Annotated in this window: 45 protein-coding genes (1 of these 45 only partly in view); 26 read left to right on the top strand and 19 right to left on the bottom strand. The window is 53.6% G+C overall.

Annotated elements, in window-relative coordinates; genetic code table 11:
• On the bottom strand, positions 1 to 817 hold the 5' portion of the coding sequence (locus BM022_RS00975) for an N-acetyltransferase (RefSeq protein WP_091135889.1). Its footprint begins 338 nt before the window's first position; only the first 817 of its 1,155 coding nucleotides appear in the window; the start codon lies at positions 815 to 817; the stop codon falls past the left edge of the window.
• A 999-nt stretch (positions 818 to 1,816) separates the two neighbouring features.
• Here BM022_RS00975 and fabF point away from each other — a divergent pair.
• Together fabF and BM022_RS00960 are read left to right on the top strand one after the other, a co-directional pair.
• Positions 1,817 to 3,037, top strand: a complete 1,221-nt coding sequence (fabF, locus tag BM022_RS00965; RefSeq protein ID WP_091136117.1) for a beta-ketoacyl-ACP synthase II — start codon at positions 1,817 to 1,819, stop codon at positions 3,035 to 3,037.
• Positions 3,038 to 3,052: 15 nt separating this feature from the next.
• Entirely contained in the window at positions 3,053 to 3,352 is a 300-nt protein-coding gene (locus BM022_RS00960; RefSeq protein WP_091135885.1) for an acyl carrier protein, read from the top strand.
• Between the two features lie 39 nt (positions 3,353 to 3,391).
• Here the strand turns inward: BM022_RS00960 and BM022_RS00955 are convergent, their stop codons facing one another.
• Together BM022_RS00955 and dprA are read right to left on the bottom strand one after the other, a co-directional pair.
• Positions 3,392 to 5,941 (bottom strand): DNA topoisomerase III, encoded by a 2,550-nt coding sequence (locus BM022_RS00955; RefSeq protein WP_091135882.1) that lies wholly within the window; start codon positions 5,939 to 5,941, stop codon positions 3,392 to 3,394.
• Positions 5,942 to 6,171: 230 nt separating this feature from the next.
• A complete protein-coding gene (gene dprA / locus BM022_RS00950) occupies positions 6,172 to 7,272 on the bottom strand; it encodes a DNA-processing protein DprA (RefSeq protein WP_091135880.1) in 1,101 nt (366 codons plus the stop codon).
• Positions 7,273 to 7,709: 437 nt separating this feature from the next.
• Here dprA and def point away from each other — a divergent pair, with 437 nt between their 5' ends.
• The 11 genes from def (at position 7,710) to fba (ending at position 22,115) form a co-directional block, all read left to right on the top strand.
• Complete coding sequence (def, locus tag BM022_RS00945) at positions 7,710 to 8,213, top strand: peptide deformylase (protein ID WP_091135877.1); 504 nt, start codon at positions 7,710 to 7,712, stop codon at positions 8,211 to 8,213.
• Between the two features lie 95 nt (positions 8,214 to 8,308).
• Positions 8,309 to 9,244: a methionyl-tRNA formyltransferase gene (gene fmt / locus BM022_RS00940; protein ID WP_091135875.1), complete on the top strand. Its 936-nt coding sequence runs from the start codon at positions 8,309 to 8,311 to the stop codon at positions 9,242 to 9,244.
• Entirely contained in the window at positions 9,241 to 10,518 is a 1,278-nt protein-coding gene (rsmB, locus tag BM022_RS00935) for a 16S rRNA (cytosine(967)-C(5))-methyltransferase RsmB (RefSeq protein WP_091135873.1), read from the top strand. The genes fmt and rsmB overlap by 4 nt, the downstream gene beginning before the upstream one ends.
• Complete coding sequence (locus BM022_RS00930; RefSeq protein ID WP_091135871.1) at positions 10,496 to 11,221, top strand: DUF4390 domain-containing protein; 726 nt, start codon at positions 10,496 to 10,498, stop codon at positions 11,219 to 11,221. The genes rsmB and BM022_RS00930 overlap by 23 nt, the downstream gene beginning before the upstream one ends.
• A gap of 175 nt (positions 11,222 to 11,396) precedes the next feature.
• Positions 11,397 to 13,565 carry a sensor histidine kinase gene (locus BM022_RS00925; protein ID WP_091136115.1) on the top strand — a complete coding sequence of 723 codons (2,169 nt, stop codon included), beginning with the start codon at positions 11,397 to 11,399 and terminating at the stop codon, positions 13,563 to 13,565.
• 67 nt (positions 13,566 to 13,632) lie between these two features.
• Positions 13,633 to 14,883 (top strand): sigma-54-dependent transcriptional regulator, encoded by a 1,251-nt coding sequence (locus BM022_RS00920; RefSeq protein WP_091135868.1) that lies wholly within the window; start codon positions 13,633 to 13,635, stop codon positions 14,881 to 14,883.
• A gap of 188 nt (positions 14,884 to 15,071) precedes the next feature.
• Complete coding sequence (gene tkt / locus BM022_RS00915; RefSeq protein WP_091135865.1) at positions 15,072 to 17,087, top strand: transketolase; 2,016 nt, start codon at positions 15,072 to 15,074, stop codon at positions 17,085 to 17,087.
• Between the two features lie 73 nt (positions 17,088 to 17,160).
• A complete protein-coding gene (gap, locus tag BM022_RS00910) occupies positions 17,161 to 18,162 on the top strand; it encodes a type I glyceraldehyde-3-phosphate dehydrogenase (protein WP_091135862.1) in 1,002 nt (333 codons plus the stop codon).
• Positions 18,163 to 18,289: 127 nt separating this feature from the next.
• The gene (locus tag BM022_RS00905) at positions 18,290 to 19,480 is read left to right on the top strand and encodes a phosphoglycerate kinase (RefSeq protein ID WP_091135860.1); all 1,191 of its coding nucleotides are present in this window, start codon (positions 18,290 to 18,292) and stop codon (positions 19,478 to 19,480) included.
• 34 nt (positions 19,481 to 19,514) lie between these two features.
• Positions 19,515 to 20,951, top strand: a complete 1,437-nt coding sequence (gene pyk / locus BM022_RS00900) for a pyruvate kinase (protein WP_091135857.1) — start codon at positions 19,515 to 19,517, stop codon at positions 20,949 to 20,951.
• Positions 20,952 to 21,050: 99 nt separating this feature from the next.
• Positions 21,051 to 22,115: a class II fructose-bisphosphate aldolase gene (fba, locus tag BM022_RS00895; RefSeq protein WP_091135854.1), complete on the top strand. Its 1,065-nt coding sequence runs from the start codon at positions 21,051 to 21,053 to the stop codon at positions 22,113 to 22,115.
• Positions 22,116 to 22,339: 224 nt separating this feature from the next.
• Here the strand turns inward: fba and BM022_RS00890 are convergent, their stop codons facing one another.
• From BM022_RS00890 to BM022_RS00870, 5 genes are all read right to left on the bottom strand, one after another.
• Entirely contained in the window at positions 22,340 to 23,881 is a 1,542-nt protein-coding gene (locus BM022_RS00890) for a CYTH and CHAD domain-containing protein (protein WP_256208804.1), read from the bottom strand.
• Positions 23,882 to 24,065: 184 nt separating this feature from the next.
• On the bottom strand, positions 24,066 to 26,141 hold the full coding sequence (gene ppk1, locus BM022_RS00885) for a polyphosphate kinase 1 (RefSeq protein ID WP_091135850.1): 2,076 nt from the start codon (positions 26,139 to 26,141) through the stop codon (positions 24,066 to 24,068).
• A 70-nt stretch (positions 26,142 to 26,211) separates the two neighbouring features.
• On the bottom strand, positions 26,212 to 26,484 hold the full coding sequence (locus BM022_RS00880) for an oxidative damage protection protein (protein ID WP_091135847.1): 273 nt from the start codon (positions 26,482 to 26,484) through the stop codon (positions 26,212 to 26,214).
• Between the two features lie 134 nt (positions 26,485 to 26,618).
• Positions 26,619 to 27,959, bottom strand: a complete 1,341-nt coding sequence (gene argA, locus BM022_RS00875) for an amino-acid N-acetyltransferase (RefSeq protein ID WP_091136112.1) — start codon at positions 27,957 to 27,959, stop codon at positions 26,619 to 26,621.
• Between the two features lie 100 nt (positions 27,960 to 28,059).
• Complete coding sequence (locus BM022_RS00870; protein ID WP_091135844.1) at positions 28,060 to 28,827, bottom strand: 16S rRNA (uracil(1498)-N(3))-methyltransferase; 768 nt, start codon at positions 28,825 to 28,827, stop codon at positions 28,060 to 28,062.
• A gap of 153 nt (positions 28,828 to 28,980) precedes the next feature.
• Here BM022_RS00870 and BM022_RS00865 point away from each other — a divergent pair, with 153 nt between their 5' ends.
• The 6 genes from BM022_RS00865 to BM022_RS00840 all read left to right on the top strand — a co-directional run bounded on the left by BM022_RS00865 (position 28,981) and on the right by BM022_RS00840 (position 35,525).
• Positions 28,981 to 29,538, top strand: a complete 558-nt coding sequence (locus BM022_RS00865; RefSeq protein ID WP_091135842.1) for a thioredoxin family protein — start codon at positions 28,981 to 28,983, stop codon at positions 29,536 to 29,538.
• The gene (locus BM022_RS00860) at positions 29,538 to 30,323 is read left to right on the top strand and encodes an inositol monophosphatase family protein (protein WP_091136110.1); all 786 of its coding nucleotides are present in this window, start codon (positions 29,538 to 29,540) and stop codon (positions 30,321 to 30,323) included. Before BM022_RS00865 ends, BM022_RS00860 begins: the two co-directional genes overlap by 1 nt.
• Positions 30,324 to 30,909: 586 nt before the next feature.
• A complete protein-coding gene (locus tag BM022_RS00855; RefSeq protein ID WP_218146806.1) occupies positions 30,910 to 31,710 on the top strand; it encodes an N-acyl amino acid synthase FeeM domain-containing protein in 801 nt (266 codons plus the stop codon).
• 341 nt (positions 31,711 to 32,051) lie between these two features.
• Positions 32,052 to 33,041, top strand: a complete 990-nt coding sequence (locus BM022_RS00850; protein WP_091135840.1) for an SGNH/GDSL hydrolase family protein — start codon at positions 32,052 to 32,054, stop codon at positions 33,039 to 33,041.
• Positions 33,042 to 33,251: 210 nt separating this feature from the next.
• A complete protein-coding gene (locus tag BM022_RS00845; protein WP_177191587.1) occupies positions 33,252 to 34,106 on the top strand; it encodes a PEP-CTERM sorting domain-containing protein in 855 nt (284 codons plus the stop codon).
• 573 nt (positions 34,107 to 34,679) lie between these two features.
• Entirely contained in the window at positions 34,680 to 35,525 is an 846-nt protein-coding gene (locus BM022_RS00840) for a PEP-CTERM sorting domain-containing protein (protein ID WP_091135835.1), read from the top strand.
• Positions 35,526 to 35,606: 81 nt separating this feature from the next.
• Here BM022_RS00840 and BM022_RS00835 read toward each other — a convergent pair whose 3' ends face one another.
• The gene (locus BM022_RS00835; RefSeq protein ID WP_143079500.1) at positions 35,607 to 37,211 is read right to left on the bottom strand and encodes an FAD-binding oxidoreductase; all 1,605 of its coding nucleotides are present in this window, start codon (positions 37,209 to 37,211) and stop codon (positions 35,607 to 35,609) included.
• Between the two features lie 717 nt (positions 37,212 to 37,928).
• On the opposite strand from BM022_RS00835, the gene BM022_RS00830 reads away from it, so the two are divergent.
• The 4 genes from BM022_RS00830 (at position 37,929) to BM022_RS00815 (ending at position 42,854) form a co-directional block, all read left to right on the top strand.
• Positions 37,929 to 38,975 carry a methyltransferase gene (locus BM022_RS00830; RefSeq protein WP_091135829.1) on the top strand — a complete coding sequence of 349 codons (1,047 nt, stop codon included), beginning with the start codon at positions 37,929 to 37,931 and terminating at the stop codon, positions 38,973 to 38,975.
• Between the two features lie 167 nt (positions 38,976 to 39,142).
• Complete coding sequence (locus BM022_RS00825; protein ID WP_091135826.1) at positions 39,143 to 40,369, top strand: ABC transporter permease; 1,227 nt, start codon at positions 39,143 to 39,145, stop codon at positions 40,367 to 40,369.
• 8 nt (positions 40,370 to 40,377) lie between these two features.
• Positions 40,378 to 41,589: an ABC transporter permease gene (locus BM022_RS00820; protein WP_091135823.1), complete on the top strand. Its 1,212-nt coding sequence runs from the start codon at positions 40,378 to 40,380 to the stop codon at positions 41,587 to 41,589.
• A 227-nt stretch (positions 41,590 to 41,816) separates the two neighbouring features.
• A complete protein-coding gene (locus tag BM022_RS00815) occupies positions 41,817 to 42,854 on the top strand; it encodes a fatty acid desaturase family protein (protein ID WP_091135821.1) in 1,038 nt (345 codons plus the stop codon).
• Positions 42,855 to 42,909: 55 nt separating this feature from the next.
• Here BM022_RS00815 and BM022_RS00810 read toward each other — a convergent pair whose 3' ends face one another.
• A complete protein-coding gene (locus tag BM022_RS00810; protein ID WP_256208782.1) occupies positions 42,910 to 44,580 on the bottom strand; it encodes a DUF1302 family protein in 1,671 nt (556 codons plus the stop codon).
• A gap of 18 nt (positions 44,581 to 44,598) precedes the next feature.
• A complete protein-coding gene (locus tag BM022_RS00805) occupies positions 44,599 to 45,339 on the bottom strand; it encodes an ABC transporter ATP-binding protein (protein WP_091135818.1) in 741 nt (246 codons plus the stop codon).
• Between the two features lie 55 nt (positions 45,340 to 45,394).
• Between BM022_RS00805 and BM022_RS00800 the strand changes: the two genes are divergently transcribed.
• The 3 genes from BM022_RS00800 to BM022_RS00790 all read left to right on the top strand — a co-directional run bounded on the left by BM022_RS00800 (position 45,395) and on the right by BM022_RS00790 (position 48,480).
• Positions 45,395 to 46,147 carry an outer membrane lipoprotein-sorting protein gene (locus tag BM022_RS00800; RefSeq protein WP_091135815.1) on the top strand — a complete coding sequence of 251 codons (753 nt, stop codon included), beginning with the start codon at positions 45,395 to 45,397 and terminating at the stop codon, positions 46,145 to 46,147.
• A 13-nt stretch (positions 46,148 to 46,160) separates the two neighbouring features.
• Entirely contained in the window at positions 46,161 to 46,943 is a 783-nt protein-coding gene (locus BM022_RS00795) for a PEP-CTERM/exosortase system-associated acyltransferase (RefSeq protein ID WP_256208781.1), read from the top strand.
• A 304-nt stretch (positions 46,944 to 47,247) separates the two neighbouring features.
• Positions 47,248 to 48,480, top strand: coding sequence for an ammonium transporter (locus BM022_RS00790; protein WP_091135814.1), 1,233 nt, complete (start codon positions 47,248 to 47,250; stop codon positions 48,478 to 48,480).
• A 13-nt stretch (positions 48,481 to 48,493) separates the two neighbouring features.
• Here the strand turns inward: BM022_RS00790 and rng are convergent, their stop codons facing one another.
• From rng to folD, 8 genes are all read right to left on the bottom strand, one after another.
• Entirely contained in the window at positions 48,494 to 49,945 is a 1,452-nt protein-coding gene (gene rng, locus BM022_RS00785) for a ribonuclease G (RefSeq protein ID WP_091135811.1), read from the bottom strand.
• Positions 49,946 to 49,970: 25 nt separating this feature from the next.
• Positions 49,971 to 50,597: a Maf family protein gene (locus tag BM022_RS00780; protein WP_091135809.1), complete on the bottom strand. Its 627-nt coding sequence runs from the start codon at positions 50,595 to 50,597 to the stop codon at positions 49,971 to 49,973.
• 34 nt (positions 50,598 to 50,631) lie between these two features.
• Complete coding sequence (gene rlmH / locus BM022_RS00775) at positions 50,632 to 51,102, bottom strand: 23S rRNA (pseudouridine(1915)-N(3))-methyltransferase RlmH (RefSeq protein WP_091135807.1); 471 nt, start codon at positions 51,100 to 51,102, stop codon at positions 50,632 to 50,634.
• 12 nt (positions 51,103 to 51,114) lie between these two features.
• Positions 51,115 to 51,588, bottom strand: a complete 474-nt coding sequence (gene rsfS / locus BM022_RS00770; protein WP_091135805.1) for a ribosome silencing factor — start codon at positions 51,586 to 51,588, stop codon at positions 51,115 to 51,117.
• Positions 51,585 to 52,256: a nicotinate-nucleotide adenylyltransferase gene (gene nadD, locus BM022_RS00765; protein ID WP_091136101.1), complete on the bottom strand. Its 672-nt coding sequence runs from the start codon at positions 52,254 to 52,256 to the stop codon at positions 51,585 to 51,587. The genes rsfS and nadD overlap by 4 nt, the downstream gene beginning before the upstream one ends.
• Positions 52,257 to 52,317: 61 nt before the next feature.
• Positions 52,318 to 53,715 (bottom strand): dihydrolipoyllysine-residue acetyltransferase, encoded by a 1,398-nt coding sequence (gene aceF / locus BM022_RS00760; RefSeq protein ID WP_091135804.1) that lies wholly within the window; start codon positions 53,713 to 53,715, stop codon positions 52,318 to 52,320.
• A 225-nt stretch (positions 53,716 to 53,940) separates the two neighbouring features.
• Complete coding sequence (gene aceE, locus BM022_RS00755; RefSeq protein ID WP_091135801.1) at positions 53,941 to 56,610, bottom strand: pyruvate dehydrogenase (acetyl-transferring), homodimeric type; 2,670 nt, start codon at positions 56,608 to 56,610, stop codon at positions 53,941 to 53,943.
• A 62-nt stretch (positions 56,611 to 56,672) separates the two neighbouring features.
• Positions 56,673 to 57,530 carry a bifunctional methylenetetrahydrofolate dehydrogenase/methenyltetrahydrofolate cyclohydrolase FolD gene (gene folD / locus BM022_RS00750; RefSeq protein WP_091135799.1) on the bottom strand — a complete coding sequence of 286 codons (858 nt, stop codon included), beginning with the start codon at positions 57,528 to 57,530 and terminating at the stop codon, positions 56,673 to 56,675.
• Positions 57,531 to 57,671 lie beyond the last annotated feature (141 nt).

Genomic DNA, 57,671 nt, shown 5'->3' with positions numbered 1-57,671 from the left:
TAAATGCCGATGGAACGCCGTCCACCTCGGCAATTTGGATACAATCGTCTGGAACCAGAAAACGCAGACTGGCGCCAAGCTCAGCGAACTCTTCTTTGGTAAAAGGGACAAAGCCCCAGTTCTCCGACCATGCGTCGTTGAATATATCACGCAGTACTTCCATTTCTTCGCTGAACTTGTCGCGGCGCAATGGCCTCAAGCGCACATGATCCGCAAATTTCTCGATCAGTGAAGTCATCAATCGGGGGACCTTAAAATCTACCGCCACCCAATAGGCAAGCATATCCTTCAATGGGCGATACTCGAGCCCTTCCAGTAACGCCGCATACCACCTGCGTGAATGAGGCATCATTACCATCGGGGGGGTATCGAAACCCTCCACCAGAACGCCGCACTCCTGATTTATAGACAAATTGAAGGGGCCGCTAATATGGCGGGTGCCCCGCGCAGTCAACCACGCCTCGGCGGTATGCATCAGTGCGGCGAATACTTCTACGTCGTCTATGCACTCCAGTAAGCCGAAATGACCGGTGTCCCCACCATAGCGCTGTCGGTGCATTTGATCAATTTGGGCACTGATCCGTCCCACTGGTTCATTATTCCGGTATGCGACCCATGCCTGCCATTCGCCGTGCTTAAAAAATGGATTGAATTTTGAAAAATGCAGGCGCCGCTCCAGGCGTAAGGGCGGTACCCACATTGGGTCGTCAGCATAGATGCGCCAGGGTATATCTATAAAGACACCCATCTCGCGTCGATTTGTGACTGGCTGCACCGTAATTTCGCGCGGCGCAGACAGGACAGATTGGTCATTCATAACGAAACGGATGGGCCATAAAATGGATTTTCAAAAGTTTTCGACACACCAGCGCAACATCCGCTTCATAAAACCTCGAACAGTCGAAAGGATGCGAGGATTCTCAATACGACGCTTTGTTCGTACGTCGCCAAACACAGGGAAAAACGGCATCGCCCCACGTAAACAGCTGCAGCCGTGCTTCTCGCCCTCCGGAGCTGCACAAGTGGGATGAGATTCAGGATGGGTGAAGACGCGTTAACTGGATGACATGCATGCGGCGTGTGATATTATAATCGCCGCTTTCTGGCACCGAGCAACAATTCAGCAATTTGTTGGCTCCATGAGTAAAACTCGACGCTGCCGTAGTTTACCGATTTCATGAATAGTCATTTACTTGTTTCACTCCGGGCTGAAGCGGCCTCACTGGAGCAGCAATCGTCATTACGCAAAGGTTGATTAATCAATGGAAACTTCCGAATACAATCTTCTAATTTCTCTCGCCCTCATCCCAGCGGTCGTTGGGCTGCAGATATGGGTGAGAAACCGCCGCAAACGCCGGCGTACTGATGAGGGGCATCAGGAATTCGATAGTCTGGGCTCGACGCTCTTCTCGGCAATTCTGGAAGGAGTGGCCGTCGTCTCCAGCTTAATACTGATTATATGGATCATGGGAGGTATTCTGAGGTACCTTTTCCCAATGATTTTTAACGCAAAGTAATAGGTACATAAAGGTCGAACTTATCGAGTACGAGTTATGAAAAGGCGACCACAGCTGCTTCTGTTGGCAAACAGGTCAATACGGCAGTTGGGATAATATGGAACAGACATATCGTGGCACCAACTTCCATTACCGACGTTAACCCGATAGCATGGATTTTCTTTTTCCATCCGTCCCACCCGCCCACAGATCGGAATTGCTGCGTCGAACTCTCTCGGGATTTGCAGGATACTGTAAAATTTTTACCATTTTCCGCATGGAGAAGCTTTTTCTACCTATATGATTGACTACAGTTGTATATGCGCATAGTCGTCACGGGGATGGGGGTGGTCTCCCCTATTGGCATCGGCACTGACCAGTTTTGGACAGCGGCAATCAACGGTGTCAGCGGTATCCGGCGGGTAAGCAGCTTCGATGCCTCCAGTCAGCGCTCGCAAGTTGCGGGAGAAGTGCCCGGATTCGATCCAAAAACGTTCCTGTCAGCGAAATATATCGAGCAAACGGACAGATTCACCCAACTCGCGCTGCTGGCCGCCAAACTCGCGGTTGAGGATGCGGGTGGGCTTGACGCATATTCTCCGCCACGTGTAGCCGTAAGCATAGGTTCGGGAATGGGCGGTTTTGCTACCTTTGAGTCTTCTGCGCTCCGCAAGTTTCGAAATCAACCCGTACCCCCGTTTACAGTGCCTCGAACCATGGCGAATTCAGCTGCTGCCTGGATCGCAATCAGACATGGGCTAAAAGGGATGAATCTCACTTGCAGCACGGCGTGCTCTTCCGGGGCAAATGCCATTGGCGGGGCCCTCGATCTCTTGCGGGCGGGTCGAGCGGATGCGGTTGTTGCAGGTGGTGCGGAGGCGTGCGTGCTGCCACTAACGATGAATGGCTTCGAGATATTGCACGCCTTAACCACCGGCTTTAACACGGATCCTGCGCGAGCATCACGGCCATTTGCCAAAGGTCGGGATGGGTTCGTCATGTCGGAAGGCGCGGGCATACTGATACTGGAGGAGGAAGGGCATGCCAAGCGTCGAGGGGCGAAGATATATGCCCGCCTCGCTGGCTATGGACAGGCATGCGACGCGGCACATATCGTCATGCCGGACCTGAGCGGACAGGTAGCCGCCATGGAAGCCGCAATCGCGGATGCGGGCATCGCGAAAAACGCGGTGGAACATATCAATGCCCATGCCACTTCCACCCCCTTAGGTGACGTTGTCGAAACCCGTGCGATCAAAACGCTGTTCGGGGAAGGCGCGAAGGATATTGCGATTAGCGCGACTAAATCCTTGGTAGGACATTCCATCGGCGCATCAGCAGCGATCGGCAGTATCGCCACCATCATGGCTCTTCATACTGGCATAGTACACCCCACCATTAATCTGGATGAGGCCGACCCAGAGTGCGACCTTGATTACACGCCAAATCAGGCGCAGCAAAAAAACCCGCGCGCTGCCTTATGTAATGCTTTCGGGTTTGGAGGCAATAATGCAAGTATCGTTTTCACAACGCTCGATTGAAGGAAGAGATTATATATGGACACAGCGGACATTGAAGCGAAGGTCATACAGTTCATCGCTACAAAAGTTGAAAATCTGGATATTTCCACAATAAGCAGGGCGTCGAAATTTGACGAACTCGGACTTGATTCGATGGATACGATTCAGCTTTTGTTTGACGCAGAAGATAACTTTGGTATCAATTTCGATAGTGAAGAAGCTAAAAGCTTTACCACCGTGGGGGATATTATTGCCTACATCGAAAAACACCAGTCACCCGAGCCCCATAAAGGACCCGACGCCTCAGGAATGGCGTCCGATCAAGAGGGTACATAATAAACACAAGCCCAACAAATCCACCTTTTTTATTTTATTCTATTTCGTTTTACCAGACGCAATCTTTTTCGGCGAAACGCTCTTTGCTTTCGGTTTTACCGACTTGTTCTGAGCAGCTGTCGGTGCCGGTTTCGTCTTTGAATCTCTAGGCTCAAACTCAAAACCTACTTTGCCGTCCTTCCCTATCACCAGATAGGCGGAAAATGGTCTGCCCTTTTTTGAAATAAATTTTTGCAGCAAATCGGTTTTTCCAGTGCGTAACAGCTTAGCCGCCTGCTCACGTTCGAGAGGACGCGCAAGAATAATCTTCCCAATTTTAAAGTCACACGTACGGACGGAGCCTATGGCCTTCTCGCAGGCATAGCTCATTCCATGATCGAACACTCGACCGCCACAACGCGGGCATTTGCCCAACGGTTCCTGTCCCGAAAAGTCAATCCCGCCGCCGGCCTCCTCGTCGCTATCGGCGCCAAAATCAAATTTCATTTCGAATTCGTCGGTAAGCTTGACATTAGCATTAAACAGCCGACCCATTTTGCTACGGAAACCTTGTAACGGGCCAACTTCGCGCTCTGTGATCAGTTGCTCCATTTCTTCTGTTTCAAATTGCCGACCCGCAAGGATTTTCCACAGGGCGAAATCGCATTTCTGGCACTGGTATTTCTTATAGGTTTCCTGGACCACTCCTCCACATTTGGGGCAAGGAGACTTTAGCGTGGAAAAGTCACCGCTGATTGTTTCGCCTCGATGCGTTTTTGCCTGCTCCACGATGTGTCCCGTCATGCCGGCGATTTCTTCCATGAATTTGTTGCGCTTGAGCTTTCCCTGCTCAATCTGGCGCAGCTTGAACTCCCAATCGCCTGTCAGTTCTGGCGAGGTGAGTTCAGGCACCTTCAGGCCGCGCAATAAGGTCATCAGCGAAAATGCCTTGGCAGTAGGTCGCAATTCCCGCCCTTCGCGCTGGAGGTAGTTTTCCGCAACCAATCCTTCGATGATCGACGCCCGCGTCGCGGGGGTGCCCAGTCCTTTTGCACTCATCGCTTCCCGTAGATCTTCATCCTCCACTAATTTGCCCGCGCTTTCCATCGCGGACAGAAGCGTGGCCTCATTGAATCGGGCTGGAGGGCGGGTCTGACTGGAAATAACCTTGATTTCTTCAGCTAAGACCCCTTCCCCCGGGTTTAACTTGATCAACGCGGATTCATCCTCTGCGCCTCGCGCTTGTACCTCCCGACCATAAACCACCTGCCAACCGGGATTGATCATCACCTTGCCTTCGGTTTTAAACGGCTCGTTCTCGACGCGAGTGATGCGGGTAGTCACAAGAAATTCGGCAGCGGGAAAAAAGATAGCCAGGAAACGCTTAGTCACGAGATCGTAAAGCTTCGCTTCGACTTCGCTCAGGACCTTGGGCTCTAGTGAAGTCGGGATGATGGCGAAATGGTCGGAAATTTTCGCATTGTTGAATATGCGCTTGTTTGGTTTAACCCAGTCTTCCTTGAGCACCTGCTTGGCGAAAATACCGTAACGGCTTTTTGTCAGAGAACTCAAGGTCTCCTTGACAGTCCCAAGGTAATCTTCAGGGAGGGCGCGGGAGTCAGTACGCGGATACGTCAGCACCTTATGCTTTTCATACAACGCCTGGGCCAACCCAAGTGTCATCTTTGCGGAAAAACCAAAGCGCCCGTTGGCGTCACGCTGCAAGCTGGTAAGATCGTATAGCAGCGGGCAGATTTCAGTAGCCGGCTTGCTTTCTTCATTGACCGCACCTCTCTTACCCTGGCATTTGATGCGGATGGCCTCGGCTTCTTTTTGATCCCACAATCTTTCCGCCTTTTGCTCCCCATCAGCTTTGTTTTTTGCAAATTTCTCGTCAAACCAGCGGCCGTTGTATTTTCCATTACTGGCGGCAAACTCGCCATGCACCTCCCAGTAATCGCGGGGAACGAACTTCTTTATAGCGTCTTCTCGCTCAGTCAGAATCGTCAGTGTCGGGGTCTGCACCCGGCCCACCGGCGTTTTATGAAATCCCCCTTCCTGAGAATTAAATGCGGTCATGGCACGGGTGCCGTTTATTCCCACCAACCAGTCCGCCTCCGAACGGCTTACCGCCGCCTCTGCCAGAGGCTGCACAGCATCGTCATCGAGCAGCTTGTTGAAACCCTCTCTAATCGAAGCCGGCGTCATCGATTGCAACCAAAGGCGTCTTACCGGCTTGTTCGTCCCCACATGACGGATGATGTAACGAAAAATCAATTCACCTTCCCGCCCGGCGTCGCAAGCATTGATAAGGGAATCAACGTCCTTGCGCTTGATAAGTTTGGTTAAAAGCTTCAGTCGAGCCTCGGTTTTCTCGATGGGATTGAGGTCGAAGTGCGGCGGAATAATAGGTAAGTTGGCAAAGCTCCATTTCCCCCGTTTGACTTCGTATTGTTCCGGCACAACAAGCTCGAGCAAATGGCCGACAGCCGAAGACAGCACATACTGATCGCTTTCAAAATAATCGGCATGCTTGGTGAACCCGCCAAGGACCCGCGCAATGTCGGTGGCGACGGAAGGCTTCTCGGCGATAATTAAGGTTTTACCCATGAAGCTTCCATGAATGTCCGCGGGTTGGCGGCAGCGGGTTAAATAACGGGTGTAAATGACTGATCATTATCAGTACCATGACAAGAAAATTATTGGATGGCCGGCAAGTTGGTCGGGGGATTGTAGTCTCGCTGACAGTGAATGTCTGTCAACCTGCATGGCAATCGGTCGCGAATACCCTATCATTTGCCTTGCGACGTCAGACCCCATGGGACGTTCATCGATAGGATCTACGCAAGCCTTTGGTAGCCACCACCCGGGAGGCTTGCCACTAGGCCGTCCAATTCGAACGTCAATAGCATCGCTGATACCGTTTCCACCGTCAAGCCACTACGGACGGAGAGCGTGTCGATATCGATGATTTCATGACCGAGGTGTGTCAACAGCAGAGATTTTTCTCTCTCCGGTTTTTCTCTTTCCGGTTCGCCGGTATTATCAATGCCCTCGGGTATCGGGGCCCGGTAGCCTAATTCATCCAAAATATCCTCCGCGCTTTCGACGAGTTTCGCTCCCTGCTTGATGAGCGAGTGACAGCCCTTCGCAAGAGGAGAATGGATGGAACCCGGGACGGCAAATACCTCCCGTCCCTGTTCCAGAGCCTGCCTTGCGGTAATGAGAGACCCGCTCTGCAGCGCAGCCTCGACCACGAGACAGCCTCGGCTCATGCCGCTGATGATGCGGTTGCGGCGCGGAAAATTGCTCGCTATAGCCGGCGTGCCCAATGGGAATTCGGAAATAAGTCCTCCCTGTTGAGCTAAATCATGAGCAAGTTTCCGATTACTTGCTGGATAGACAAGATCGAGCCCCGTTCCTACCACGGCGATGCTTGAAGCGCTGCCTCGCAAACCGCCCCGATGAGCCGCCGTGTCAACGCCGAGCGCCATGCCGCTTACAATGCAAAGCCCGGTGTCACTCGTGGCTTTGGCAAAGGCTTCAGCGTTAACAAGACCTTGCGGTGTCGCATTACGACTCCCGACGATGGCGAGCATCGGCAAATTCAACAGTTGGCGTTTTCCCTTGAAGTAGAGAAGCGGCGGAGGATCTGGGATGTTGAGCAACAGGGGTGGAAAATCCGGATCAGCAAGGGTAATAATCGAATTTTCGGAGTCCTCCAGCCATTTGAGCGTGGCAGCGACTTTATTTCGATCGGCCCCCTTGACAATGCTATGCGCGACCTTCTTATTCACCAATCGCTCCAGCGCAGGGGTGCTGGCGGTAAAGATTTCGGCGGGACTTCCAAATGCAACGAGTAACCGACGTATTGACTCATCACCCAGGCCATCAATCAGGCAAAGGGCGATCCAGGATTCGATATCCTGCTGCAGCTTCATTTAAGGAAACCTCGAATAAATTCCCGCTTGGCGCGACGGGCTTCACGGAATAAAAACAGATGACCCCGGCAAGGCGTGTACCGTGAGCGATGGGCGCCGCGTATGGCTCGCGCATGGGCGAGGCAGTATGACTCATGAAATGCCAGCCACGACGCTTCCTGCTTTCTGGCTGGGGATGGCACGCCCAGATGCCGTTGGCCGGAACGGTGGAAATACGGCAGGGATTCTGCCCGGAGAACCAAATCGGTTAACACACAAGGTCTCAAAGTTAAGCTTCGGTTCCGCCGAGGCTTAAAAACGAGCTTCCTCCTTAAATCAGGATATAATTGGCTTCAGCTTGAACTTTGAAAACGTCCCATCATCCATACAGTATTTAGGGTCAATCTCGCAGTGGTTTAAATTCTGCATTTAGATCATTTAGTATTCAAGCCTTTTTTATGGCTCTCCTAAAAATATTGCAATATCCGGATGAGCGTCTGCATACTGTAGCCGATCAAGTCCCCGAGGTAACGAATGAAGTTCGTGCGCTGGTGCACGATATGGCTGAAACAATGTATGCCGCACCCGGCATTGGCCTCGCGGCGACTCAGGTCGACGTGCATCGTCGTGTTATCGTCATCGATAGTTCCGAAACGCATGACCAATTGCTGGTGCTGATCAATCCCAAGATCATTGCACGCAGTGGTGAGTCCGACTATGAAGAAGGTTGCCTATCAGTACCTGGCGTATATGGCAAAGTCCCGCGCTCGGAGCAAATCACGGTTGAGGCGCTTGACGAACATGGGGTCACTTTCACGCTTGAGGCTGAGGGCTTACTTGCTGTATGTATCCAGCACGAAATGGACCATTTGCTGGGGAAGGTATTTGTTGAGTACTGGTCGCGGTTAAAGCAAACGCGAATTCAGGCTAAATTCAGGAAGCAGCGGCGAAACGTGATGTAATACCGGTTTGGTTTCCGGCAAACCCGGGCTACTCAAGAGCGGTTGATCAAGAAAGCAGTTGCGGCATTACACGTCGTATCCCGTTATACTTCCCCATGAAGATCATTTTCGCCGGCACGCCACCCTTCGCCGCTGTTGCGCTCGAGGCCCTGATAGGTGCGGGATATCAGATCACGTTGGTGCTGACCCAACCCGACCGGCCTGCCGGGCGAGGTATGAAACCCGTGTCGAGCCCGGTCAAATTGCTGGCGTTACAACATGGGCTTCCCCTGCTGCAGCCAACCACGCTCAAGCAACCCGAGTTCCATGCTCAACTCGAAGCCTTCGGCGCGGAGGTCATGGTTGTGGCGGCTTATGGGCTCATCCTGCCCACCCCCGTCCTGCGCATCCCGAAACGGGGCTGCCTCAACATTCATGCCTCACTACTACCAAGGTGGCGAGGTGCTGCACCTATCCAGCGGGCTATATTGGCGGGAGATCAGGAAACTGGAATAACAATAATGCAAATGGACAAGGGTCTCGATACCGGGGCGATCTTGTTGCAGCGAAGTGTTTCAATTGCGGACAATGATACTGCCCAAACTCTGCATGACAAACTTGCGCCGTTAGGTGCTCAGTGTATTGTCGAGGCATTAACGTATTTGCGGCTGGGAACATTGACAGCCTTCCCTCAGAATGAGGATGCGGCCACGTATGCGCCGAAGCTGGAAAAAGAGGAAGCTGAAATAAGCTGGCGCCTTGGCGCACAAGCGGTCGACCGGGCCGTGCGGGCATTTAACCCTCGTCCCGGTGCACGCGCGCATATGTCCGGGCTCCCCTTGAAGATATGGCAAGCGAGAGTCGGGGCAGATAGCGGCGGTGCGCCGGGAGAAATTATTGCGACTGGCCATGATGGAATAGTGGTCGCGTGCGGCGAGGGCGCATTGGTATTAGAGGTCTTGCAAAAAGCGGGCGGGAAAAAAATGCGTGCTACGGAGTTTCTCTTGGGACATCCCCTACGCCCGGGCGACCGCTTTGAATGCCATAAATGATCAAAACTCAACGTCTTGCTACCGCTGCGGTGAGTAAAGTATTGGCTGGGGCCAGCCTGACGACGGTATTGCAGGACACTTGGCACAACCATCCAGATCTGTCCGAACAGCAACGAGGGGCCATTCAAGATCTTAGCTACGGCGTGCTGCGCTTTTACGGGCAACTTGACGCAATACTCGGCTTATTGTTGAAAAAACCACTTAAGAACAAGGAAATAAGTTACTTATTACTGGTGGCCTTATACCAACTGGAATACAGCCGGGCCGCGCCGCATGCGGTAGTCGACAACGCAGTGTCCGCTTCCCTAGGGGTGAACGGCAGCCGAGGTCTTCAGGGATTGGTTAACGCGGTACTACGCAATTTTATCCGCCAACATGCGACGCTCTTGCAGCAATCCACCGAAAGTGAGGTGGGACGCTATTCTCATCCGCAATGGTGGATAGATAAGCTTCGCATTCAATATCCGCAACGTTATGAGGCGGCATTGGAGGCAAGCAACCTGCGCCCGCCTATGACACTCAGAATCAACCAGCGCAGGACTACGGTCAAAGAATATCTAGATCGCCTCAGCCAGCTTGGAATGAGTGCGCGGCCCGCAAGTGATGAGGCGCTCGAACTGGAGCAGCCTGTGGCGGTGGAAAAACTGCCTGGCTTTGCCCAGGGGTTAGTGTCGGTTCAGGATACGGGTGCGCAACTCGCGGCCAAACTGTTGGACGTATCGGATAGCATGCGCGTTCTGGACGCTTGCGCCGCTCCCGGCGGCAAAAGCGCGCATTTGCTGGAACTGGCAAAAGTCGAATTAACGGTGCTCGATAGCGACAGCAATAGATTGACTCGGGTGTCGCGCAATTTTTCTCGATTGGGGTTGGAAGCCCATCGGCTAATCCATGGCGACGCTTCACGGCCCGCGCTGTGGTGGGACGGGAATCCGTTCGACCGCATTCTGGCCGATGTCCCTTGCTCCGCTTCTGGGGTGACCCGCCGCCACCCTGATATCAAGTGGCTAAGACGTGAAAGCGATCTTTTGCAGTTTGCCGCCAAGCAGCGAGAAATCCTCGATGCGCTGTGGCCGATACTGAGCAGCGGTGGTAAATTACTCTACGTCACCTGTTCCGTTTTTGCCGAGGAAAACAGGTTGCAAATGGAGGAGTTTTTGCGCCGTCACCCGGATGCCCGTCCGCTGCCCCTTTCCGGAGCTGAAATAGTTGACGGGCAATTAATGCCCGATTCCCATCATGACGGCTTCTTTTATGCTCTCGTGCTTAAAGTCTGATGCCTCTCATGTCTTCTGCCGACTGCGCCTGACGTTAGTCGCGCTGCTGGCGATGATCCTCCTGCCGGCGACTTCAGCCCATGCCGAAGGTGGCATTCAGGTGAAGTCGGTAGTGGTGGAAGCAACCGAGGAAGGATACCAGTTTGACGCCGATTTCGAGATCACGCTCAACCATAAGCTGGAACATGCGCTCGAGAAGGGCATCGTGCTGTATTTCGTGACTGAGCTCAATCTCGTAAGCTCGCGCTGGTATTGGCTGGACGAGCGAGTGGCTCAAAGCAGGGTACGGGAAGGACTGAGCTATTATGCCCTTACTCGCCAGTATCGATTGAGCCGAGGAACATTTTCACAGAACTTCGGTACCCTCAAGGAGGCTCTGCAAGCACTAAGTCGCGTACGGGACCGTCCGATCATTCCCAGCACCGAGCTCAGGCCAGATATGGAATACGCGGTGGAAGTGCGTATGCGTCTGGATATAGCGGCGTTGCCCAAACCCTTTCAAGTGGAAACGCTGGGATCAAGAGACTGGGACTTAAGCACCGGCATGCTACGGTGGAACAAAAGACTGCCATCGTCCAAGGAATCACAGAAATCGGCTGTGGAGAGCGGTACCGACAAAATTGGCACGTCCACACGGTACACCACGAAGGTCTCGGTTCCGGCGCCCAGCCTGAGTGCGGTACCAGGGAGCGCGGCCCCGTGACCGCCCCGTTTTCCTGTGGTCTTCGGCAAGCGGGGCTCGCGGCTGAGTGGTTTTTTTTCACGCCTGGGGCCAGGAACCAGGCGCTTGTCGCCTCGCGCGAATCCCGCTGGGCGAAACTGCGCCACGTCCAGGCACTTTTTCAGCGCTTCCGCATGGTTACAGACTGCACCAAGCCGTGAAGTACGTCATTATCATCAGCGCTGGCCTGGGCGCCGTCATGCTTTTTCTGCTGGCGACGGCCGGAGCTGACACCGATCTGTTCGAACGTAAATACCGCCTTCTGATCCGGCTTAATGTCGGCTTCGTGTTGTTTCTGATGGGGGTGGTAGGGTATCTGCTCTGGCGGCTCAGACGCAGGTTGAACGCGGGCGTGTTCGGTTCCAGGCTGGCGCTGCGCCTGTTGCTGATCTTTTCGCTAATGGCTGTTCTTCCCGGCGCGCTGGTGTATGGCGTATCGGTTCAATTTCTAGGAAAAAGCATCGAATCATGGTTCGATGTCAAGGTCGACCGGGCACTCGAAGGTGGTCTGAATCTGGGACGTAAAATCCTGGACAACCGATTGGAGGAACTTCGTCACACAGCCCGGGACGTAGCAGTGACGCTGTCCGAAGCCGAACCGCTGGCACAGACGCTCCATCAGATCCTGGAACAGTCACAGGCACAGGAAGCCACACTGTTCAGCAAGGATGGGAGCGTACTGGCTTCCGCGGATGATGATGGTTCGGGGCGGTCCCCGGATGCACTGACCATGGATCTCATGCGCGAAGTTCAGAGGGAAAAGTTGCGCAGCTCGGTTGAATCCATCCCGAACAAGGGATTGTACTTACGGGTTCTCGCATTGATCGATCCGGGGAGCAGGGCGGAAAATGCGTACGTCCTGCAACTTCTGCAACAAGTACCTGAACCACTGGCTGAAGATGCCGAAATTGTGCAGGCTGCATATCGGGATTACCAGGAGTTGCTGTTGTCACGGGAAGGCTTGAAAAGCCTCTATGGAGTGACCCTCACACTCGCGCTGCTGCTCTCGCTCTTCTCCGCTCTGGCTGCAGCTTTTCTTATCAGCGAACGCCTGAGCGCCCCCCTCGGAATGCTGGCCGAAGGCACCCGCGCCGTTGCCCAGGGTGACTTTAGCAGGCGCCATCCGGTACAAAGCCGGGATGAATTGGGCGTGTTGACAGAATCGTTCAATCTAATGACTCAGCAGCTGGAAGAAGCCCGCATGACTGCGCAACGCAATCAACAAGAAGTGGAAAGCGCCAGAGCTTACCTCGAAAATATACTGGCCAACCTTTCTTCGGGGGTACTGGTATTTGACGAAGGCCTGCGTATGCGCACCGCCAACGTAAGCGCCGAGCAAATCCTGAATGTCCCTCTGTCTGGTCTGGAAGGGCTGACTATTGCCGAATGCGGGGCGCGGGAGCCGCGGCTGGTCTCCTTCATAAATGAGATTATCGAAGGGTTTCGCTCGGATGGTCAGGAGGAATGGCAATGCCAGGCAGAACGTTCACGGGATGGCGTTCACCAGGTCTTGCTGTTGCGCGGGACCCGTCTGCCAAGTATTTCGGGTGGAGGCGGCGTCGTTGTCTTTGACGATATCACCAACCTGCTGCAAGCTCAACGCATTGCTGCGTGGGGGGAGGTAGCGCGGCGACTGGCGCATGAAATCAAAAATCCTCTGACGCCAATACAGCTTTCAGCGGAGCGCGTACAGCACAAGTTGGCTGAGAGGCTTAGTAAGGAGGACGCTCAAGTCCTGAAGCGGTCTACCGATACAATCGTAAACCAGGTTGAAGCTCTCAAAAAGATGGTGAACGAATTTAGCGAGTACGCGCGCGCACCCGAACTGGAATTTCACTTGCTGGATCTTAACGCGTTAGTGCGGGAAGTGCTTGCGCTATACGAAGCTTCCGGCGCAGAAAGGTCCGGTGTTTCGCAACCGCACATTCACCTGGTACTGGCTGCAGATTTGCCCCTGGTACGAGGAGATTCCGCGCGTTTGCGGCAAGTTATCCACAATCTTCTGCAGAATGCACAGGACACGCTGGCAGGGGCGCCGGATCCCGCCATTACGGTACGAACGGAGATCGTACCAAAGGGGCTACAGTTTAGCGTAAGTGACAATGGAGGAGGCTTCCCGGAACAACTCAAAGCGCGAGTGTTCGAACCCTACGTAACCACGAAATCGAAAGGCACTGGGCTGGGTCTGCCTATCGTAAAGAAAATAGTTGAAGAACATAGCGGCAAGATAAAAATTGAAAATATCCAACCCCGCGGCGCCCGCATCACAATCACCCTCCCCGTTGCGAGGAATGACACCTTGACTGCTTATCGGGAAGCCGTGTGAGTTCCCGGTCCGCGGAATCATGTAAAAGATTATGAATCGTTAGTTATCGAGACTTGACTCCCCATATATGAGTAACAATACCATCCTGGTTGTTGATGATGAAATCGGCATACGCGAACTGCTTTCCGAAATCCTGCGCGATGAAGGTTATCGGGTAGCACTTGCGGAAAATGCCGGACAAGCGCGGAGCTGGCGGAAACAGGCGCGCCCTGACCTTGTCCTGCTGGATATCTGGATGCCTGATACGGATGGCATTACCCTCCTCAAGGAATGGGCAAGCAGCGGGCTGCTCACGATGCCGGTAGTAATGATGTCCGGCCATGGCACCATCGACACCGCGGTTGAGGCGACCCGAATGGGCGCATCGGGCTATCTGGAGAAGCCGGTACCATTGCAGAAGCTGTTGAGTACCGTAGGGCGCGCGCTGCGAGGAGGACAGGTGAACCCTCGCATGACGCTCCCTCTCGCCAGTCTGGGCAAGGGACCCGTCATCGTCGACCTGAAAAAAAGACTGGAACAGGTAGTCAACCTTAGAACTCCCCTGCTGCTCAGCAGTGAACCAGGAACGGGAGTGGACGTTTGCGCACGTTTTCTGCACCGCCCCAACACACCCTGGGTGGAGCCGGACACGCTCGCCGCGCTGGCCAACGCCCCGTTTGACTTGCTTGAGCAGGCTAAAGGCGGGCTGCTTTTCCTCAAGGAAATCGGCGACCTCAACCGGTTGGCGCAAAAGGGATTACTGCTGCTGCTGGGCAAACTGGAAAAGTATAATGTGCGTCTGGTGTGCGTCACCTCGACTCCGCTTGCGGAGCTTGCCGCGCAGGGGGTCTACGACCCGAAGCTTTATGAAACCTTAAGCGGGCTTTGTATTAATGTTCCCGCGTTGAGAGAGCACCGGGAGGATATTCCTGAGCTCGCGACCCAGATACTTTCCCGTTATATCGAGTCAGGGGAAGCGCCGCTGCGTCAATTCAGCACCGCTGCGCTTAATTGCTTGCGCAATCACGACTGGCCCGGCAACCTCGCGCAACTCACCGGCGTGGTGCACTCGCTTGCATTAACCTGCGCAAGCGATGAAATATCCGCCGATGATGTAAAGCAGATACTGGCATCTTCATCCCCGCCACAGGCAGTAGGAGGCATCCCCCTCAACGTTCCTTTACGCGAGGCGCGAGATATGTTCGAAAAAGCCTACTTTGAACAACTCATCGATCAGGAAAACGGCAACATGACCAAGGTTGCGGAACGGGCGGGTTTGGAACGCACGCATCTTTACCGCAAACTCAAGCTTTTAGGCATCAAATTGCGAAATCACTAAAGGATTGATAAGGTTATCGCTCGGCCGTGAATAGTTGAGCGATTCCCGATCCAGCCCACCTTAGTTTGTCATATTGTCTGACATCGTATCTTAAGCGATAATAGTTACTTTGCCGACCCGCACCGCTACCCGGGTTAGGGAGCGGTGTTTTTATGTGCCATATCTGTAGAACAAGGGAGTACGTGTTCATGGGAACATTTAGAGATTTCAACGCACCGGTATTCAAAAACCTTACCAGCGCTATTCGCGCACTGGCCATGGATGCTGTGCAAAAAGCCAATTCGGGTCACCCCGGCATGCCCATGGGTATGGCAGAAATAGCTGAGGTGTTGTGGATTCATCACTTACGCCATAATCCCGCAAATCCAAAGTGGGCTGACCGCGACCGTTTCGTTCTGTCGAACGGGCATGGCTCGATGTTGATCTATGCCTTGCTGCACCTCACCGGCTACGATTTGCCGATGGAAGAGATCAAGCGCTTCCGGCAACTTCATTCCAAAACTCCTGGCCATCCGGAATATGGATATACGCCTGGCGTTGAAACCACTACCGGACCTTTGGGGCAGGGTATTACCAATGCGGTGGGGATGGCGCTGGCGGAAAAAATTCTTGCCTCGGAGTTTAACCGTCCCGGCTTCGATATCGTCAATCATTATACGTACGTATTCCTGGGCGACGGCTGCCTCATGGAAGGAATTTCCCATGAGGCGTGCTCCCTTGCGGGTACGCTCGGATTGGGCAAGCTGATCTGCTTCTACGACGACAATGGCATCTCTATAGATGGCCATGTGGAGGGATGGTTTACCGACGACACACCCAAGCGCTTTGAAGCCTATGGGTGGCATGTGGTACCGAACGTCAACGGCCACGACCCGGTAGCGATCGAGGCGGCAATCGAAGCAGCCAAGCAGGCCGGCGGAAAACCCTCCATGATCTGTTGCAAAACCGTGATCGGCATGGGCTCGCCCAATAAGGCCGATACTCATGAGGTTCATGGAGCGGCGCTTGGAGACGTGGAAATTGCCGCCACCCGGCCGCATATCGGGTGGCATCATCTGCCGTTCGAAATTCCGGGTGAGGTTTATGCAACGTGGGACGCCCGTCCCAAGGGCCAACGGCTGGAGGATGAGTGGAACCGCACGTTTGCTGAGTATTCGGAAAAATATCCCGCCGAGGCCGCCGAGTTTACCCGCCGCATGGCGGGCGACCTGCCGGATGGCTGGAGCGACCACGTGGAAGGGCTGATCGGCCGTGTAAATGCAAAGGAAGAAACCATTGCCAGCCGCAAGGCCTCGCAAAACGCCATTGAAGGCCTTGCCCCGGCATTGCCCGAACTAGTTGGCGGCTCCGCAGATCTGGCGGGATCGAATCTTACCCTCTGGTCAGGCTCCAAAGGCATCACCCAGAAAAATGGCGGCAACTACATATACTATGGCGTGCGTGAATTCGGCATGAGCGCGATAATGAATGGACTTTCGTTACACGGCGGCATTATCCCCTACGGCGCGACCTTTCTAATGTTCTCCGAATACGCCCGCAATGCCCTGCGTATGGCGGCGCTAATGAAGATTCGCTGTCTTTTTGTATACACCCATGATTCGATCGGTTTGGGCGAAGATGGCCCCACGCACCAACCCGTAGAGCAGACTGCGACGTTGCGGTACATTCCGAACATGGATGTGTGGCGCCCCTGCGATACAGTCGAATCGACCGTTGCCTGGGCACGCGCGCTGGAACGCAGGGACGGGCCCTCGATTCTGATTTTCAGTCGCCAAAACCTTCCGTTTCAGAAACGGGACGGAGCCCTGATCAAACAGATCGACAAGGGTGGCTACATCCTGTCGGAAGCGGCTGATGGGAAACCGCAGGCCGTCATTATCGCGACCGGGTCTGAAGTCGGGTTGGCTGTGATGGCGCAAAAAGCGCTGGCTGAAACTGGCGTTCAAGTCCGTGTTGTGTCCATGCCCTGTACGAATGTGTTCGACCGGCAGGATCGGGACTATAAGGATAGCGTTTTGCCAAAGGGCATAGGACGCGTAGCGGTGGAGGCAGGTGTCACCGATTACTGGCGTAAATATGTGGGACTTGATGGGGCGGTTGTCGGCATGGACACATTCGGCGAGTCAGCGCCGGCAGGCGAACTTTTCAAGCACTTCGGCTTCACTGTTGAAAACGTGGTGAAAGCTGTAAATAGCGTGCTTTAAATCCGGCCAGTGTTAACCCCATCGAGCTATTCCTGCGCCTGAGTTTCTTTTTTTTATCCAAGGAGTCTAAAAAATGACAACCAAAGTCGGTATCAATGGTTTTGGCCGCATCGGAAGAATGGTATTCCGTGCGGCAATACAAAATTTTCCGGACATTGAAGTCGTCGCCATCAATGATCTGCTCGAGCCCGACTACCTGGCGTACATGCTGCAGCATGATTCCGTACACGGCCGTTTCAAGGGCGACGTCTCGGTGGAGGGAGAGACGCTGGTCGTCAATGGAAAGAAGATCCGCCTGACCGCAATCAAGGATCCTGCTGAACTGAAATGGGGAGAGGTCGGCGCCGAGGTCGTTATTGAATCCACCGGGCTTTTTCTTACCAAGGAAACCTGCCAGAAGCACGTCGCTGCCGGGGCAAAAAAAGTAATCATGTCAGCCCCTTCGAAAGACGACACGCCCATGTTTGTGTATGGCGTAAACGATAAGACGTATGATGGAGAACCCATTATCTCCAACGCTTCCTGCACCACAAACTGCCTGGCTCCCATCGCCAAGGTGCTCAATGATGCCTTCGGCATCAAGCGGGGGCTGATGACAACTGTCCATGCGGCGACTGCCACCCAGAAAACCGTCGATGGCCCCTCGAACAAGGACTGGCGGGGAGGACGGGGTATCCTCGAGAATATCATTCCATCTTCCACCGGTGCCGCAAAAGCCGTTGGCAAGGTGATACCGGAACTGAACACCAAGCTTACCGGCATGGCCTTCCGCGTTCCGACTTCCGATGTTTCGGTAGTGGATCTCACCGTTGAGCTGAATAAGGATGCCAGCTACGAAGAGATCTGCACAGCCATGAAGAATGCATCGGAAGGGCCGATGAAGGGGATACTCGGCTACACCGATGAGAAGGTCGTTTCGACAGATTTCCGCGGCGACAGCTGTACTTCCATCTTCGATGCAGAGGCCGGTATGGCCCTGGACGACAGTTTTGTTAAAGTCGTGTCCTGGTACGATAACGAGTGGGGCTATTCCAGCAAGATTTTGGAAATGGTCCGTGTCGTCGCAGCTAAATAATTCGTTCGAGATGAAAGGCAGGGGTTGAGGTAGCTTCTAACCAACCCCTTCTCAGAGCTCTCTTCCTTCGATAAGGCATAGGAACGCCCGTCGTCATCCTTATGTCATCCCAAATCTGGAGTCATCAGTGTCCGTTATAAAAGTCACCGACCTCGATCTCAAGGGCAAACGGGTTTTTATTCGCGCCGATCTTAATGTACCGGTAAAGGAGGGCAAGGTCACCTCCGATGCGCGTATTGCCGCTTCCATGGCTACCATCAACTACTGCCTGCGACAGGGAGCCAAGTTGATGGTTACCTCGCACCTGGGTCGTCCCGAAGAAGGCGTATGGTCCGAGGAAAATTCACTCAAGCCCGTGGCCGATGACATCGCGGCCCGTCTGGGCAAGCCCGTGCGTCTAATCAAGGACTGGGTAGAAAGTGACTTCGAGGTAGCGGATGGCGAACTCGTCGTGCTGGAAAACTGCCGCATCAATAAGGGCGAGAAGAAAAATCTTGATGAAACTGCACAAAAATACGCCAGGCTGTGCGACGTGTTCGTGATGGATGCGTTCGGCACCGCTCACCGCGCCGAAGCGTCAACTCACGGCATAGCGAAGTACGCTCCCATTGCATGTGCGGGGATTCTCCTCACGGAAGAACTCGACGCGCTCACTAAAGCCCTTCTAAGCCCGGCGCGACCCATGGTGGCAATTGTCGGGGGTTCAAAGGTCTCGACCAAGCTAACCGTACTGGAATCGCTCTCGGAGAAGGTAGATCAACTGGTAGTGGGGGGTGGCATAGCCAATACCTTTCTCAAGGCTGCAGGAAAAAACATTGGAAAATCGTTATGCGAAGACGACCTGGTTCCTACCGCAAAAATGCTGATGGATAAGATGGCGAAGCGTAATGCGAGGATCCCGATCGCGGCTGACGTCGTGGTCGGAAAGAAATTCGATGTAAATGAACCGGCGCAATTGAAGGACTCGGATTCGGTGTCTGATGACGACATGATTTTCGACATTGGTCCAAACAGCGCAAAAGAGTTGGCTGATATCATCATGAAAGCCGGAACGGTTGTGTGGAATGGACCCGTTGGAGTGTTTGAGTTCGACCAGTTCGGCGGGGGCACGCGAACAGTCGCCATGGCCATCGCTGAAACCAAGGCCTTTACCCTTGCGGGCGGCGGGGACACCATTGCCGCGATCCAGAAATATGATATCTACGACAAGGTATCGTACATATCGACTGCCGGGGGCGCATTTCTGGAATTTCTGGAGGGGAAGAAATTGCCTGCTGTGGAGATACTCGAACAGCGCGCCGCCGAGAAGCACAGTTGACCGGCGCAGGCGGTTTACTATTCTCCCTTAAAATATGATCAGAAGAACAAAAATTGTCGCAACCCTCGGTCCAGCATCCAAGGACCCTAAGGTTCTCGAGCGAATGATAAATGCCGGGGTCGATGTCGTCCGTATCAACTTTTCTCACGGCACGCGGGAAGAACACATCGAATATGCTGAATTGACCCGCTCGCTGGCGCGCGCCGCCGGTCACGCCGTCGGTGTACTCGCCGACTTGCAGGGTCCGAAAATCCGTATCGGCAAATTTGAATCGGGCAAGATTCTGTTAAAGACCGGTGATAAATTCGTGCTGGACGCCGAGTGTGCGCTGGGCGATCAGGAGCGGGTGGGACTGGATTATAAAGAGCTGCCGAACGATGTGGAAACCGGTGCCACACTGATGCTCGACGATGGACGCATCGTGCTGGGCGTTTCAGAGGTTGTGGGAAACCAAGTATATTGCGTGGTTGAGCAGGGCGGTATCCTATCCAATAACAAGGGTATCAACCGCAAGGGGGGTGGACTTAGCGCGCCCGCGCTTACAGGCAAGGACGTCGAAGATATCAGAACCGCCGCAGCGCTTAAAGCGGATTATCTTGCAGTATCGTTCCCACGATCAGGTGACGATATGCGCTGGGCGCGAGATGTAATGCGCGAGGCTGGCGGCAAGAGCCTGTTGATGGCGAAGATCGAGAGATCAGAGGCGATTCTTGCGCTGGATGATATATTACTGGCTTCTGACGCAATTATGGTGGCGCGAGGAGATCTCGCGGTCGAAGTGGGGGACGCAGTCGTGCCTGCGCTACAGAAGCGGATGATCCGAACCGCCCGCGCGAACAATAAGCTGGTGGTGACTGCGACGCAAATGATGGAATCAATGGTCAGCAGTCCCATTCCGACCCGCGCAGAAGTATCCGATGTGGCGAACGCGGTGCTGGATGGCACCGACGCGGTAATGCTGTCAGCGGAATCGGCTACCGGGCAGTATCCGGTCGAAGCAGTCGCAGCTATGGCGAGAGTCTGCCTTGAAGCAGAAAAGGAATATCTGGTAAGCGGCGAAAACCGTCGACTGCAGGGCGAGCTTCCGGAAACAATAGAAGAGGCTATTGCGCGCGCCACCATGTTTACGGCCGGCGGCTTGAAAATCCGCGCCATCGCGGCACTCACTCAGAGCGGAAGGACCGTATTATTGATGTCGCGCAGAAGTTCGAATGTTCCTATATTTGCGCTTAGTCCGCAGGAGGATACCCGCCGCAAGATGACGTTGTTCCGCGGCGTCTACCCAGTAAAATTCGGTGGCGGCTCGAACGATCCCGAAATCATATTGAACCACGCCGAGAACGAATTGCTCAAGCGAGGCGTGGTGCGAAACGGTGACCTGATCATTATGACCATTGGAGAGCCAGTGGGGAAAGCAGGTGGAACCAATACCATGAAAATTGTCAAGGTAGGCGAATACAGAAAGGCGTGAAGGAATAAGCACGAGGCGGCAATCGATTACTGCCTTCATTTGCAGCAGCTCGCCATTTACGATTTAACACACACCGATTCTAACCTGAAGGAGGCTCTAATGGCACTCGTATCACTGCGTCAACTTTTGGATCATGCCGCGGAAAACAGCTATGGTCTGCCCGCTTTCAATGTAAATAATCTGGAGCAAATCCAGGCTATCATGCAAGCAGCTGATGAATGCGACAGCCCGGTGATCATGCAAGGTTCCGCTGGCGCACGGAAGTATGCCGGCGAGGCTTTTTTACGCCATCTTATCGCCGCGGCGGTGGAGGCGTATCCGCATATTCCCATCGTCATGCACCAGGATCACGGCGCATCTCCCGCGGTATGTATTAATGCCATCCGCAGTGGCTTTTCCAGCGCGATGATGGACGGTTCGCTGATGACGGATGCCAAGACCCCATCTTCCTATGAATATAATGTCGAGGTCACCGCCAAGGTGGTGGAAATGGCGCATGCGGTCGGGGTTTCTGTCGAAGGCGAGCTGGGATGCCTGGGTTCCCTGGAATCAGGAATGGGGGAAGCTGAGGATGGGCACGGTGCCGAGGGTAAACTGTCCCATGACCAATTGCTGACCGATCCCGAACAAGCTGCCGATTTCGTCAAGCAAACCGGAGTTGACGCCTTGGCCATCGCCATCGGAACCTCGCACGGCGCCTATAAATTCACACGCAAGCCCACCGGCGATATTCTCGCAATCGAACGCGTCAAGGAAATTCATCAGCGCATTCCCAATACCCATCTCGTTATGCACGGCTCCAGTTCGGTCCCGCAGGAATGGCTGGACATCATTCGCGAATTTGGCGGAGAGATGAAGGAGACATATGGGGTTCCAGTGGAGGAAATACAGGAAGGCATCAAGCATGGTGTCCGCAAGATAAATATTGATACGGATATCCGCTTGGCGATGACCGGCGCGATCCGCCGTCACCTCGCCAAAAATAAGAGCGAGTTCGACCCGCGCAAGTATCTCAAGGACGCAACCACCGCGGCAAAAGACATATGTAAGGCGCGCTTTGAAGCGTTTGGATGCGCAGGCCAAGCCAACAAGATCAAAGCGATTCCGCTGGAGATCATGGCAAACAAATATGCCAAGGGTGAGTTGAAAGCAGTTATCAAATAGTTAAAAACAAAAACTTGAGCTGGTCCGGGCAGACTGTGTCTGTTCGCGGACCAGCAGTTGAAGAAGAGATTTAGGTCAGCGCTGGCTGACCTTTTTTTTGAAAAAGACCAATAGCCGGCCGAGTTGCGCAGCGATAAAACAGACGATCGCGATTCCGCCAAAGCCGCTACCTGCGCCGCTTGCCACCATGTGTTGCTTAACTTTGCATAGCAGACGGCGGGGTTTTACCAGAATGGATCTGTTTTGTTAGACGACCTCCATGCACGGTATAGCTCCCGTTTTTTTTCCTGTGCCAGGCACGCAGCCCAGCCTAGTACGATGCCGCGCGCTTCACGTTCAGCACTGTCGTTTTCGAAATGCGGCAGCTCCCCTAGCAAGCGTTCCATGGTGGCGAGATCGTTTATTTTGCCAAGAACATCCTGAAGGTTCGTCAACCACGTAACATACTGCTGCGGTCTGTCGCTGGCATATAATCCAGCGAAAAACTCGATCGCGTACCGCTGTTTCTTAACCGCAATCCGCAAACGGTGCAATTCGCTACTGCTTAGGCGCTTCAGTTTTTTGCCATATTTCCTCAATTTATCATGCCGACGGCTCAGCAGTTTTTTCGCAAAAACTTGTAAGGAAGTTTCCGGCACATCGGTAGCGGGGCACGGCGGCGCAGAAGAGCCAGCTGTCGGCATTCCAGGCTCGGCGCTTATCCATGCACCTAGCTTCAACATTATTGTTGTGTAACGTTTCGACTGGACAGCGTCGCGCGCCAAGCTGGCATGATCCAAACGTAGTTGCTCGCATTGGGCATGTAACCTCGATACACCGGGATGCTGAGGGAATACGCCTAAAATACGGTGTAATGTTTCATTTACAAACACGTCCCAATCGCGAGCCGTGCCAATCTGCCGTATAAGCCACCTCAACTCCCCCGCTATCCCGGTAAACTCGGCGAGGAACAGCGGAGAAAAAATACTCAAGACCGAACGCTGCCTGCGCACGGCAACACGCATCTGGTGCAGGTATTCAATATCGCGGCCTTCGAGCATACCGGGATCATTGCTCAGCAATTGATTGAGGCAGCTCGCAGTGATAGCGTTAAATGCGCCGCTTAAACTCATCTCGGCGTGCAGGTGGACCGGGGTAGCTTTGCAGGGCGGGGACTCGCAACCCGCTGCGAGCGCGTACCCACGCTCTGCCTTACTCCTGTTTTCCAGCCTGAGGGGAACAATAGCGAGCAAGTCCAGCGCAAGCTGGAACAATGAAACGGCGCCACCTGACTTCAGCTCCAGCTCGATTTCTGATATCGGTACACTTATTTGGCCAGCCGTTATCCTCCCTCTATCGAGACAGAACTCCACCTCGCCGTCGGGAAGTCGCAACATACGTGTGCTGCGGCTGCACTCGGTAGTAAATATTGGTCGCAGCTTCTCGCGCAAGTTGGCGCTATTAAACAAACTGATGAGATCCGGATCGGAAATTTTGGTGAAATCGGGCTGGGCCTCCTTCACCGGGACTTCCCATTCATATCGGTGGTGCAGTCCCGCTGTGGCCCCGCCCCCGCCTTTGATGGTCTGCACCCACTGTTTGCCGTCACGCCGCAGGCGTAACGCGATATCGTTACGCCTGAGATCGTGATCCTCTGTATCGTAGTAAACGGTGTAGAGTTTTTTCGCAACGGCCGGAGAGATACTCAGCGACCTTATCAATCGACTACGTCGTAATCGGTTAATATTGGCCATGGTCACCAGCTTAAGCTCGATCTCAGGGTGCATAGCTTGAGTATTTTTTCGAAAACCTCTACAGGCTGCGACGCTGTTCGGCGGCATCTGCTCTACACGAGGGCTCACGCACTAATTGAGCGCTTATCGCAGCATGCAAGCAAAGCGCCTTTTTTAAGGTTGACCGCGCCAGGTCAACCCTCGACAATGTTCGTCCTGCACCCCTGGTTGCCGCAGTCTATTTCGCTGCCGCTAGCTCCGTAAGCAGCGCTTCCTGAGCGCAGAGCTTTTTTCCCCGGCGGATTTTCCCGAGATGGTAGTTGCCGTCACCGTCCATTTCCCAGGCGTGGGTGTTGTCCTTGAGGTATATGTTCACGCCTTCCGTAAGCACCCGTTTCTTCAGCTTCGGCTCAAGGACCGGAAAACATATCTCGATTCGGCGAAAGAAATTTCGATCCATCCAGTCCGCGCTTGACAGGTATATGGCGTGTGCGCCGTCACTTCGGAAGTAGAAAATCCGGCTGTGTTCAAGAAAACGCCCAATGATGGAACGCACCCGGATGTTCTCCGACAATCCTTTTACGCCGGGGCGTAACGCGCACACTCCGCGAACGATGAGATCGATTTTAACTCCGGCTCCTGATGCCGCATAAAGGGCTCTAATAATCTGCGGCTCAAGCAGCGCGTTCATTTTTGCAATAATACGTGAAGGTTTTCCCGATTTAGCGCACTGGGCCTCACCATTGATTGCCGCCAATATTTGACTATGGAAGCTGAACGGCGATTGCCAGAGATGCTGTAACTTTCCCGCCTTGCCGAGGCCGGTCAGTTGCATGAATACTTCGTTCACGTCGGCACAGATCTCCTCACGGCAGGTAAAAAGTCCGAAGTCAGTGTAGAGCCGGGCAGTACTGGCATGATAATTACCCGTCCCCAAATGTACGTAACGCCGCAGCTTGCCCTCTTCACGCCGTACCACCATCGACATTTTGGCATGAGTCTTTAGCGCCACCACCCCGTATACCACATGCGCACCGACTTCCTCCAGTCGGCCGGCCCAGTTGATATTGGCCTCTTCATCGAAACGGGCCAACAATTCCACCACCACGGTTACCTCCTTCCCACTGCTCGCTGCAGCAATAAGTGCAGCCATCACCAGGGAATCGGTTCCGGTACGGTAGACCGTTTGCTTAATGGCTACCACGTCCGGGTCTGTGGCGGCCTGCTGGAGGAAATGAATTACTGGCTGAAATGATTGAAAAGGATGGTGCAACAAGATGTCGTTCCTGCGGATCATCTGAAAAATATCCGCTGCTTTTTTCTTTTGCAATGTTAACGGCAGGCCAGGAATAAATGGCGGGAACTTCAAGGCTGGTCTTGCGATACGATCAGGCACTTGCATCAGCCGCACCAGGTTGACCGGACCTTCTACCTGGTAGAAATCGTCGCGAGAAAGACCCAGTTGTTCCAGTAAAAAATCCGACATATGTGGAGGACAATTGTCTGCCACCTCCAGCCGTACCGCGTTGCCTAAATGCCGTTGAGGCAACTCTCCCTGAAGAGCAATGCGCAGATTTTTTACCTCTTCTTCATCCACAAACAGATCACTGTTGCGCGTGGCGCGGAACTGGTAGCAGCCCAGCACGCTCATGCCTGAAAATAGCTCCCCCACATGGGCGTGCAGGATAGACGACAAGAATACGAAATTATATTCTGAACTGCTGATTTCGCTGGGAAGCTGAATTACACGTGGCAGCACTCGCGGCGCCTGAACAATAGCAGTTCCGGAGCTGCGTCCAAAAGCATCCTTACCTTCCAGTTCAACCGCGAAATTCAGGCTCTTGTTAAGCACGCGCGGAAAAGGATGGGAGATGTCAAGGCCTATGGGCGTAAGGACCGGCATCAGCTCGCGAAAGAAATATGACTTGATCCACTCGCGCTGAACCTCGTTCCAGGCGGAACGGCGCAGAAAATGGATGCCCTCGCTTGCAAGCCCTGGCAGGATTTCCTGATTCAATAATTGATACTGGCACGCGACCAGCTCATGCGTCTGCTCGGATACTAGCCTGAATACCTGGTGCGGCAACATGCCGTCGGGCCCAAAACCGGGCGTATCCAGCTTCATCTGCTCTTTTAGCCCGGCAACTCGAATTTCAAAAAATTCGTCGAAATTACTGCTGACAATGCAGAGAAACTTTAAGCGTTCCAGCAAGGGGGTCGCTTTATTTTCAGCCTGTGCAAGAACTCGCCGATTGAAGGCTATCTGACCTAATTCGCGATTAAGAAATTCGCTGCCGGATGGGGCATTTGTCATCGGGATAAAAATGGTAGTTCGGACAGGATTGACGAAAGAAGTGAAGCGCTGGGATTCATCTTGCGATACTTTACTTCGCTGGTGGCACGTAGCCCAAGGGCTGCTCGGCTCCATCGCCGAAGAAATAAGCCTCAAGCTGTTCAGCCAAGTATTTTCTGGCCTTGATATCGGCGAGGTTCAGGCGGTTTTCATTGACCAGCATTGTCTGATGCCTAATCCACCCCGCCCAGGCTTCCTTCGAGACGTTATCAAAAATACGCTTCCCGAGCGCGCCGGGATAGGGCTGAAAATCCAATCCTTCCATTTCCCGCCCCAGTTTTATGCATTTTACCAATCTCGCCATTAGATTTTCTCCAATAGATAGCGATCGAAATCCTTTCTTGCAATGGAGCTCTCCTTAGCCTGCGGTCGGGCCGCCACGGCTTGGCCCCCCCACCTCACCAGACCTCCGCTTTGGGACCTCTGGGATCATAGTGGCTAAAGCTGCTTGACGAACACCTTCGACCGGCGCTGATAATTGTATAGTCCCTGCTTGGCCCTCGGTAATGCCTCTATCCCGGTTTCAACAAATCCGTGTTCAACAAACCAGTGCGCAGTTCGAGTTGTCAGCACGAACAGTTTCTTGCTTCCCAATGATCTTGCTTTGCCCTCGATGTTCCTGAGCAAAGCGTCCCCGCATCCTGCACTGCGATAATCAGGATGCACCGTGAGGCATGCAAGTTCGGCCGCATCATCGTCAGGAAAGGGGTAGAGCGCGGCGCACCCGATTATTATGCGGTCGTGTTCGACGACCACAAAGCGCGCAATTTCCATTTCCAGCAATTCGCGGTTGCGGCGCACCAAGGTTCCGTCAGCCTCGAGGGGTTCTATCAACTGGAGAACGGCGCCGACATCTTCTATCCTTGCATCTCTTAAATTCTGCAGTGGACCTTCCGATATCATGGTCCCTATACCGCTGTGAGTAAATAGTTCCAGTAGGGTCGCGCCATCCACGTGCCGGCTGATGAGGTGAACCCGCGACACGCCGCGCTCACAGGCGTGCAAAGCAAAGGGCAGATATAACTCAACATCCTCCGAGAGACTCACGGCCTCGCTCGCTGCTTCCTCAAGCAGGGCTTTGCCTTCAGCCACCGTTAGCTCGGGCAGCAGCAACGCTTCGGCTCCGTTACGATTCCTTTTTTCAACGCCCTCCGGATCCATCAAAAAAATGAGTTTGTCGGCTTTTAGGGCAATCGCCGCTTCAGCAGCCACATTTTCCAGCGTCAAATTAAATATTTCCCCCGTAGGTGAATATCCTAATGGCGAAAGTAGTGCAAGCTCGCCTTGCTCCAGCCGCACCCGTATCGCTGCGTTATCTACCTTGCGGACCTCCCCCGTATGCATCAGGTCGACGCCCTCGATCACCCCTACCGGACGCGCTGTTACAAAGTTTCCGCTCGCAACCCGAATAGCAGCATTTGCCATGGGTGAGTTGGGCAACCCCATTGATAGCAATGCCTCGATTTCAACACGGACTCGCCCTATTGATTCCTTTACGCATTGCAGCGTATCGGCGTCGGTGAGTCGCATTCCTCTTACATATATGGTCTCGAGATTGCGTTCGCTTAGCCGGGATTCAATCTGTGGACGCGCCCCATGGACCAGAACCAGCCGCACGCCCAGGCTTGCGAGCGAATTAAGGTCGTGAACGAGCTCTACAAATTTCCCGTCTGCAACGACTTCACCACCAAAAGCCACGACAAATGTTTTATTGCGGAACGAATTGACGTAAGGTGCTACCGAGCGGAACCAGGTGACGAAGTCATGATCGAATCTCACGGTTGTTGCCCTAACGAACGGTTGAACTTTGTTTGCATCACGCGGCGCCACTTATCCTTCAAATCGCTGCACCAATTACCAGCGCCAGCGGACCGCAGGCTCAGTAATCTCCCCACAGTGCTTGCATTGCGGCAACTGCCGCTAATGCGGCGCTTTCCGTTCGAAGGACGCGTGGACCCAACCTCAACGGGATAAACCCGGCGGCCAGAGCAGCTTCCTCTTCGTCCCGGACAAAGCCGCCCTCGGGCCCAACAAGCAACGTTATCGCAGTCATCCTGAAAGTATCGGAATAATAACGCAAGCCTTCCTTTCCCGCAGGGGAAAGCATGAAACATGAGCTCGGCGGATCTCCGCCAGACTGATTCTGAACGTCACTGAGCCGGTGACTAAGCCAGTCAAGCAGTGGAGCGGGTGGCAGAACGTCTGGAACCCGGTTTCTCCCGCACTGTTCGCAGGCGGAAATAACCACCTTTCGCAGGTGGTCCAGACGTCTATCGCTCCGCTCGGCTGAAAGCCTGACGACGCTTCGCCTTGTTGCCAGGAGCTGAATCCGGTTTACGCCCAGCTCCGCCGCTTTCTGCACAATCCAGTCCATTTTCTCGCTGGAGCTAATCGCCTGAGCCAGCGTAACCGAAAGCGGGGACTCGCGCTCTACAGGCAGATACTTCTCGATTAAGGCCGTTGCGCTATTCCTGCCGATTTGCGCAATAACTGACCGGAACTCTCCGCCACGGCCATTGAATAATATCAGTTTGGAGCCATGTTCGAGTCGTAGTACGCGCGCGGCGTGATGCGTGATGCTCGCGGGCAACTCAATGATCTGGCCAATGGAGATGTCGACAGGGCAGTAAAAGCGAGGGAGCGTCATGAATATATAGGGGCGATGGGAAGAAATGATTCCTCGGCTCCCGTGATAGTATTGCTGTCTCGACAATGCCAATGATACGTTGTAAGGCCAAGCGCCTTTCAATTATATCTGGCGGCACGGGTCGATTGTTTGTGATTCGCACAGGAGAAAAACATGGCAAGCCTGGAAACACCAGTTTGTGATTTTGGTTGGAAGGCGGTGGATTTCGATTTGCCGGGGGTAGACGGACGGCGCTACAACCTAGCGTCGGTGCAAGGCGAAAAAGGATTATTGGTAATGTTTATATGCAACCACTGCCCATACGTAAAGGCAGTCCGCGAACGCATCATCCGGGACGTGAGCGAACTACGCGGCGCCGGTATCGGGGCAATCGCGATCATGTCGAACGATCCTGCCGACTATCCAGAGGACTCATTCGATAACATGGCGAAGGTAGCCAAGGAGCATGGCTATACATTCCCCTATGTTTGGGATGAAACCCAGGAAGTAGCGAAAGCCTACGGGGCAGTATGTACCCCGGATTTCTTCGGCTTCAATCGCCAACTTGAATTGCAGTACCGTGGACGTTTGGACGCCTCCCGGAAGGAGGCGGCCCCCGCTGATGCGCGACGTGACTTATTTGAAGGCATGCTGCAAGTGGCAAAGACCGGCCAGGGCCCGCAGGAGCAGATATCCAGTATCGGGTGCTCCATCAAGTGGCGAACAGAATAGTGCTTGAAGCTGTCGTTGCTGCCGTCAAGTCGGTAGCGCAGCAGGAAATCCTGCCGCGCTACCTGAGAGTCGCACGCCAGCGCAAGGCTGACGGCAGCCTCTTCACCGAAGCGGATATCGTCACCCAAGAAGTGCTGTCGCGTGAACTACGCGTAATTTGTCCCGGCCCTGTTGTCGCAGAGGAAATGACGGAACAGGAGCAAAAGGACCGTTGGGAAGCGGGCGATGCAGGGCTTTGGTGCCTGGACCCCATCGACGGCACGACGAATTTTGTCAATGGCCTGCCGTATTTTGCCGTGTCGGTTGCCTTGATGAGACATGGCAGAAGTATTTTAGGCGTCGTTTATAACCCTGTTTCGGACGAAATGTTTTACGCTGAGAAAGGCAGGGGGGCGCACCTTAATGGTGAGAGACTGCCCATAAAGGAACACGTCCCGGCATTACGTGGAGCAATAGCGAATGTCGATTTGAAGCGGCTCAGTCCAAAACTTGCCCAGGGGATCTGCTCCCCGGCGCGGCCTTTTTCTTCCCAACGCAACTACGGTTCGTGCGCCCTTGAATGGTGTTACACCGCCGCAGGGCGGTTTGATCTGTATCTGCATGGGGGACAAAAACTGTGGGACTATGCCGCCGGCAGCCTCATTCTTGAAGAGGCGGGGGGACATATGTGCGGCTTCAATCAGGATGATTTTTGGGCGGAACCGCTCTGGCAGCGTTCCGCCATCGCGGCACTTGATCCCGACCTTTTCTTGCAATGGCGGGATTGGGTGCGAGCGCATCAGTAAACCGGAATTGTCTGGGTTTCCTTTCGGGGGTAAGGTGGCGTCGAGGAACGACCTTTCAATATTGGAAAGTTAGTGCTGCCTTGGGAGCCGGTATCCCTCCCCAGAAAGTACGCAAATGAAAGCGGCTTAACGAAGCCTGGCGCAGGAAGCTGAACCTCACTTCCTCCGACATCCAAACATCCCGCAACGTCCTGCAATCCTTTCAAACATGACCCCCAATATTGTCTCCTTTTGGAGACAATAAAAAGCCAGTAACGACAGTTAGTTATAGGGAAACTGTGAAAATATGGTCGAGTTTGGCGACAGCCCCCCCTCAGAATTTAAAGGCTAAGAACTTGCTTTTAAAGGGATACATTACTGGCATAGTTTGTGCTTAATGGTAATAAACGATTTTTTCCTTCTTAAGTTGCTATGCTCTGCTTGCATTATAGATAACCAGACCGCTGTCCTTCGTCGGTTTGACTGATCGAAATATACGAGGTTCAAACTGATGCATAAAAATTCCTGCAGGACGCGTTTCCTATACCTTAAGTTGCCAAGTCTATTCGCATCTCAACCAACTTAACTAGTTTTCTAGATACTTCCCATGCAATTACACAACGACGAGAATAGGCGCGCCGATCGAGTCCATCGGCCCGCATCTGCCGGAACGAATGGAACACGTAATATTGCAGGGCCCGTGCCCCCGGCCCGCATAAAGGTGCCGGATTTTCTTGAGAAAGGACCGGGGGATGCATGTTTTCTCAAGCGAGGAGACTTTAGCATCAGTCTTAACGCTTCCCCAGGGCTTCGCACTGAGGTCGGGGCGCTAATCAAGCGCATGTATTCGTGGCGAGGCTACGAAACCGAGAACGTGGTTGTGTCATCCCACAACCCGAATCGGCTTACGCTTGAAGCAACAATCGGGCGACGCCTGGTGGGTACGCTCACATTGGGACTGGACTCGGACGAAGGTCTGTCGGCCGATGAACTTTACTTTGACGAAGTTAACGAGTTTCGCCGGGAAGGCCGAAAGCTTTGCGAACTCACCAAGCTTGCAGTAGATCCTCAGTACAGTTCCAAGGAGATTCTCGCTTCACTGTTCCACCTGGCATATATCTACGGGCATAGGATTCATAAAGCCACCGACCTGTTTATTGAAGTAAACCCGCGTCACGCGGGTTTTTACCGCCGGATGCTCGGACTCGCCCAGATCGGGGAAGAACGATCGTGCCGACGGGTACAGGCCCCCGCAGTATTGATGCACCTGGAGTTGGATTACGTAAATGCCCAGATTTCTTCGTTGGCAGGTTCCTGCAGATCCAGCGAAAAATCCCTCTATCCTTATTTTTTTTCGAAGCATGAGGAAAAAGGATTAGCGAGCAGACTTCAGCGACATAATAGCTGACCGGCACCGCCTATGTTCTAATGCCATCGTGTGTATCAGACGCACGCCATGCATCCGATGGCATTCCCTCACGAACACTTCGGCCTTTTTACAAATACCGGATTTTCATTTCCTCGCCTCAGGCGCCAGCTTGAATAAGGAAATCCGGTAGATCAGCACGACACCCGCTAGCCGTCGCCCCATACGGGGGTGACAAAATCCGACAAGTGTCGCCACCCCTTAATGCTTGGCGCAAGGTTTTGGGCGTGCGCTATACTTGTCGGGCGAACATTGACTGTTCGCTTAAGGTTAATGGAGAGAATTACAAAGAATGATTTAAGCGAATAACACGGAGTCTAAGAATGAGAAAGATAATCAGCGTCGGTTTCCTTCTGGCAGCTGTCTTTGTGCTACCCCCCGTTTTGGCGGCCACCCCTAAATACGAGGCTTTCTACGTGTTCGGCGACAGTTTGTCCGATACGGGGAATGACCTTTTCCTGATGAAGCTTCAAAAACTCGATCCACCGCTACCGCCTTCAGAAAGCCCCCACAAAACTTACTATCAGGGTCGGTTCTCGAACGGCCCGGTGGCGGCTGAGTATCTCTGGCGCCAATTGCGTCCCGATGCAGCGCTTGTGCCTTTTCTGTCCAACCCAAGTATGGCGTTGACCGGGGGAATCAGTTTTGCATTTGGCGGCTCGACGTCAGGATATCTCAACCAGATGCCCGGCGGACTTTTCGTGCCTGGGGTACTGGGTCAGATAGAGCTATACCGGAAAGCCTTGAAGGGCAAGCAGCCAAAAACTAAGCTGTATGTGGTCTGGACCGGGGCAAATGATTACCTTATGGGAAGGACGGAGCAGCCCGGTGAAGTGATCATAAACATTGTGAAAGCCATACAAACGCTCTATTCGCTGGGCGCGCGGGACTTCCTCATACCCAACCTCCCCGATTTGGGCTTGACTCCTATGGTTCAGGTGACTGAGGGAGGTCCCGCCCAATTCCTGGCGCTTACCCAGACCCACAACGCGCTTCTGGCTGAGGCACTGAATCAGCTGAGACCCCGGCTACGGGGAATCCAAATTTTTCACGTGGACCTTTTTACCCTGTCGCAAAACTTGCTGAGCGATACACAGAAGGTCACCATCGCTCCGCCCGCGCTGGAATATCTGGTTCCGGGAATAGGAGCCTCAGAGTGCTTCGTAGTCGATCCCTCTACCTGTCCGGACGTTGATTTCAGTGCCGAAACGGATCCTCCACATTTTGCTTTCTGGGACATGATGCATCCCACCACTTTTATCCACAAACTTTACGGCGATGCGATGAGGGAAAGCCTGAATGCCGCCAAATAGCCTACAAAACCCATTTTTGTCGAGAATTTTTACATATTAGGAAACGCTATCCCTTAAGACTATAACAGGATCGGTGAATAGTTCTTTTGGGGCAACGGCTTGCCGGACCCATGCTTATTTCGGCACAAAGCTTGCTTCGATCTAGTGGAGTATCGGTGAAACATTGAACGGATGCGCTGGGTTTTTCTTCAACTTTTTAGGATTTTCGATATGAACAAGACGATAACTACACTTCTTGCCGCAGTGGGAATTGCAGCATCCGCTCCAGCATCAGCCGTGATTGTGGGGGGGGTCGATTTCGGAGCGCTGGGTGCGGATCCCACTCGTACTCATCTGGAAACTGCCACGCTTGCGCAAACCCTTATAACCGGGAATGGACAAAATGCGACCGCCTACGGTTTCATTACTACCGTTAACGGCGACAATACCTATTGCGCTGACGGAACCGGCAATTGCGGGCTGTTTTATGTCGCGAACTTTAACAATTCACAAAACTTTTCCCCGAGTTCCGTGGAATTCACCAGCACGACTGTTTCAGTCTTTTTCACCGATGCGGCACCTCTGAATTTGCTGGCTCAAAATTCGCCGACCAATCTCACGACAATTCAGGCGCTCAATGGTGGAAATCCATGGGTAACCTTGAACGGTCACAATAACTTGGGAGGTACCGCTGACCCGTCCGCAGTTCTTAACGCTGTCGGGCTCTTCACTGGCGCAACGCTGAGCGGGGCGAGCTTCGGCTTATTTGACGTGTCGGGCCCGGGAGACGCAACGGTGATCAACTTTCTCAACGCGAACGGTGTTTTAGACGCAGCGGGTGGTTCAACAGATATCGCACTCACGTCATCCTTTAACAATAACGTACTGAATCCCAACGATGTATCTGGAGGCTTCTCCAACGGCTGTCAAGATGGAACAGCTGCCTCAGGAGCCTGGTGTTTTGAAGGAACCGCAAACCTTCGCGGCGCTACCGAGATTGCCCAGGTTCCAGAGCCGGGTATGCTTGCACTTGTCGGGGTCGGACTTCTTGGATTTGGCGCAGCTTATCGCCGCCGCAAGGCATAATCATCGCCTCCACGCGAACTTAGGCAAAAACACCTACGCCCACCTCGGTGGGCGTTTTTTTGGCCGCATGCGTGTGCGTCTTGCGCGCGATGACGAGGTGGTTTTAATCTCCAGGTGGAAGTCCGCGGAAGCGGAAGCTTCACTCTCCAGACGTCCGGTTACATAATTCCAAAGAAATGGACTTAAGGTTAGACAATCATCCCACTCCATTTTGAGACCGCTCCTGCCCCGCTTCATCGCTTTTCCCACCGCCTCGCGACCGTCAAGGGTTTCCCCTTCATCCTGGAACGCATCGTCGCCGGAAGATATCGCCGAGGCAGTTGACTGACCCCCACGAGCACATCCAGTTCATCAAGGGGTGCCAAACTCAGCCTCTTCTGTCGCCTGTATTAACACTTCAAACCAAAACGTTTTTTCATTCACCCGCATTACTGCACGTTTATTATTGTATTTCATATACTTAATTAGTTTTATTTACTTCAGGCACGACATTTGCTTCTAAGGGAGCGGGGATCAAGTTTTTAAAAACTCCAAATCCGACGTTAATTTTACTAATCCTTTAAAGAATAAATTATGAACAAGACAATAACTACACTTCTTGCCGCAGCAGGGATCGCGGCCGCCGCTCCCGCGTCAGCCGTGGTCATAGGCGGAGTTGATTTTGGAACGTTGGGTGCAGCTCCCTCTCGCACTCATCTCGAAACTGCCACGCTAGCCCAAACCTTCGTCAACGGCAATGGCCAGAACGCGACGGCGTATGGCTTCATCACTACCGTCAACGGTGACAATACCTATTGCTCCGACGGAAGCGGCAATTGCGGACTGTATTACGTAGCACAGTTCAACAATTCGCAAAACTTCTCCTCGAGTTACGTGGAGTTCACCAACTCCACCGTATCTGTATTCTTTAGCAATAGCTCGCCTATCAATTTACTGGTCCAGGATTCGCCCACTAATGTGGCAACCATTCTGGCCCTCAACAGCGGGAACCCCTGGGTAACGCTAACCGGCCATAATAATCTTGGCGGTGCGGCAGATGCATCAGCCGTACTGAACGGCGTGGGGTTGTTCACCGGAACGACTTTGAGTGGTAGCGGCTTTGGACTATTTGATGTGTCCGGCCCCGGTGACGCGAACGTGATCAATTTCCTCAACGCAAACGGCATTAACGATGCTGCAGGTAACCCGACGGATATAGCGCTCACCAGCTCGTTCAACAACTTTGTGCTAAATCCGACGGACGTCGCGAACGGATTTTCAAATGGATGTGGTAATGGATCCGCCAATGCGGGTGCCTGGTGCTACCAAGGAACCGCAAACCTCCGCGGCTCTACTGAAATTCCTGAGCCCGGCATGCTCGCGCTTGTTGGCATCGGCCTTCTTGGGTTTGGCGCAGCATCCCGCCGCCGCAAGGGCTGATTATCAGCTACAACGTTTAACCGAACAAAACGCGCCCCTTAACCCCGGGCGCGTTTTTTTATGATTTGGTATCGGGCCCGGCTATCCGCTGGGGGTATAGCGGCCAGGCGCCATCAGTCCTTGGGGGTCGAGCTCCCGTTTAAGGGCGGAGACAATCTGCCAGTAAGGCGTCTCGGGTTGTATGAAGCACTCCATGGAATCAACTGTCGCACGATATGGCATACAACCGATTTCTCGCCCAGCCTTGATCAACGCGTTATAGCATTCGCCTGCACGCTCGACAGCCTCTTCCCTGGCCCGATCAAAAAGTAGCGGGACCGAGCTCACAAAGCAACGATTGGACAAGCTGGTCAGGGTAATCAGGGGCTCTATGCGATGTGCAACGCAGATACTGCGAACCATCTGAACATAGTGGCGTACCTTTTCCGGACGCGTCGGGACCAGCGGCGTGTACCATATCAGTCCGCAACCATCGCGTGCAGGATTTAGCGGCGTGTTACCGTCCGGTCTCTTGCCGGAGAGCCAGTACGCCAATGGGAGTGCGATCTCGCTCGGGGAGCCGGCCAGGACTTGCAGGGTTTTCTCCAGCGTCCCGAGCATATTCTGTACACCGTATCCAGTCTTGCCCGGTATAAAATGGCTTAACCGTTTGAAAGTACTTACGGAGCGCGGCGTGAAGAATACTAGCCTCTTGAAGGCGCTCGGCAAGTTCTTCTTGATCAGCTTCTTTACCGCCCGAACCACTTCCGGATTACCATATATGGCGCCGGTTCCCATCCATGGCATCACCCGATTTCGTTGCGCTATTTCCAATAGATACTGCTCATCGATCAACCCGTTTCGGTCAAGGTGATCACGCGGATAGGGTTCCATCATCGATAACACCCGCCGCGTGTCCAGTAGATTGATTGAACCTAGCTCCCCTGAAAAATCACGCAGTAAGCCGCGTATGGACTCGACGGCACATTCGAGATCGGCATCCGCCGGCAATCCAAAAAAGAAGGCCTCGACCCGCTCAGGCAAGGGTGCAAGAGCAATTGTCATCTCGGTGACGATCCCAAACGACCCTTGGGAAAAAATGCCGTCCAGAAACGGACCCACACCCCACTTGAAAGCTCTATCTATCTCGGCGCAGCCTAATTCGGCCAGCGGCGGCGCATAAATTCTGCCGTCAGGAAGCACCGCTTCAAGAGACATCACCGCCATAAAGTGGTCTGCGTAGGGCGTAATGCCATGACCTCGTTCCAAAGCATTTCCGATCAAGCTACAATCCGGCCCAGCTCCCGTAACTGGGCAAAGAAACCTCAGCAAATTCTTGTCCAGATATTCACGCAGCATGCGTTGTGTGACGCCCGGCTCAAGCCTGGCCAGCCCGGCGTCTGCATCCAGGATAATGGCTGTCATGCCGGAAAGATCAACAATGACACATCCTTCGGCAGTAGGAATTGCGCTGCCATACCCCCAATTATTACCGGTGCTGATAGGGTAAAGCGGGACGCCTAATTCTCGGGAAGCTTTAACGATGGTTTGAACCTGCGCCCGAGAAGTGGGAAGGACGGCCCCCGAAATGACCCGGCGGGTCCCCATGGTACAACTACCATACCTTGCTCCAGCCGCTGATTGAGAGAGCACCCGACTGTCGCCAAGCTCCACAATCGCTCTTTCCAGGAATGCTCTACAATTCATGATAATAATCTCCAGTAAATCATTTTTTAAAAGCCATATGCACGAGACAAGATTCCTGGATGACAAAGACTTGTAAACTCTCCGAATGTTGACCCTCTTCGACAGTATAATCCCCCAAAAATAATGTTTATCGAATAAATTGGCCTGCTTTTTTGCAAAACGAGGATGCTTCCCGGGCTCCACCTCGCGGACATAGCCGAGTTCTTGCAGGGCTTTGAGCGAACAGCAATGCTTCGCTCTAAACACATCGGTCTGGATCAAAACGTATCACTACATGTCTAGCGCAAAACTCATCTTTACGGCTGCGATTGCTGATAATCGAACGGTCAGGTGGCGTCGCAAATACCGCAGTATCGGGCATCCAGATAGCAATCACGCGGCCTGGTCCAACGCAGGGGCGCTCCGACGAGGGTGAACTCACGGGGAATCCTGAACGCCATGTTGAGTAGCAGACGCATTCCCAACGGATAATACGACCTGGGTGGCGGATATATTCGGTTAGCAATTGGTTGCCGACGAGCAGTTCGGGCGCCGCTAACATAGCGGTCGAGGCTCCAATGCGTTAAAAAGCGGTCCGACAATCCCCCGTCTCTGGACTCGGTCAGAGTTCTCCCACGCGGGGTTAACTCGACGTATTTTTTGCCGTTATAAATTTTCAGTACTTCTCCCGGAACGAGCCCGAGAGCGTTTTTAAAGAAATCCCAACAGGAGCTGAGAATGTCCAGCATGCCAACAGAAGTTGATGAGGAACGCCTTATATTATTGTCTGCCGGTCATACCGCGTTCCAGCTTTTATGGGCCGGAATTGAACTGGGGCTCTATGACCAGCTTTCGATTCAGGCAGGGCAAACACTGGACGAACTTGCTCGAGCCCTGAACTTGGCTCGTCAGCCCGCGCGGATTCTGCTCATCGGTCTAACCGCATTGGGGATAATCAAGCTTGAGAATGAGCGTTACTATAATGCTCGTTTGGTTGAAGAGCGAATGGTAAAGGGGAAGCCCGGATATGCTGGGACCATCCTGGGATGGCAAGCTCACATTGTATATCCGGGATTGACGGATTTTGTTCGCTCGCTGAAAGAAAATCGTAATGTTGGCCTCGGACGTTTCCTTGGGACAGAGCCCGCCCTCTATGGGCGCTTAACCCATGACAAAGCTTTGGAAAAAGTTTTCCAGGATGCGATGAGCGGTATATCCAGATTGGCCAACCAATTCTTGCCCAAAGCCATGGATTTCAGTCTGTTCAAGCTGGTGGTGGATGCGGGTGGCGGTGACGGCACCAATGCATTGGCTATTGCGAAGCAATTTCCAATGGTTAAAACTTGCGTATTCGATTCCGCATCCGTTTGCGAATACGCAAAACGCAATATCCAGGAGGCTGGAATGACCGACCAGGTATTTGCACACCCGGGTAACTTCTTCCATGATCCTTTCCCTTCCGGCACTGATTGCGTCGTTTACTGCCACATTCTAACTATCTGGTCGATGGAAAAAAACCGTATCTTGCTCAAGCGGACTTTTGATGCCTTGCCGGAAACGGGAGCGGTCGTCATTTTCAACATGATGGGCGGGGATGACGATCGTGGACCGCTCAGTACTGCGCTGGGCTCCCCGTACTTTCTGGCTATTGCCACTGGTGAAGGCATGTTGCACCCATGGAAAGATTACGAAGCCGCTCTAAAAGACACGGGATTCCAACGTGTTGTGCGCGTGGACCGGGGCCTGCCGGTCAATCATGGAATTTTGGTTGGCTTCAAGAAATGATCGAACTTCAACAGTAACCGGAAAAGCGTGCACTCAACCCAAAGCTCACTCACCCGTTTAAACCATTGCATATCTGCCCTTCACTTGAACTCGGGATCCTATCTGGGGCCAGGGGATATGGAGAGAGAAGTAATTCTTGGTGAATGAGTGAAAGGCGGTAAACACATGTGAACTCATTCTTGCTCGACTGCAAGCTCGTATTCCGCACTGTAATTCGACAAGGGCGACGAAGCAGTATCGCAATAGGCGCAATCGGGTTTGGTGTTGCAGCCTTAATTTTGGCCAATGGCTTTATTGACTCGATTCTTCTGGACTTTCGCGAGGATACGATCGCATCACAACTGGGGCATTTGCAAATTGTGCGACCAGGTTACCATAATGAGGGAAAAGCCAACCCTTACGCATTCTTGCTGCCCGACACCATACCTGAGCTTGAAGCGGGCACAGACCGGCGTATCAAAGTAACCGTCCCCCGGCTTTCCTTTAGCGGTCTGATCAGTCATGGCGAATCGACGCTTTCATTTATCGGGGAAGGCGACGATCCGCAAGGACAAGAAGCTTTTATTAAAGCGGTACAAATTTCAGCGGGGCATGGCCTGTCAGTCGACGATCCGCGGAGCATTATAGTCGGCGAAGGGCTCGCCCGCAGTCTTGGGGTAGGCGTTGGAGACAGGGTAGTTCTCATTGCCACCACGGCATCGAGAGGGACGAACGCCGTCGAAGTAACAGTCCGGGGCCTGTTCTCCACGGTAAGCAAGGCTTATGACGATCTTGCCCTGCGCATGCCAATCAATACGGCGCGACGATTGCTACGCACCCAGGGGGCCCATGTATGGGTGGTTCTACTCAACAACACCGCTTACACCAACACTATCCTCTCGGATTTGGGCGCCAAACTGCCAAAGGATGAATTCCAGATTGTCCCATGGTACGAACTGGCGGACTTCTACAACAAGACGGTGGCGCTGTTTACCAAACAGGTGAATGGGATCAGGCTGATAATTGCTGTAATTATACTGCTCAGCGTCTCCAATACCATGACTATGAGCGTCATGGAGCGAATCGGAGAGATCGGAACCGCCATGGCGCTAGGCGTTAAACGCATCGGTATTTTGCGACTATTCTTGAGTGAAGGCCTGCTGCTCGGCTGCGTCGGGAGCTTGCTCGGGCTCGTGGTTGCGAAATTTTTAGCTGATCTTATTTCGAGCATCGGTATTCCCATGCCACCGCCGCCCGGCACCGCACACGGCTATACAGCGGAGATCCTGTTCTCTTGGAACACGGCGCTGGAGTCGCTCGTACTCGTGATCACCACAACTTTGATCGCGAGTATTTATCCCGCGTGGAGAGCGTCTCGGATGCAAGTTGTGGATAGTTTGCGGCACAACCGCTAAGTAACAATATGTTCACCCTCGCCTTTCGCAATGTACTCCGGCAGAAAACCCACACCGCGATGACGCTCGCGGCCATCTTATGCGGAGTTGCAGGGCTTATTCTCGCTGGAGGGTGGGTCAACGACATTTTTGTAAAATTGGGCGAAGTTCTTATTCATTCTCAATCGGGGCATCTCCAGATTTACAAAAGCGGCTTCTATGCAAAGGGCTCACGTGAGCCCGAAAAATACCTGATCACCGCCCCGGACACGCTAAAGCAGGGTATCGCTGACGTTCAAGGGGTTGAGAACGTCATGGCGCGTCTCTACTTCTCTGGTTTACTCAACAATGGCTTAACCGATCTCCCTATCATTGGGGAAGGTGTCGAGCCTGAACCAGAGGCCAAACTGGGAAGCTCCGTTGTTATCACAGCCGGACGGCAGTTTACTGACCAGGACACATTCGGCATCATGATTGGACACGGTCTTGCTTCTGGACTGAAATTAAAGCCCGGCGATCGGGTCACATTGCTTGCCAGTACACTGGAGGGCGCACTTAACAGCGCAGACTTCGAGGTAACGGGAATATTCCAGAGCTTTTCTAATGATTATGACGCAAGGGCCATAAAAATTTCGCTCGCCGCAGCCCAGGAACTCATCGGCACGCAGAGCGTTAACGCCCTGGTGGTGACACTGGCGAGGACAAATGATACAGACCAGGTTGGAGCGAGGTTGAAACAGCAGCTTGGCGCTTTTGATGTCGAAGTCAAGACCTGGGTGGAGCTGAACGATTTCTACGAAAAAACGGTGGAATTATATAAGGGGCAATTCGCTGTTCTGCAGCTGATCATTCTCGTCATGGTCTTGTTGAGTGTCGCGAACAGTGTGAACATGAGCATCTTCGAACGAATAGGCGAGTTTGGCACGATGAAGGCTTTGGGCAACCGCAACAGTCAGGTGGTTCAGTTGATCATGATCGAAAGCATGCTGCTCGGTTTATTAGGCAGCGCGCTAGGCGTTGGAATTGGCGTGCTGGGTGCGATTATAATCTCGGCGGTCGGTATTCCGATGCCGCCGCCGCCAAACGCCAATCTGGGCTATATTGCCCAAATAGAGATTGTCCCCTCGGCATTGTTGATGTCGTGCGTCATTGGTTTCGCGGCAACCGTGCTAGCGGCGGTCCTCCCGGCGAGACATGTTTCTCGCACGCCTGTGGTCGAGGCGCTGCGCCAGAATTTCTAAAACGTCGCTCAAGCTGCTTGAGCCTTACTTTGCCTGATCCCTCAACAAGCACGTCTTAAGCATGTCTTGTTCCTCGGCTCGTCCCCCAACGCTGTCATATCACGATTGCCAATAATAACGTCGGGAACCCCCCTCTGTTCCATCAATAGAACCGGATAGGCAAGCCGTATATTACACGGTAGCGAAACTACGCCTTGTTCCCCGCGGCAGGTGACGGTCAGTATCTGATGAAACCCCGCGATATGGTTATGTCAGCTGTCGACCACAAAACATTGCCGCCGATTATCAAGACTGCCAGTCCGGAGCTGGAAGCCGAGATACGCGTTCGGGTAAGGAATCTGTTTGGCGCACGCCCCCTTCCGTTTATGCGCCAGCTGATCAGCGCCTGGTTGGTAATCACTATTGCGATCACACTTGCGATCTGGCTCGACAACGTCTGGATGAGTCTGATTGCGATATTTCTGGTTGCGACCCGCCAAAATTTGCTTGGGCTCCTGGTTCATGAGCAGGTCCATCGGCTGGGCTCCCGTGGACCCTATGGTGACCTGTTAACGAATCTTTTTGCCGCTTATCCCTTGCTGGTGTTGACGGTCGAAGGGTACGCTCAAGTGCACCTCGCCCATCACAAGTACTTCTATACGGGAAAGGATCCCGATTACGCGCGTAAATCCGGACCGGAATGGAGCATCCCCATGTCGCGGGGACAATTCGCAAGGCTGTTCCTGCATGACATCCTGGGCTTAAATATCCTGCGCCTGATTCGCAGCAAGAAACCTTATACAGATGGCGTGCGTGACGAGTTTCGCCGGCGCCATCCCACCCCGCAGTGGGTGCGCCCGACGTACTGGATCATCGTCGCAGGCGCGCTGACGTATAGCGGTGGCTGGGCACATTTCCTGTTGTACTGGGTTTTGCCGTTGATTACCGTCGCTCAATGTTTGGTTCGACTAGGTGCCCTGAGCGAGCACAAGTACAACGTCAATTCTCCCGAACTCAATGACTCCACACACCTGATCGAGCTTTCGTGGTGGGAGCGTCTGCTATTGCCCAATATGAATTTTACCTTGCATCACTACCACCACATGTATCCTGGCTTGTCATTCGCGACTTTGCCGCTTGTTCATCAGATGTATAAGGAGGCAGACCTCGTGCACCAGGAAAATATTTTGCATGGATACGGGGACTTCATTCGGCGACGCGTACTGGGCGAACAACATTCCCCGGCAGCTCCAGCAAATTGGCCCCAATCGGCGCCCCCGGCATAGCTTAATGAGTAAGACACGCGATATATAGGCATACGGAATCAAGCGAGGACAGTGATCAGAAAGAGAACCTCAGTTCTGTATAGACGCGGTCGCTCTGATCGAAGCGGCCAAACAACCCAGTGGGTTTACCCCCGAAAACATCGGCTCCAACCGCCCAGCGCCAATTCCGTTGAAAATTCCACGACAGCCGGGGGCGGAACATCCAGTCGCTGCGATTTAAGCTATGTATGAGCAACACTTGTGCTTCCAGCTTTTGCCAGAGCTTGCCATTGAGAAGAACGCTCGCCCCGTTTTCTACCCGATCCGAAAAAATACCGGGATCGTATCCGAAAAAGACCCGCTGAAAAAACTGAACGTTCAGGCGAGTGTCAGCGGGCAAACTGAAATCGAGACCAAGCGCATAGTCCAGGGTATTTTGCCTGACCAGCCCATTTGGAGCAGAAGGTTGCCCGACATTAAATTGTCTTCCATCGGTATAAACCAGTTCACCCTTGAATACAGCCGAACCGAGATCTTTGGTGACAGTTGCCCCAAACTGATCGATCTGGTCGTGGCGAGGCTGGAAAACGAGCGGCTCCGTCGGTCCGCTCACCCGGTAGAACGTGGAGGCGGCATCTAGGCTGTGATAGTAAAATCCGGAAACGTCCCACCCCTTTATCAGTTGCGATAAACGGACCCCATAGTTCGAGTTCCCAATGTTGCGTCCGGAGCGGTCCTCCTCAATATAGCTGGCTGTTCCTCGAAGCGGGCCAGGGTAAAAATCGGCGCCGGGCTTCCCGATCTCGTCCAGGGTCGGAACGGGAATCCACAACACTTCCGCATGGAAATCGTTTTTTGAATATTCCGCCCGAACCGCCCATTGCGGAATGCGCAGGATATCGAACGCCGGCAGAATAAATTCGCGCATATCCTTGGCGGATACCACATCTGCGAAAAACAGGCCGACCATTTCCCCCCAAATGACGTGCTGGCGACCGAGGCGAAAGTCTAAGTTGCCAGCTGAAATGTCCAGGTAGTTCTCACGCAGGAAAAAATCGTACCGCTGATCCTGGCGCACAGCGGAAGGATAAAAATTGGACAAATCATAGGCGGCGTCGTAGTCAAACCGTCCGCTGATCTTCCATTTAAGATATTCGTTGAATTGCCCGGTGCGGGACAATTCAGTCCGCAGCTTTGCCTTGGAAAAATGCTCCGGATCAGCATAGGTTTGGGCAATCTCCATTTGAGAAAATCCCTTCCAACCCGTCACCAATGTTTTCCATGCGGGGACCGGAGGAGATTTTATTTCTGGCTGCTCATCGCCACCGAACAGGGCTTCCCGTGAGGTAAATCCGCCGGCTCCGCCATCTTTCGCGATCGCTGCTAAATTCTCGTCCTTGTTGGCAGTTACCGGGGGCAATGGCGAGGAAAGCGTTTGGGATAGCGAGAGCATTGGGTCCGCGCCCGTTCCATTCGCTCCGTTTCGGATAGGAGCTTCCTCATGCACGCTCAAACTGGTGTCATTGGCTGGCATAGGCGGATATGGCCCGGAAAACGATGCCAGGGACAAAGACAATGCCAGAGATAACGGCTCATCGACATATGCTTTAGCCGAGTTTGATCGCTCCTGGCTGGTGCCGGTGGGAGAATCAGCTCCCCGGGCGGCGAAGCTGCTTAGCAGCAATACAATCAGCGCTGATGTGGATATCGCATATCCAAACTTATCGCTGTCTTCCATCCGTCCCATTTTGACCGGCGCCTTCGATCACCCAATTTTCGTCGGCGTGGCGCCGCGCATTTGATTGACGTTTTTCTTCTCATCCCTTACCTCTTCCTTCGTTAGCTGCCCGTCTTCGATAGATACGACTCGGTCAGCCATGGCCATCACACGCGCGTCATGAGTGGAGAAAATAAAGGTTGTCTTGAAATTGCCGTTAATTTCTTTCATTAACTGGAGAATGCCTTCGCCGGTCTTGTGGTCAAGATTTGCGGTTGGCTCGTCCGCAAGGACAATTTTGGGTTGCGTTGCAAGGGCCCTTGCGATGGCTACCCGTTGGCGCTGCCCACCACTAAGCTGGTTAGGGCGATGCGTGGCGAACCTGGACAGACCCACGATGGAAAGGTATGTCGAGATACGGTGGCGGCGCTCCTTGGCGCTCAGTTCCTTGAACTGTAGCAAGGGGTATTCGACATTTTCCTCGGCGGAAAGAACCGGAAATAAATTGAACGTTTGAAAAATAAAACCAATAGTCCGAGCCCTGAGATCGGAAAGCTCATCTGATGTACGGCCGCTGACGTCCGTCCCGTTGATGAAAATCTTACCCAGCGATGGCGTATCGATGCAACCGATCAGATTGAGCAGAGTGGACTTGCCGCTACCTGATGGGCCTGCGATGGCAAGGAACTCCCCATCGTGAATGCAAAGACTGACATCCTTGAGTGCCTGGACTTGCTGTTCGCCAAGGGTGTAATGTTTCGAAACATTCTCAAGTCGTACAAGGCTCATAAGGACTCCTGATGGGCAGCTTGAGGATCAACGGCACTCACAACAGGAAACTGAAATGCATAAAAAATCTTTGCAGTATTCATTGTCGGTAATTTTTATATTTATTACGACGGTTTCCCACGGGTCGGGCGACCCCGAGTTGGCCCAAAGCATACTGGAGAAGTCGGACCAGATACGTTTTCCGCGGGAGAGTTTTCAGGTCGATGTCACAATCAACACCACCGGTCCCGCCCAACCGGAAGATATGCATAAATACCGGGTCCTATCCAAGGGCAACGAGAACAGCCTGGTGATGAAGACCGCCCCTGCTTCGGAGCGGGGCCAGATACTGCTGATGAAAGGACGCGACCTCTGGATTTTTGTTCCGGACGTTTCCCAGCCAGTACGTCTATCACTATCGCAGCGGCTAACCGGGCAGGTAGCAAACGGCGACTTGGCGCGAGCAAATTTTACCGGGGACTATACCGCTACAATTTTGCGCACAGAAGCCCTTAATGGTGAAAATTATTACGTCCTCGACCTAACGGGCGTCGATAAAAGCGTGACGTATCATAAAGTCTTATATTGGGTACGGCAATCTAATTTCTGGCCCTACCGCGCTGAGTTTTACTCCCTCTCCAATCGCCTTCTCAAGACGGCTAGTTATGAGAATTTCCAGACGATATTGGGTAAGCAACGCCCAACCCGCCTTGTTATGGAAGATGCGCTCCGCCAGGGCGAGAAATCCACACTGGAATATTCTGAAATGAAACTGCGGGACTTGGAGGACAAGATGTTTACGAAAGACTATCTGAAAAAACTTGAATAGCGAGTGACTGGAAGTGCCAAACACTATAGCGACAAACGGCGTGGAAGATCAAGCAACGCCTGTGTCCGAGTCCCTCGACCTGGGCAGTATTTTCCATCAATACTTTGAAATCGTGCCGGCTTTCTCAAATGCGCTTAAGGACGAGGTATATCGCGTTCGGCACCAAGTGTATTGCGAGGACCTGCAATTTGAATCCGCGCGGCCAGATAGGCTTGAAACCGACGAGCATGACTCGAATTCGCTGCACCTTCTGCTGCGCAGCGTTAAGACGGGGGAATTTATAGGCTGCACGCGCATCGTGCGGCCACGACCGGACGATTCCAACTACCATTTGCCGTTCGAAACAACCTGTGCCACGGCGCTCGACCGGTCGATTATTGATCCAGCACGATTACCCCGTGATCGTATCGCCGAGGTATCGCGGCTCGCCGTTGTCGCAAGCTATCGGCGACGTAAAGGCGAGGCTAATAGCCCGGTAAGTCTCGCTGATGAAGATTCAGATATAGGAAAATCCCGCCGCTTTCCCTATATTCCGCTCGGGCTCTACCTTGGCACGACCGAACTTGCACGTATCAGCGGAATAGAGACCTTATTCGTCCTCACGGAACCCAGACAGGCAGCTCATTTTTGCAAGCTCGGCGTCAAACTGCAACGCATTGGGGAAGCAATTGAGCATCGTGGCGAGCGGGTCCCGGCCATGATGAATGTCGCCAACATTATCACCGAAATGCGCACGATATTTCATTCTCTGTACCATGCCATTGCGGCCGATATCCAGAAGGCCGTAACAAAATAAAAGAAGTGCTTTAGCAAGCTGCATCCCTACCCCATCCTCATCTGAACGCTGCGCGGGCATTCATGTCGCGTCCCGAATCGCGCTTCCGCCATCAGTTTGCATAGCAGCGAGAGAAATCGTTCCGCCTATATTCATCCCGAAGGCCGGGATTGAAAAATCAATGTTGGTTAGCACCAGTCGAATCCCCGCCCCGCTATCTTCAAATAGGACAGATATTCACTAAATCCCTATTGTTTTTAAGGCTATTGAGGATCACACTCCTTGGTGGGTAACTCAACAATCTGAAGAAGGGAGGGAAAATCAAATGAAGAAAAACCTCTGCTTAACGCTGTTTGGTATCGCCAACCTGTTTCTGCTGTGTTTCGGCGCCTGGGCAAGCGAGGGCGATCTCACCGCCGAGCTGAGCGAAGCCCGTCAGGTCGCCCAGTACAATTATGTTATCCACATCCTTGCCATGTTGCTGGTAGGTTTTGGTTTTCTGATGGTGTTTGTCAGACGATACGGCTTTGGGGCGACGACTGGAACCTATCTGGTGGTTGCCGTTGGCCTTCCTTTTTATATGCTGCTCCGCGCCAACGGCGTGTTCGCGCATGAAATTGCGCCTAATACAGTCAAAGCCCTGCTTTTCGCGGAATTTGCGGTCGCTACCGCGTTGATTGCAATGGGCGCCGTGCTTGGGCGGCTCCGGGTTTTTCAATACGCGCTCCTCGCGCTTTTGTTGGTTCCCGCCTACCTCATGAACGAATGGCTCGTGCTGGATAATGGAATGGGACTGACAGAGGGCTATCAGGACACCGCCGGGTCAGTCATCATTCATGCGTTTGGCGCCTACTTCGGCCTCGGATTGTCGCTTGCGCTGACAACCTCCCGACAGCGGATGCAAGCCATCGAATCCGATGCAACATCTGATCGCTTCGCCATGCTCGGTTCAATGGTCTTGTGGCTTTTCTGGCCCAGTTTTGCGACCGCAATTGTTCCATTCGAGGAAATGCCGCAGACCGTCGTCAATACAGTACTCGCCCTGTGCGGAGCCACAATAGGCACTTATTTCTTGAGCACCTATTTTCATAAAGGCAAAACATCCATGGTCGACATGGCAAACGCAGCACTGGCTGGGGGCGTCGCTATCGGGTCAACATGCAATATTGTGTCACCGACAGGTGCTTTTGCAATCGGTCTGTTGGCCGGCGGTCTCAGCGTCATCGGTTACGTGTTCATACAACCCGCGCTGGAAGCTCGCTTCAAAATCGTGGATACCTGCGGCGTCCATAATCTGCACGGCATGCCTGGTCTATTGGGTGCGTTTATTGCGATGCTTGTCGTACCCGGCATCGCAATGGCTCAATTCATCGGCATCGTGTTCAGCGTAACGTTTGCGTTCGCCACAGGACTCATTGCCGGTAAGCTGATAAAGGCCACCGGTACCACCGACTTGGCTTATGAGGACAGTGAAGCGTTCACGCATGTTGAGGGGCCTGCGGGAGCGGAGATCGAGTCTGGAGTAGGACTGGAGATTGAGACGCACCACAAGACCTAGCGCGCGAGCGGTCCTACATCAGGATCACATCATATTGTTCCTGAGTATAAGTCGCCTCAACCTGAAGGCTGATAGGTTTGGCGATAAAGTCCGCCAGTTGAGCAAGGCTTTGGGATTCCTCATCGAGAAATAAGTCGATGACTTGCTGTGAAGCAAGAATGCGAAATTCGCGCGCGTCGAATTGACGGGATTCACGCAATAATTCACGCAGAATTTCGTAGCACATCGTCTGCGCTGTTCTCACTTTGGCTCTGCCCTGGCAGGTCGGACATAGTTCGCACACGATGTGGGCGAGGCTCTCGCGTGTGCGCTTGCGTGTCATTTCCACCAACCCGAGCGCGGTGAAGCCGTTAACAGTCATGTGCGTTCGGTCTTTCGTCAATGATTTCTTGAATTCGGTGAGCACGGCACTCTTGTGTTCTGCATTCTCCATATCAATAAAATCAATGATGATGATACCCCCGAGATTTCGCAGGCGAAGCTGGCGGGCGATAACCTGTGCAGCCTCGAGATTGGTTTTGAAAATGGTATCGTCAAAACTGCGTATGCCGACAAATCCTCCTGTGTTCACGTCTATCGTGGTTAATGCCTCGGTCTGATCGATGATGAGATAACCGCCGGATTTCAGGTTGACGCGTCTCGCCAGCGACTTTTCAATTTCATCTTCCACTCCGTAGAGGTCAAATAGCGGACGCTCGCCGGCGTAATGATCGATTCGTTCCTTTACATTTGCCATATAGATTTCGGCAAATGAGGTCATTTTCTGGAAGGTTTCGCGCGAATCAACCAAAATGCGCACAGTATCGTCATTAATAAAATCGCGCAATACGCGGGAGCTAAGGTTCAAATCCTGGTACAGCAGTCCAGGCTGAGCACTGAATGACTTTTCGTTGATGTCGCGCCATAACTTATGCAGATATTCTATATCGGTCTGCAAATCCGGCTCGCTGGCGGCTTCCGCCATGGTCCGGATGATAAAACCGCCTTTTTCGCCGGCCGGCACCAGATGTCTGAGCTTCTCGCGGAGGGACTTTCGCTCGGTTTCATCCTCGATGCGCTGGGAAATACCGATATGCGATACCTGCGGAAGATAGACAAGCATGCGCCCCGCGATACTGACCTGAGTAGACAGACGCGCGCCCTTTGTGCCAATTGCATCCTTGATCACCTGGACGACGATATTCTTGCCTTCATGCAGCAATCTTTCTATGGGCTTTCCCGCATCCTCGCCCTGCCGCAACCGCCAGATATCTGCCAAGTGAAGGAAGGCGGCGCGATCAAGTCCGATGTCGACAAAAGCTGATTGCATTCCCGGGAGTACCCGGATGACACGGCCATTATAGATGTTCCCAACGATGCCGCGGCTGCTGGTGCGCTCGATATGCAATTCTTGCACGGCGCCTTGTTCGATCACGGCAACCCGCGTTTCCTGTGGGGTGATATTGACGAGAATTTCGCTATTCATAACGATAGCCGGGTACTAATACATTTCAGGTAAAAAGCGATATTTCATACTCTTCCAGCAACTGTGCGGTCTCGTATAGCGGCAGCCCCACCACGCCACTGTAGCTGCCCGAAATAGCGGATACAAAAACTGCCGCACGTCCTTGAATTGCGTAGGCACCTGCCTTGTCTTGCGCCTCGCCGTGTGCGAGATATGCGCGAATTTCACGTTCGCTGATATGGCGGAACCGAACCATGGTTGTGGAGACACGCACTTGTATGCCGATCTGGGCAGCCACCGCAATCGCGGTTAACACGTGGTGGGTCTGCCCGGAAAGCGCCTCCAGCATTTCCTTTGCATGCGCGCAATCAACCGGCTTCCCGAGAATACGCTTGCCCAGCGCTACCGCCGTGTCCGCCGCTAACAGCGGAAGGTCGCGCAAACCGCGCTCGAGCAGCCGGAGCCGACCCATTTCAGCCTTTAAGCGTGCAATACGTCGGGCGTAGTCCAACGGAAGTTCATCCGGCAGCGGCTTTTCATCCACATCCGCAACCCGGGGCGAAGCTTCGCGCAGCGATAAAACCTCGAAATCGACGCCAATCTGCGATAACAACTGCTGCCGCCGCGGACTGCGAGAAGCGAGGTAAATGCAATTTTCACGAAGCGTGACGATCTCCAGATTCCTTCAGGAAGTCCGGGCAGTCGTTCTATGCCCGATGATAAGGATGACCTTTGATAAGCGACACGGCTCGATATAGTTGTTCCGCCAGCAGTACACGCACGAACCCATGCGGGAGCGTCAGGGCCGACAATGCCAAAACTTCGTCAGCGGAACGCTTGATGCTGGGATCCAGCCCATCCGCGCCACCGATGATAAATGCCGTGTCACTGCCGTTCGTCATCCACTTGACAATGGAATCGGCCAGCATGCTGGTCGTCCACTGGCTGCCGCGTTCATCCATTGCCACGACTCGACATCGCGGGGGTATCGCCGCCCGGATACGGGCACCTTCCGCCACCAGCAATTGCGCTGCAGTTTTACCGTTTCCCCGCTTCTCAGGCTTGATTTCGACCAATTCAATCCCAGCCTCATGAGGCATCCGCTTGGCGTATTCCTCAAACGCGGCTGCGACCCAGGGCTGCATTCTGTGTCCAACCGTGCAAATGATGAACTTCATGGCATAACTAAGTCAGTCTTCTCCACCGAGATCCAATTGAGATCCAGCGGTTTTGCTCATTTTTGACTTGGGTCCGGCTTGAGCTGGAGCTTTGCTACGCTCGCCCGAGGCCGATACCGAACTTATGCCGCCTGGAGCGGACGCCGTGGCGCGTTTTATTTTTTTCGCCTCCGCCCACAGTTCTTCCAGGTTGTAGTGCGCGCGGGCGGCACTTTGCATGACATGCACCAGCACATCTCCCAGGTCGACAAGAATCCACTCGCCGGTTTCTTCCCCTTCTATGCCATAAACCGAACCTCCGGCGGCCTTGACCTTTTCGGCCACGTTATTCGCAATCGCCTTCGTCTGGCGGGTAGAATCTCCGCTCGCGATAATCATCCGATCGAATAGCGTAGATATCTTCCTCACGTCCAACACTTCAACATCTCGCGCCTTGATTTCTTCAAGCGCAGCCACAATAGTTTTCACGAGTTTGGCAAGCGTCATAATTCTCCCGAATACAAGTGGTTGGTCGCAATATAATTTAGAACGGCGTCGGGAACCAGATAACGAAGACTTTTTCCGGCAGCCACACGGGCACGTATGTTTGTGGCAGAAATATCCAGCAAGGTGGTCGGAGCTATAAAAATCAGTCCACTGGAAATCTGCTTGAGACCCTCTGCGCTGCTAACCCACCGTCCGGCGCACTCGTCCTTTAACTCCCGGGGCAGGTCATCGCGGCTTATCGTCAGCGCGTGGCCCGGGCGGGCCGCAACAATGAAATGGCATAGCTGGAAAAGTTCGCGCCAACTGTGCCACTCAGCAAGTTTAATGAACGCGTCAGCACCCGTAATGACACACAGCGCCACCCCGTCCAGCTCCTGCCTGATTTCTCTTAGCGAATCCACGGTCCGGCTTATGCCGTGCCGTCGAATTTCACGGTCGTCCAGCTTGAATCTGGGGTTATTCTCAGTCGCCAGATGAACCATCGCCACTCGATGATGAAGGGATGCGACGGGATCGGCGCGCAAACGGGGCATCCCGGCAGGGATAACGCGCACTTCCCGCAAGTCGGCCATTTCGCCAATTTCTTCGGCTACCCGTAAATGACCGTAGTGAATAGGATCAAAGGTTCCACCAAAAATCCCGAGAAGTGGACGTCCACTGTTACGCATTACCATATGAAGGGGAAGCGGTGGAACGGGAGCGCGTGGCCTCCTCCAGTATAGTTGAAGATCACAGCAGGACTCGCCGCATGTCCGCGAGAACCTCGACCAAGTGAGATGTGAAGCGTGCGGCGGTTGCACCGTCAATCACGCGGTGATCATAAGACAGGGATAACGGCAGCATCAAGCGGGGGACAAAATGCCCATCATGATAGACGGGCCTCATGCTGCTGCGAGACACTCCCAGAATGGCAACTTCGGGTGCGTTTATGATGGGCGTGAATGCCGTGCCGCCTATGCCGCCGAGACTCGAAATAGTAAAGCTCGCCCCCTGCATATCGGCTGGCTTCAGCTTGCCCTCACGGGCCAGCACTGCAAGGTCGGCCATTTCCTTTGCAATCGCAATCACCCCTTTTTGATCCACTTCCCGAATCACGGGCACCACCAATCCGTGCGGGGTATCTACCGCGAATCCGAGATGGTAGTAATTCTTGACCACCAGATTTTCCCCATCACCGGCGAGCGAAGCGTTGAACTCGGGAAATTTTTTCAATACGGCTACTACTGCCCGCATCAAAAACGCAAGTATCGTTACTTTTACCCCTTCTTCCTTCGTCGACTCGTTGGATTCCTTGCGTAATGCTTCCAACTCGGTTATGTCGGCCTCATCAAATTGCGTAACGTGCGGGATCATTACCCAGTTACGGTGTAAATTGGCCCCAGCTATTTTTTTAATCCGCGACAGCGGCCGCAACTCCACGCGCCCGAATTTGGCGAAATCGACGTCGGGCCACGGCAGCAGATTAAGCTCCAACCCAGCGCCACCTCGTGGCCGCGCAAGTTCTGCTTTGACGTAAGCCTGTACGTCTTCCTTTAGTATCCGCTGTTTCGTCCCGGTACCTTTGACCAGGCCAAGGTTTACCCCCAGTTCGCGCGCGAGGCGTCGCACGGCGGGACCGGCGTGTGCCTTTGCAAACATGGCTTCGTCCGGCGGCGGGATCTTGGATTCCGGCTGGCGGAGAGGGGATAGAGCCAAAGCGGAATCAGAAACCTCGGCGATCGGACCTGGAGCGGGGCGGGAGTTCTCGGCCGCGGCCGCGTCCATGATTTGCTGGGGCTGGGGTTGGGCTTGGGGCTGGAGTTGGGCTTGGGCTTGGGGCTGGGCTTCGGGCGGCGACGGAACTTGGGCTTTAACCGAAGGTTCGGCCGATGCGGCGCTGTCCGTAGCCGAGACTTCCATTTCCAAAACTGGCGTACCTTCGGAAACCTTGTCGTCCACCTTCACCGATACGTCTTTGACGACGCCGGAAAAGGGTGAGGGCACCTCGATGGTCGCCTTGTCTGATTCAAGCACGATCAAGGAATCTTCCGCCTTCACCTTATCGCCGGCCTTTACCAATACTTCAATCACCGGAACGTCTTTAAAGTCGCCAATATCCGGAATTAACACCCGTTTGGTTTCTGCCACGCCTTTCCCCCTTGACTCTGTTTACGATGCTCTCCAATTCCGACCCGTGAGATCCTGGGCTGCGAGCCAAGAAGATGGCTTCGCGGATATATCCGCCAGTCGCTTATCTCTTTGTCCGCCACCGGCGCCGCGGCGCGGTGTAATAGTTACGTATCCGCGCGCTCGCATATCAATACACAGGTAGGACCTGCAACAGCAGACGTATTTGCGTTCCCGCTGATAACGTTACACCGTCACCGGGTTGGGTTTATCCGGGTCAATGCCAAACTTCGCTATCGCCTGGTCCACCACCCCAGCAGTAATGCTGCCTTCTTCGGCCAGGGCTTTAAGCGCGGCCAAAGCGACGTAATAGCGATCAACCTCAAAAAACCGCCGCAACCGTGGCCGCGTGTCCGAACGCCCGAAGCCGTCTGTACCCAGGACTTTATATCTTCCGGGCACAAACTCGCGTATCTGGTCGGCGAATACCTTCATATAGTCCGTAGCGGCCACCACCGGACCTGGTCTGTCTGTCAGGCAGGTGCCCACATATGACAACCTCGCCGGTTCTGCCGGATGCAGCAAGTTCCAGCGAGCTGCATCTAATGCTTCCCGTCTCAATTCGTTAAAGCTGGTGACGCTCCAGATATCGGCTGTAACGCCGTATTCCTTCTCCAGAATCTCTGCCGCGGCGATCACCTCACGCAAAATAGTGCCCGAACCGAGCAGCTGAACTCTGAGGCTGGCATCCGTCTTATCCGACGCGCTACCCTCTTGGAACAGATACATCCCCTTCAGTATGCCCTCCTCAGCGCCTGCCGGCATTTCCGGATGAGGATAGTTTTCGTTCATGACCGTGATGTAATAATAAATATCCTCCTGGACCTCATACATGCGCCGCAGGCCGTCCCGGATAATTACAGCGAGCTCGTATGCAAACGTAGGATCGTAGGAAATGCAGTTAGGAATTGTGGAGGCGATTAGATGGCTATGACCGTCCTCATGCTGCAATCCTTCCCCGTTCAGGGTGGTGCGCCCCGCCGTCCCTCCCAGTAAGAAGCCGCGGCAGCGCATATCGCCCGCCGCCCAAGCCAAATCCCCCACGCGCTGGAAACCAAACATGGAGTAAAAAATATAAAACGGGATCATTTGCACACCATGCGTGCTGTAAGCACTTGCGGCAGCCATCCATGAAGACATGGCACCCGCCTCGTTAATGCCCTCCTGCAGGATTTGGCCGTTCTTGTCCTCCTTGTAATACATCAGTTGATCGGCATCTTGCGGCGTATAAAGTTGCCCCGTCGAAGACCAGATGCCCAACTGGCGAAACATGCCTTCCATGCCGAAGGTGCGCGACTCATCCGCAACGATGGGCACCACCCGCTTACCGATGTTCTTGTCTTTCACCAGTACATTCAGTATGCGCACGAACGCCATGGTGGTGGAAGATTCCCGGCCCTCGCCGCTGGCCTTGAGTAATGTCTCGAAGGCTGATAGTGGCGGTATTTGCAAGGCGTCGGCCGAACGCCGGCGGCGATGGAGAAATCCTCCCAGCGCCTGCCGTCGCTGGTGCATGTACACGGATTCAGGAGAATCCTTGTCGAATGTCAAATAGGGTATGTCATCGATGATGTCGTCCGCGATTGGCAGGCCGAAGCGATCCCGAAAAGCTTTAAGAGAAGTGGTGCCCATCTTCTTCTGCTGATGGGTAATGTTCTGGGCCTCTCCTGCCTCGCCCATGCCATAGCCCTTGATCGTTTTGGCAAGGATTACAGTAGGCTGTCCCTTATGCTTTGAGGCAGCCGAATAAGCAGCATACACCTTGTGCGGATCGTGCCCACCCCGGTTCAGTCGCCAAATGTCATCGTCGGACATGTTGGCAACCATTTCCAACAGCTCCGGATATTTGCCGAAGAAGTGCTCGCGAACATATGCGCCGTCTCTCGACTTGAAAGTCTGGTATTCGCCATCGACGCACTCCATCATGCGTTGCTGTAGCAATCCCTTGGTGTCCTTTGCGAGCAGCGGATCCCAGTACGAGCCCCATATGACCTTGATGACGTTCCAGCCAGCACCACGAAAGGCAGCTTCCAGTTCCTGGATAATCTTGCCATTGCCACGAACCGGCCCGTCGAGGCGTTGAAGGTTGCAGTTGACGACAAAAATAAGGTTGTCCAGGTTCTCGCGCGAGGCCAGCGAGATGGCCCCCATCGACTCCGGTTCGTCCATTTCCCCGTCTCCCATGAAGGCCCAAACCTTGCGCCCCTGAGTTTTTACGAGACCCCGGCTGTCCAAATACTTCATGAAACGCGCTTGGTAAATTGCCATCAAGGGGCCCAGGCCCATTGATACCGTGGGAAATTGCCAAAAGTCCGGCATCAGCCAGGGATGGGGATACGACGACAAGCCTTTGCCCTCGACCTCCTGGCGGAAATTATTGAGTTGTTCCTCCGTCAGCTCTCCCAGTAGAAAAGCATAGGCATAAAGTCCGGGGGAGGAATGCCCCTGGGCATATACCAAATCGCCTCCACGGTCCTCCGAGGTTGCCTGCCAGAAGTGGTTATAACCCACATCATAAAGCGTCGCGGCAGATGCAAAGCTCGCGATATGCCCGCCAACGTTGGAGTTTTTGTTCGCGCGTAGAACCATTGCCATGGAATTCCACCGCACATAAGACCGAATGCGGTGCTCAAGTGCATGATTTCCGGGCGAGCGCTCTTCTTTCCCCGGGGGTATGGTATTGATATAAGCCGTGGTCGCACTATAGGGAAGGTACGCGCCCGAACGGCGCGCTTTTTCAACCAGCCTTTCGAGCAAATAATGCGCTCGTTCCGTTCCCTCGTTGGTCAGCACGGAGTCCAGCGCATCCAGCCATTCCTGGGTTTCAGAAGGGTCTATATCGGGTAAGGGTTCCATGTTTCATATTCTCGGAATGTTGTAAACGTGCCTGGGTCGCCCGTTAGCCTGCAGCGCTGCGGCTAACACTGTGTTTGAGCGCGTTCCGCGGCCTCGATGGTGTTGCAGAGTAACATGGTAATTGTCATCGGCCCTACCCCGCCCGGAACCGGGGTAATGTATCCTGCTTTCTCCTTGACGGAATCGAAGTCTACGTCGCCCGTGAGGCTGCCGTCGGGAAGGCGATTGATACCCACATCGATCACCGCCGCGCCTGCCTTGATCATCGCGGCGCTAATCATGCGCGGCTTTCCTGCCGCAACCACCAGGATGTCTGCACGGCGTGTATGTTCGGCCAGGTCACGTGTTTTGGATGTGCAGATGGTGACGGTCGCGCTTTTTTGCAAGAGCATCAACGCCATTGGCTTGCCGACTATATTGCTGCGTCCCACCACTACCGCGTGCTGCCCCTCGACTGGAATACCGTATTTCTCCAGCATGTGCATCACGCCATGAGGGGTGCATGGCGGAAAAATGGCGTTGCCGGTTGCAAGCGCGCCCACGTTATAAGGATGGAACCCATCCACATCCTTTTCTACCGCAATAGACGCGAACACCTTGTCGTTTTCGAAGTGCGGCGGCAGCGGCAATTGCACCAGAATGCCATTGATCCGCAGGTTTTCGTTTAGCTCCTGAATGCGTCGGATGACTTCATCCTGGCTCACATTCTCCGAAAACTCATGTATTTCCGAATATATCCCGGTTTCGACGCAGGCCTTGGCCTTGTTGCGTACGTATATACGGGAAGCCGGATCGTTACCGGCAATGATCACCGCCAAGCCTGGCTGACTGCCTTGCTCCGCTAAATGTTGCGCGCGACCCTTCCACGCGGCCCGCATTTCTCTGGCGAGCAGGTTGCCATCCATGATTTTCGCAGTCATTGTTTATCAGGCCTGGGCCGACACCCTTGAAAAACAAAACGGATAATTATACGTTGTCCGGCTCCAGCTTTCTCCCCTCACGCCGCAGGAGTAAGCCCCACCCGCGGCGCAACGTGTAATCAATTTCCCAACGGGAGTGAA

The organism is Nitrosospira sp. Nsp14, from assembly GCF_900113575.1.
Taxonomy (GTDB): Bacteria; Pseudomonadota; Gammaproteobacteria; order Burkholderiales; family Nitrosomonadaceae; genus Nitrosospira.
This window is presented reverse-complemented; position numbering and strand designations above follow the sequence as displayed.

What these genes read in the sequence shown, in the direction of transcription:
- fabF (WP_091136117.1), top strand. Translation starts at nt 1,817, where the DNA reads ATGCGCATAGTCGTCACGGGGATGGGGGTGGTCTCCCCTATTGGCATC.
- BM022_RS00960 (WP_091135885.1), top strand. Translation starts at nt 3,053, where the DNA reads ATGGACACAGCGGACATTGAAGCGAAGGTCATACAGTTCATCGCTACA.
- BM022_RS00955 (WP_091135882.1), bottom strand. Translation starts at nt 5,941, where the DNA reads ATGGGTAAAACCTTAATTATCGCCGAGAAGCCTTCCGTCGCCACCGAC.
- dprA (WP_091135880.1), bottom strand. Translation starts at nt 7,272, where the DNA reads ATGAAGCTGCAGCAGGATATCGAATCCTGGATCGCCCTTTGCCTGATT.
- def (WP_091135877.1), top strand. Translation starts at nt 7,710, where the DNA reads ATGGCTCTCCTAAAAATATTGCAATATCCGGATGAGCGTCTGCATACT.
- fmt (WP_091135875.1), top strand. Translation starts at nt 8,309, where the DNA reads ATGAAGATCATTTTCGCCGGCACGCCACCCTTCGCCGCTGTTGCGCTC.
- rsmB (WP_091135873.1), top strand. Translation starts at nt 9,241, where the DNA reads ATGATCAAAACTCAACGTCTTGCTACCGCTGCGGTGAGTAAAGTATTG.
- BM022_RS00930 (WP_091135871.1), top strand. Translation starts at nt 10,496, where the DNA reads ATGCTCTCGTGCTTAAAGTCTGATGCCTCTCATGTCTTCTGCCGACTG.
- BM022_RS00920 (WP_091135868.1), top strand. Translation starts at nt 13,633, where the DNA reads ATGAGTAACAATACCATCCTGGTTGTTGATGATGAAATCGGCATACGC.
- tkt (WP_091135865.1), top strand. Translation starts at nt 15,072, where the DNA reads ATGGGAACATTTAGAGATTTCAACGCACCGGTATTCAAAAACCTTACC.
- gap (WP_091135862.1), top strand. Translation starts at nt 17,161, where the DNA reads ATGACAACCAAAGTCGGTATCAATGGTTTTGGCCGCATCGGAAGAATG.
- pyk (WP_091135857.1), top strand. Translation starts at nt 19,515, where the DNA reads ATGATCAGAAGAACAAAAATTGTCGCAACCCTCGGTCCAGCATCCAAG.
- fba (WP_091135854.1), top strand. Translation starts at nt 21,051, where the DNA reads ATGGCACTCGTATCACTGCGTCAACTTTTGGATCATGCCGCGGAAAAC.
- BM022_RS00890 (WP_256208804.1), bottom strand. Translation starts at nt 23,881, where the DNA reads ATGCACCCTGAGATCGAGCTTAAGCTGGTGACCATGGCCAATATTAAC.
- ppk1 (WP_091135850.1), bottom strand. Translation starts at nt 26,141, where the DNA reads ATGACAAATGCCCCATCCGGCAGCGAATTTCTTAATCGCGAATTAGGT.
- BM022_RS00880 (WP_091135847.1), bottom strand. Translation starts at nt 26,484, where the DNA reads ATGGCGAGATTGGTAAAATGCATAAAACTGGGGCGGGAAATGGAAGGA.
- BM022_RS00870 (WP_091135844.1), bottom strand. Translation starts at nt 28,827, where the DNA reads ATGACGCTCCCTCGCTTTTACTGCCCTGTCGACATCTCCATTGGCCAG.
- BM022_RS00865 (WP_091135842.1), top strand. Translation starts at nt 28,981, where the DNA reads ATGGCAAGCCTGGAAACACCAGTTTGTGATTTTGGTTGGAAGGCGGTG.
- BM022_RS00855 (WP_218146806.1), top strand. Translation starts at nt 30,910, where the DNA reads ATGCAATTACACAACGACGAGAATAGGCGCGCCGATCGAGTCCATCGG.
- BM022_RS00850 (WP_091135840.1), top strand. Translation starts at nt 32,052, where the DNA reads ATGAGAAAGATAATCAGCGTCGGTTTCCTTCTGGCAGCTGTCTTTGTG.
- BM022_RS00845 (WP_177191587.1), top strand. Translation starts at nt 33,252, where the DNA reads ATGAACAAGACGATAACTACACTTCTTGCCGCAGTGGGAATTGCAGCA.
- BM022_RS00840 (WP_091135835.1), top strand. Translation starts at nt 34,680, where the DNA reads ATGAACAAGACAATAACTACACTTCTTGCCGCAGCAGGGATCGCGGCC.
- BM022_RS00835 (WP_143079500.1), bottom strand. Translation starts at nt 37,211, where the DNA reads ATGAATTGTAGAGCATTCCTGGAAAGAGCGATTGTGGAGCTTGGCGAC.
- BM022_RS00830 (WP_091135829.1), top strand. Translation starts at nt 37,929, where the DNA reads ATGTCCAGCATGCCAACAGAAGTTGATGAGGAACGCCTTATATTATTG.
- BM022_RS00820 (WP_091135823.1), top strand. Translation starts at nt 40,378, where the DNA reads ATGTTCACCCTCGCCTTTCGCAATGTACTCCGGCAGAAAACCCACACC.
- BM022_RS00815 (WP_091135821.1), top strand. Translation starts at nt 41,817, where the DNA reads ATGAAACCCCGCGATATGGTTATGTCAGCTGTCGACCACAAAACATTG.
- BM022_RS00810 (WP_256208782.1), bottom strand. Translation starts at nt 44,580, where the DNA reads ATGGGACGGATGGAAGACAGCGATAAGTTTGGATATGCGATATCCACA.
- BM022_RS00805 (WP_091135818.1), bottom strand. Translation starts at nt 45,339, where the DNA reads ATGAGCCTTGTACGACTTGAGAATGTTTCGAAACATTACACCCTTGGC.
- BM022_RS00800 (WP_091135815.1), top strand. Translation starts at nt 45,395, where the DNA reads ATGCATAAAAAATCTTTGCAGTATTCATTGTCGGTAATTTTTATATTT.
- BM022_RS00790 (WP_091135814.1), top strand. Translation starts at nt 47,248, where the DNA reads ATGAAGAAAAACCTCTGCTTAACGCTGTTTGGTATCGCCAACCTGTTT.
- rng (WP_091135811.1), bottom strand. Translation starts at nt 49,945, where the DNA reads ATGAATAGCGAAATTCTCGTCAATATCACCCCACAGGAAACGCGGGTT.
- rlmH (WP_091135807.1), bottom strand. Translation starts at nt 51,102, where the DNA reads ATGAAGTTCATCATTTGCACGGTTGGACACAGAATGCAGCCCTGGGTC.
- rsfS (WP_091135805.1), bottom strand. Translation starts at nt 51,588, where the DNA reads ATGACGCTTGCCAAACTCGTGAAAACTATTGTGGCTGCGCTTGAAGAA.
- nadD (WP_091136101.1), bottom strand. Translation starts at nt 52,256, where the DNA reads ATGCGTAACAGTGGACGTCCACTTCTCGGGATTTTTGGTGGAACCTTT.
- aceE (WP_091135801.1), bottom strand. Translation starts at nt 56,610, where the DNA reads ATGGAACCCTTACCCGATATAGACCCTTCTGAAACCCAGGAATGGCTG.
- folD (WP_091135799.1), bottom strand. Translation starts at nt 57,530, where the DNA reads ATGACTGCGAAAATCATGGATGGCAACCTGCTCGCCAGAGAAATGCGG.